At 32.4% G+C, this 57,149-nt stretch carries 70 protein-coding genes, 3 tRNA genes, 2 rRNA genes and 1 other annotated feature (1 of these 76 running past the window's edge); of the genes, 4 read left to right on the top strand and 71 right to left on the bottom strand.

Annotated elements, in window-relative coordinates; all coding sequences use genetic code 11:
- The 55 genes from rpsD to radA form a co-directional block, all read right to left on the bottom strand.
- On the bottom strand, positions 1-216 hold the 5' portion of the coding sequence (rpsD, locus tag D2A34_RS20890) for a 30S ribosomal protein S4 (protein ID WP_079437654.1). Its footprint begins 405 nt before the window's first position; the window shows 216 of its 621 coding nt (coding positions 1-216); the start codon lies at positions 214-216; its stop codon lies off the left edge, out of view.
- Between the two features lie 30 nt (positions 217-246).
- Complete coding sequence (gene rpsK, locus D2A34_RS20885) at positions 247-642, bottom strand: 30S ribosomal protein S11 (RefSeq protein WP_079437653.1); 396 nt, start codon at positions 640-642, stop codon at positions 247-249.
- Between the two features lie 15 nt (positions 643-657).
- Positions 658-1,026: a 30S ribosomal protein S13 gene (gene rpsM / locus D2A34_RS20880; RefSeq protein WP_011967530.1), complete on the bottom strand. Its 369-nt coding sequence runs from the start codon at positions 1,024-1,026 to the stop codon at positions 658-660.
- A gap of 209 nt (positions 1,027-1,235) precedes the next feature.
- Positions 1,236-1,349, bottom strand: a complete 114-nt coding sequence (gene rpmJ / locus D2A34_RS20875) for a 50S ribosomal protein L36 (RefSeq protein ID WP_003156543.1) — start codon at positions 1,347-1,349, stop codon at positions 1,236-1,238.
- 57 nt (positions 1,350-1,406) lie between these two features.
- Entirely contained in the window at positions 1,407-1,625 is a 219-nt protein-coding gene (infA, locus tag D2A34_RS20870) for a translation initiation factor IF-1 (RefSeq protein ID WP_002582630.1), read from the bottom strand.
- A gap of 7 nt (positions 1,626-1,632) precedes the next feature.
- On the bottom strand, positions 1,633-1,914 hold the full coding sequence (locus D2A34_RS20865; RefSeq protein WP_079437652.1) for a KOW domain-containing RNA-binding protein: 282 nt from the start codon (positions 1,912-1,914) through the stop codon (positions 1,633-1,635).
- Between the two features lie 87 nt (positions 1,915-2,001).
- Positions 2,002-2,751 carry a type I methionyl aminopeptidase gene (gene map / locus D2A34_RS20860; RefSeq protein ID WP_079437651.1) on the bottom strand — a complete coding sequence of 250 codons (750 nt, stop codon included), beginning with the start codon at positions 2,749-2,751 and terminating at the stop codon, positions 2,002-2,004.
- On the bottom strand, positions 2,751-3,401 hold the full coding sequence (locus D2A34_RS20855; protein ID WP_079437650.1) for an adenylate kinase: 651 nt from the start codon (positions 3,399-3,401) through the stop codon (positions 2,751-2,753). The genes map and D2A34_RS20855 overlap by 1 nt, the downstream gene beginning before the upstream one ends.
- Positions 3,402-3,426: 25 nt before the next feature.
- Positions 3,427-4,728 carry a preprotein translocase subunit SecY gene (gene secY / locus D2A34_RS20850; RefSeq protein WP_079437649.1) on the bottom strand — a complete coding sequence of 434 codons (1,302 nt, stop codon included), beginning with the start codon at positions 4,726-4,728 and terminating at the stop codon, positions 3,427-3,429.
- A gap of 1 nt (position 4,729) precedes the next feature.
- Positions 4,730-5,170, bottom strand: coding sequence for a 50S ribosomal protein L15 (gene rplO / locus D2A34_RS20845; RefSeq protein ID WP_011967525.1), 441 nt, complete (start codon positions 5,168-5,170; stop codon positions 4,730-4,732).
- Positions 5,171-5,191: 21 nt separating this feature from the next.
- A complete protein-coding gene (gene rpmD / locus D2A34_RS20840) occupies positions 5,192-5,371 on the bottom strand; it encodes a 50S ribosomal protein L30 (RefSeq protein WP_008426606.1) in 180 nt (59 codons plus the stop codon).
- Positions 5,372-5,382: 11 nt separating this feature from the next.
- The gene (gene rpsE / locus D2A34_RS20835; RefSeq protein ID WP_079437648.1) at positions 5,383-5,880 is read right to left on the bottom strand and encodes a 30S ribosomal protein S5; all 498 of its coding nucleotides are present in this window, start codon (positions 5,878-5,880) and stop codon (positions 5,383-5,385) included.
- Positions 5,881-5,899: 19 nt separating this feature from the next.
- Entirely contained in the window at positions 5,900-6,259 is a 360-nt protein-coding gene (rplR, locus tag D2A34_RS20830) for a 50S ribosomal protein L18 (RefSeq protein WP_079437647.1), read from the bottom strand.
- 18 nt (positions 6,260-6,277) lie between these two features.
- On the bottom strand, positions 6,278-6,820 hold the full coding sequence (gene rplF / locus D2A34_RS20825) for a 50S ribosomal protein L6 (protein ID WP_079437646.1): 543 nt from the start codon (positions 6,818-6,820) through the stop codon (positions 6,278-6,280).
- 70 nt (positions 6,821-6,890) lie between these two features.
- Positions 6,891-7,289: a 30S ribosomal protein S8 gene (gene rpsH / locus D2A34_RS20820; RefSeq protein ID WP_079437645.1), complete on the bottom strand. Its 399-nt coding sequence runs from the start codon at positions 7,287-7,289 to the stop codon at positions 6,891-6,893.
- A gap of 32 nt (positions 7,290-7,321) precedes the next feature.
- Entirely contained in the window at positions 7,322-7,507 is a 186-nt protein-coding gene (locus D2A34_RS20815) for a type Z 30S ribosomal protein S14 (protein ID WP_015390350.1), read from the bottom strand.
- A 16-nt stretch (positions 7,508-7,523) separates the two neighbouring features.
- Positions 7,524-8,063, bottom strand: a complete 540-nt coding sequence (gene rplE / locus D2A34_RS20810; RefSeq protein WP_079437644.1) for a 50S ribosomal protein L5 — start codon at positions 8,061-8,063, stop codon at positions 7,524-7,526.
- Between the two features lie 22 nt (positions 8,064-8,085).
- Complete coding sequence (gene rplX / locus D2A34_RS20805; RefSeq protein ID WP_079437643.1) at positions 8,086-8,400, bottom strand: 50S ribosomal protein L24; 315 nt, start codon at positions 8,398-8,400, stop codon at positions 8,086-8,088.
- Positions 8,401-8,415: 15 nt separating this feature from the next.
- Complete coding sequence (gene rplN, locus D2A34_RS20800; protein WP_079437642.1) at positions 8,416-8,784, bottom strand: 50S ribosomal protein L14; 369 nt, start codon at positions 8,782-8,784, stop codon at positions 8,416-8,418.
- A 28-nt stretch (positions 8,785-8,812) separates the two neighbouring features.
- Positions 8,813-9,067: a 30S ribosomal protein S17 gene (gene rpsQ, locus D2A34_RS20795; protein ID WP_079437641.1), complete on the bottom strand. Its 255-nt coding sequence runs from the start codon at positions 9,065-9,067 to the stop codon at positions 8,813-8,815.
- A gap of 22 nt (positions 9,068-9,089) precedes the next feature.
- Positions 9,090-9,302, bottom strand: a complete 213-nt coding sequence (rpmC, locus tag D2A34_RS20790) for a 50S ribosomal protein L29 (protein WP_009167820.1) — start codon at positions 9,300-9,302, stop codon at positions 9,090-9,092.
- The gene (gene rplP / locus D2A34_RS20785) at positions 9,302-9,736 is read right to left on the bottom strand and encodes a 50S ribosomal protein L16 (RefSeq protein WP_079437640.1); all 435 of its coding nucleotides are present in this window, start codon (positions 9,734-9,736) and stop codon (positions 9,302-9,304) included. The genes rpmC and rplP overlap by 1 nt, the downstream gene beginning before the upstream one ends.
- Positions 9,737-9,753: 17 nt before the next feature.
- Entirely contained in the window at positions 9,754-10,419 is a 666-nt protein-coding gene (gene rpsC / locus D2A34_RS20780) for a 30S ribosomal protein S3 (protein WP_079437639.1), read from the bottom strand.
- Positions 10,420-10,442: 23 nt separating this feature from the next.
- Positions 10,443-10,778: a 50S ribosomal protein L22 gene (gene rplV, locus D2A34_RS20775; protein WP_079437638.1), complete on the bottom strand. Its 336-nt coding sequence runs from the start codon at positions 10,776-10,778 to the stop codon at positions 10,443-10,445.
- A gap of 20 nt (positions 10,779-10,798) precedes the next feature.
- Positions 10,799-11,071, bottom strand: coding sequence for a 30S ribosomal protein S19 (rpsS, locus tag D2A34_RS20770; RefSeq protein ID WP_079437637.1), 273 nt, complete (start codon positions 11,069-11,071; stop codon positions 10,799-10,801).
- A gap of 65 nt (positions 11,072-11,136) precedes the next feature.
- Entirely contained in the window at positions 11,137-11,970 is an 834-nt protein-coding gene (rplB, locus tag D2A34_RS20765) for a 50S ribosomal protein L2 (RefSeq protein ID WP_079437636.1), read from the bottom strand.
- A gap of 64 nt (positions 11,971-12,034) precedes the next feature.
- Positions 12,035-12,331 (bottom strand): 50S ribosomal protein L23, encoded by a 297-nt coding sequence (gene rplW, locus D2A34_RS20760; RefSeq protein WP_079437635.1) that lies wholly within the window; start codon positions 12,329-12,331, stop codon positions 12,035-12,037.
- Positions 12,331-12,951, bottom strand: coding sequence for a 50S ribosomal protein L4 (rplD, locus tag D2A34_RS20755; RefSeq protein ID WP_079437634.1), 621 nt, complete (start codon positions 12,949-12,951; stop codon positions 12,331-12,333). Before rplD ends, rplW begins: the two co-directional genes overlap by 1 nt.
- A 26-nt stretch (positions 12,952-12,977) precedes the next feature.
- Entirely contained in the window at positions 12,978-13,607 is a 630-nt protein-coding gene (gene rplC, locus D2A34_RS20750) for a 50S ribosomal protein L3 (RefSeq protein WP_079437633.1), read from the bottom strand.
- 75 nt (positions 13,608-13,682) lie between these two features.
- Positions 13,683-13,991 carry a 30S ribosomal protein S10 gene (gene rpsJ / locus D2A34_RS20745; RefSeq protein WP_008426564.1) on the bottom strand — a complete coding sequence of 103 codons (309 nt, stop codon included), beginning with the start codon at positions 13,989-13,991 and terminating at the stop codon, positions 13,683-13,685.
- 453 nt (positions 13,992-14,444) lie between these two features.
- On the bottom strand, positions 14,445-15,638 hold the full coding sequence (tuf, locus tag D2A34_RS20740) for an elongation factor Tu (RefSeq protein ID WP_079437622.1): 1,194 nt from the start codon (positions 15,636-15,638) through the stop codon (positions 14,445-14,447).
- A 189-nt stretch (positions 15,639-15,827) separates the two neighbouring features.
- On the bottom strand, positions 15,828-17,894 hold the full coding sequence (fusA, locus tag D2A34_RS20735; RefSeq protein WP_079437632.1) for an elongation factor G: 2,067 nt from the start codon (positions 17,892-17,894) through the stop codon (positions 15,828-15,830).
- A gap of 84 nt (positions 17,895-17,978) precedes the next feature.
- A complete protein-coding gene (rpsG, locus tag D2A34_RS20730) occupies positions 17,979-18,449 on the bottom strand; it encodes a 30S ribosomal protein S7 (RefSeq protein ID WP_079437631.1) in 471 nt (156 codons plus the stop codon).
- A gap of 148 nt (positions 18,450-18,597) precedes the next feature.
- Positions 18,598-18,975: a 30S ribosomal protein S12 gene (gene rpsL / locus D2A34_RS20725; protein WP_008419822.1), complete on the bottom strand. Its 378-nt coding sequence runs from the start codon at positions 18,973-18,975 to the stop codon at positions 18,598-18,600.
- A gap of 268 nt (positions 18,976-19,243) precedes the next feature.
- Positions 19,244-22,780: a DNA-directed RNA polymerase subunit beta' gene (gene rpoC / locus D2A34_RS20720; RefSeq protein ID WP_079437630.1), complete on the bottom strand. Its 3,537-nt coding sequence runs from the start codon at positions 22,778-22,780 to the stop codon at positions 19,244-19,246.
- A 21-nt stretch (positions 22,781-22,801) separates the two neighbouring features.
- A complete protein-coding gene (gene rpoB, locus D2A34_RS20715) occupies positions 22,802-26,512 on the bottom strand; it encodes a DNA-directed RNA polymerase subunit beta (RefSeq protein WP_079437629.1) in 3,711 nt (1,236 codons plus the stop codon).
- A 328-nt stretch (positions 26,513-26,840) separates the two neighbouring features.
- A complete protein-coding gene (gene rplL, locus D2A34_RS20710) occupies positions 26,841-27,206 on the bottom strand; it encodes a 50S ribosomal protein L7/L12 (protein ID WP_079437628.1) in 366 nt (121 codons plus the stop codon).
- Between the two features lie 46 nt (positions 27,207-27,252).
- Entirely contained in the window at positions 27,253-27,756 is a 504-nt protein-coding gene (gene rplJ, locus D2A34_RS20705) for a 50S ribosomal protein L10 (protein ID WP_079437627.1), read from the bottom strand.
- Between the two features lie 35 nt (positions 27,757-27,791).
- Positions 27,792-27,920, bottom strand: a sequence feature (ribosomal protein L10 leader region).
- A 43-nt stretch (positions 27,921-27,963) separates the two neighbouring features.
- The gene (gene rplA / locus D2A34_RS20700; RefSeq protein ID WP_079437626.1) at positions 27,964-28,653 is read right to left on the bottom strand and encodes a 50S ribosomal protein L1; all 690 of its coding nucleotides are present in this window, start codon (positions 28,651-28,653) and stop codon (positions 27,964-27,966) included.
- Between the two features lie 54 nt (positions 28,654-28,707).
- Positions 28,708-29,133 carry a 50S ribosomal protein L11 gene (rplK, locus tag D2A34_RS20695; RefSeq protein ID WP_017210132.1) on the bottom strand — a complete coding sequence of 142 codons (426 nt, stop codon included), beginning with the start codon at positions 29,131-29,133 and terminating at the stop codon, positions 28,708-28,710.
- 70 nt (positions 29,134-29,203) lie between these two features.
- Positions 29,204-29,725, bottom strand: a complete 522-nt coding sequence (gene nusG / locus D2A34_RS20690; protein WP_079437625.1) for a transcription termination/antitermination protein NusG — start codon at positions 29,723-29,725, stop codon at positions 29,204-29,206.
- A gap of 38 nt (positions 29,726-29,763) precedes the next feature.
- Positions 29,764-29,994: a preprotein translocase subunit SecE gene (gene secE / locus D2A34_RS20685; protein WP_079437624.1), complete on the bottom strand. Its 231-nt coding sequence runs from the start codon at positions 29,992-29,994 to the stop codon at positions 29,764-29,766.
- 48 nt (positions 29,995-30,042) lie between these two features.
- Complete coding sequence (gene rpmG, locus D2A34_RS20680; RefSeq protein WP_079437623.1) at positions 30,043-30,192, bottom strand: 50S ribosomal protein L33; 150 nt, start codon at positions 30,190-30,192, stop codon at positions 30,043-30,045.
- 181 nt (positions 30,193-30,373) lie between these two features.
- Positions 30,374-31,567: an elongation factor Tu gene (gene tuf / locus D2A34_RS20675; protein ID WP_079437622.1), complete on the bottom strand. Its 1,194-nt coding sequence runs from the start codon at positions 31,565-31,567 to the stop codon at positions 30,374-30,376.
- 60 nt (positions 31,568-31,627) lie between these two features.
- Positions 31,628-31,703 (bottom strand) — tRNA-Thr (locus D2A34_RS20670).
- A gap of 77 nt (positions 31,704-31,780) precedes the next feature.
- Positions 31,781-32,401: an RNA polymerase sporulation sigma factor SigH gene (gene sigH, locus D2A34_RS20665; RefSeq protein ID WP_079437621.1), complete on the bottom strand. Its 621-nt coding sequence runs from the start codon at positions 32,399-32,401 to the stop codon at positions 31,781-31,783.
- A gap of 84 nt (positions 32,402-32,485) precedes the next feature.
- Positions 32,486-32,998: an NYN domain-containing protein gene (locus tag D2A34_RS20660; RefSeq protein WP_119367830.1), complete on the bottom strand. Its 513-nt coding sequence runs from the start codon at positions 32,996-32,998 to the stop codon at positions 32,486-32,488.
- 13 nt (positions 32,999-33,011) lie between these two features.
- Positions 33,012-33,878: a 23S rRNA (guanosine(2251)-2'-O)-methyltransferase RlmB gene (gene rlmB / locus D2A34_RS20655; RefSeq protein ID WP_119367829.1), complete on the bottom strand. Its 867-nt coding sequence runs from the start codon at positions 33,876-33,878 to the stop codon at positions 33,012-33,014.
- 30 nt (positions 33,879-33,908) lie between these two features.
- Entirely contained in the window at positions 33,909-34,319 is a 411-nt protein-coding gene (locus D2A34_RS20650; RefSeq protein ID WP_079437618.1) for a Mini-ribonuclease 3, read from the bottom strand.
- Between the two features lie 50 nt (positions 34,320-34,369).
- Positions 34,370-35,770, bottom strand: a complete 1,401-nt coding sequence (gene cysS / locus D2A34_RS20645) for a cysteine--tRNA ligase (RefSeq protein WP_079437617.1) — start codon at positions 35,768-35,770, stop codon at positions 34,370-34,372.
- 18 nt (positions 35,771-35,788) lie between these two features.
- Positions 35,789-37,501, bottom strand: coding sequence for a proline--tRNA ligase (locus D2A34_RS20640; RefSeq protein WP_079437616.1), 1,713 nt, complete (start codon positions 37,499-37,501; stop codon positions 35,789-35,791).
- A 467-nt stretch (positions 37,502-37,968) separates the two neighbouring features.
- On the bottom strand, positions 37,969-38,643 hold the full coding sequence (gene ispD / locus D2A34_RS20635; RefSeq protein WP_079437615.1) for a 2-C-methyl-D-erythritol 4-phosphate cytidylyltransferase: 675 nt from the start codon (positions 38,641-38,643) through the stop codon (positions 37,969-37,971).
- A gap of 20 nt (positions 38,644-38,663) precedes the next feature.
- Positions 38,664-39,764: a PIN/TRAM domain-containing protein gene (locus D2A34_RS20630; RefSeq protein WP_079437614.1), complete on the bottom strand. Its 1,101-nt coding sequence runs from the start codon at positions 39,762-39,764 to the stop codon at positions 38,664-38,666.
- 242 nt (positions 39,765-40,006) lie between these two features.
- Positions 40,007-41,071, bottom strand: a complete 1,065-nt coding sequence (disA, locus tag D2A34_RS20625) for a DNA integrity scanning diadenylate cyclase DisA (protein ID WP_079437613.1) — start codon at positions 41,069-41,071, stop codon at positions 40,007-40,009.
- A 282-nt stretch (positions 41,072-41,353) separates the two neighbouring features.
- A complete protein-coding gene (radA, locus tag D2A34_RS20620; RefSeq protein ID WP_079437612.1) occupies positions 41,354-42,730 on the bottom strand; it encodes a DNA repair protein RadA in 1,377 nt (458 codons plus the stop codon).
- Positions 42,731-43,169: 439 nt separating this feature from the next.
- Between radA and D2A34_RS20615 the strand changes: the two genes are divergently transcribed.
- Positions 43,170-43,397, top strand: a complete 228-nt coding sequence (locus D2A34_RS20615) for a glutaredoxin family protein (protein ID WP_079442054.1) — start codon at positions 43,170-43,172, stop codon at positions 43,395-43,397.
- A gap of 93 nt (positions 43,398-43,490) precedes the next feature.
- On the opposite strand, the gene trxB is transcribed toward D2A34_RS20615, so the two are convergent.
- From trxB to D2A34_RS20590, 5 genes are all read right to left on the bottom strand, one after another.
- Positions 43,491-44,423 carry a thioredoxin-disulfide reductase gene (gene trxB / locus D2A34_RS20610; protein ID WP_079442053.1) on the bottom strand — a complete coding sequence of 311 codons (933 nt, stop codon included), beginning with the start codon at positions 44,421-44,423 and terminating at the stop codon, positions 43,491-43,493.
- Between the two features lie 135 nt (positions 44,424-44,558).
- Positions 44,559-47,027 carry an ATP-dependent Clp protease ATP-binding subunit gene (locus tag D2A34_RS20605; protein WP_079442052.1) on the bottom strand — a complete coding sequence of 823 codons (2,469 nt, stop codon included), beginning with the start codon at positions 47,025-47,027 and terminating at the stop codon, positions 44,559-44,561.
- A 25-nt stretch (positions 47,028-47,052) separates the two neighbouring features.
- Complete coding sequence (locus D2A34_RS20600) at positions 47,053-48,069, bottom strand: protein arginine kinase (protein ID WP_119367828.1); 1,017 nt, start codon at positions 48,067-48,069, stop codon at positions 47,053-47,055.
- Positions 48,062-48,646, bottom strand: coding sequence for a UvrB/UvrC motif-containing protein (locus D2A34_RS20595; protein ID WP_079442050.1), 585 nt, complete (start codon positions 48,644-48,646; stop codon positions 48,062-48,064). Before D2A34_RS20595 ends, D2A34_RS20600 begins: the two co-directional genes overlap by 8 nt.
- A 15-nt stretch (positions 48,647-48,661) precedes the next feature.
- Complete coding sequence (locus D2A34_RS20590; RefSeq protein ID WP_079442049.1) at positions 48,662-49,123, bottom strand: CtsR family transcriptional regulator; 462 nt, start codon at positions 49,121-49,123, stop codon at positions 48,662-48,664.
- 185 nt (positions 49,124-49,308) lie between these two features.
- Between D2A34_RS20590 and D2A34_RS20585 the strand changes: the two genes are divergently transcribed.
- The gene (locus D2A34_RS20585; RefSeq protein ID WP_119367827.1) at positions 49,309-49,947 is read left to right on the top strand and encodes an MBL fold metallo-hydrolase; all 639 of its coding nucleotides are present in this window, start codon (positions 49,309-49,311) and stop codon (positions 49,945-49,947) included.
- Positions 49,948-50,248: 301 nt separating this feature from the next.
- Here the strand turns inward: D2A34_RS20585 and D2A34_RS20580 are convergent, their stop codons facing one another.
- The 7 genes from D2A34_RS20580 to D2A34_RS20550 form a co-directional block, all read right to left on the bottom strand.
- A complete protein-coding gene (locus tag D2A34_RS20580) occupies positions 50,249-50,419 on the bottom strand; it encodes a DUF362 domain-containing protein (RefSeq protein WP_079442047.1) in 171 nt (56 codons plus the stop codon).
- 123 nt (positions 50,420-50,542) lie between these two features.
- Positions 50,543-50,746 carry a heavy-metal-associated domain-containing protein gene (locus tag D2A34_RS20575; RefSeq protein ID WP_079442046.1) on the bottom strand — a complete coding sequence of 68 codons (204 nt, stop codon included), beginning with the start codon at positions 50,744-50,746 and terminating at the stop codon, positions 50,543-50,545.
- Between the two features lie 11 nt (positions 50,747-50,757).
- A complete protein-coding gene (locus tag D2A34_RS20570) occupies positions 50,758-51,663 on the bottom strand; it encodes a PSP1 domain-containing protein (protein WP_079442045.1) in 906 nt (301 codons plus the stop codon).
- A gap of 3 nt (positions 51,664-51,666) precedes the next feature.
- Entirely contained in the window at positions 51,667-52,599 is a 933-nt protein-coding gene (locus D2A34_RS20565; RefSeq protein WP_079442044.1) for a DNA polymerase III subunit delta', read from the bottom strand.
- 19 nt (positions 52,600-52,618) lie between these two features.
- The gene (locus D2A34_RS20560) at positions 52,619-52,951 is read right to left on the bottom strand and encodes a cyclic-di-AMP receptor (RefSeq protein ID WP_119367826.1); all 333 of its coding nucleotides are present in this window, start codon (positions 52,949-52,951) and stop codon (positions 52,619-52,621) included.
- A gap of 73 nt (positions 52,952-53,024) precedes the next feature.
- Complete coding sequence (gene tmk / locus D2A34_RS20555; RefSeq protein ID WP_079442042.1) at positions 53,025-53,666, bottom strand: dTMP kinase; 642 nt, start codon at positions 53,664-53,666, stop codon at positions 53,025-53,027.
- Between the two features lie 39 nt (positions 53,667-53,705).
- Entirely contained in the window at positions 53,706-53,894 is a 189-nt protein-coding gene (locus D2A34_RS20550; protein WP_079442041.1) for a sigma factor G inhibitor Gin, read from the bottom strand.
- A gap of 437 nt (positions 53,895-54,331) precedes the next feature.
- Between D2A34_RS20550 and D2A34_RS20545 the strand changes: the two genes are divergently transcribed.
- Together D2A34_RS20545 and D2A34_RS20540 are read left to right on the top strand one after the other, a co-directional pair.
- Positions 54,332-55,492, top strand: coding sequence for a zinc-binding metallopeptidase family protein (locus D2A34_RS20545; protein ID WP_079442040.1), 1,161 nt, complete (start codon positions 54,332-54,334; stop codon positions 55,490-55,492).
- A gap of 190 nt (positions 55,493-55,682) precedes the next feature.
- Positions 55,683-56,630 (top strand): magnesium transporter CorA family protein, encoded by a 948-nt coding sequence (locus D2A34_RS20540; protein WP_079442039.1) that lies wholly within the window; start codon positions 55,683-55,685, stop codon positions 56,628-56,630.
- 70 nt (positions 56,631-56,700) lie between these two features.
- Here D2A34_RS20540 and D2A34_RS20535 read toward each other — a convergent pair.
- The 4 genes from D2A34_RS20535 to D2A34_RS20520 form a co-directional block, all read right to left on the bottom strand.
- Positions 56,701-56,775, bottom strand: a tRNA-Cys gene (locus D2A34_RS20535).
- Between the two features lie 4 nt (positions 56,776-56,779).
- Positions 56,780-56,855 (bottom strand) — tRNA-Phe (locus D2A34_RS20530).
- Between the two features lie 5 nt (positions 56,856-56,860).
- A 5S ribosomal RNA gene (rrf, locus tag D2A34_RS20525) occupies positions 56,861-56,977 on the bottom strand.
- 68 nt (positions 56,978-57,045) lie between these two features.
- Positions 57,046-57,149: ribosomal RNA gene (locus tag D2A34_RS20520) — 23S ribosomal RNA — on the bottom strand; the annotation flags it as partial.

The raw sequence follows: 57,149 nt of genomic DNA, 5'->3' as shown, positions 1-57,149 counted from the left end.
GCCTTCTAAAACGCCATAAATTCTTCTTGCTTTTTGCTTTTCTCTTAATTGAACACCATAGTTTGATTGCTTCTTCTTGCTTGCTCCATGTTGTCCTGGTGCGTAGCTTCTTCTAACAAAAGCACACTTATCTGTAAAACATCTATCACCTTTAAGGAAAAGTTTCATACCTTCTCTTCTACATAATCTACATGTAGCGCCAGTATATCTTGCCATTAAATTACACCTCCTATTACTACGGTTATATTAGACTCTTCTTCTCTTTGGTGGTCTACAACCATTATGTGGTATTGGAGTAACATCTTTAATTAAAGTTACTTCTAGTCCTGCTGCTTGTAAGGATCTTATAGCTGCTTCTCTTCCTGAACCAGGTCCTTTAACATAAACCTCTATACTTTTTAAGCCGTGTTCCATTGCTACTTTAGCTGCAGTTTCTGCTGCTGCTTGAGCTGCATATGGTGTGCTCTTTCTTGATCCTCTAAAGCCTAGTGCACCTGCACTTGACCATGATAAAGCATTTCCTACTGCGTCTGTTAAAGTAACTATTGAATTATTAAAAGTTGACTTAATGTGTGCAGCGCCATGCTCAACATTTTTTCTTTCTTTTTTTCTTCTAGTTTTCTTAACTGTTTTAGCTGCCATTATCTTCCCTCCTTACTATTTCTTCTTATTAGCTATTGTCTTTTTAGGACCTTTTCTAGTTCTTGCATTAGTCTTAGTTTTTTGTCCTCTAACTGGAAGACCTCTTCTATGTCTAATTCCTCTGTATGATCCTATTTCTACTAATCTCTTGATATTTAAAGCGACATCTCTTCTTAAGTCACCTTCAACCATTAAATTCTTGTTGATATAAGTTCTGATTTCATTAACTTCTTCTTCTGATAAATCCTTAACTCTTGTATCTGGATTAATTCCTGTTACAGCTAAGATTTTTTGTGAAGTTGATAATCCTATCCCATATATATAAGTTAAACCTATTTCAACTCTCTTTTCTCTTGGTAGATCAATACCTGATATTCTTGCCATTAAAATTTACACCTCCTGATAATTGAAATGTATAAAAGTTGATTTTATATTTATAATAAAATTTTAGGTCAATAGATAATTACCATTGCCAGCCGCCCTAAAATTTATTTTTGATTAATTAAACGACTATATAATCATATTTGACTTTTGCTGAAATGTCAATATTATTTACATTTATTTTAATGTAAATAATATTGTAAACTTGATCATTAGCCTTGTTTTTGCTTGTGCTTAGGATTTTCACAGATTACCATTACTTTTCCTTTTCTTCTGATTACTTTGCACTTTTCACAAATAGGCTTAACTGATGGTCTTACTTTCATAGCTAACCCTCCTCATATTACTTTTGTGGTAGAACTTAAATGTAATTTATATCTACCTTATTTTGCTCTCCATGTAATTCTACCTCTTGTTAAATCGTAAGGAGAAAGTTCTACTGTAACTTTATCTCCTGGTAAAATTCTTATGAAGTTCATTCTTAATTTACCCGATATGTGTGCTAAAATCTTATGGCCACTTTCAAGTTCAACTTGAAACATAGCATTTGGTAAAGATTCTAATACCGTACCTTGCATTTCTATAACGTCATCTTTTGACATAAGGTAATCAACCCTCCTTAACAATGCCTCTAAGCTTTAGGAATCTCTTAATCTTTAAATCAGTACTCTTATCGCATGATTGTATTGATGATAAAATCTCATCATCTATATCCTCTAAAATACTTAAGTGTTTAATCTTTTTCTTCTTAGGCATATTAACTAATTTTGTATCCCCATTAGCTAGTAATACATAATTATCATTTATCTGCCTAACAATAACATATAAGTGATCTTTATCTCTTCCTGCTTTCGAAAGTACTACTTTTCCAATCAAGTCATTGTTTTGCAAATTTTTCACCTCAATGATTACCTTAGTATAAATTAACACTACCACAACGGTATTATGCAAATTTATAACTAAGCAACACTCTTTTTTCTACTTAATCAGTGTTAAAATTTCAGGTCCATCTGATAAAATTGCAACTGTATTTTCATAATGTGCTGATAAAGAAGAATCTGCTGTCACAACTGTCCATCCATCTTTCAATGTCTTCACCTTATTAGTACCTGCATTAACCATAGGTTCTATGGCTAATACCATACCCTCAAGCAATTTTGGACCTTTACCAGGTTTGCCGAAATTAGGTACATTTGGATCTTCATGAACCTTACGTCCAATCCCATGCCCTACAAAATCTCTTACAACTGAGAAACCTGCCGCTTCTACGTAGCTTTGTATCTCATGCGATATATCAGTTAATTTATTTCCATCTTCGGCATACTTTATACCTTGAAAGAAACTCTCTCTTGTTATATCTATTAATTTTAGAGCTTCTACTGAAACATTTCCAACGGGATAGGTTCTTGCAGCATCTCCGTGAAATCCATTAAAAAATGCACCACAATCTACGCTAACTATATCACCTTCCCTAAGAACATAATTCCCTGGAAATCCATGTATTACTTGCTCGTTTACTGAAATACATAGTGACGAAGGAAAACCATATAAGCCTTTAAATGAAGGTTTTGCTCCATGCTTAGTTATAAATTCTTCTGCTATTCTATCCAAGTTTGCAGTTGTTACCCCGGGTTTTACCTCTTTTTCAAGCAATAGCAATGTTTCTCCTACTATTCTACCTGCTTTTCTCATTATGGCTATTTCATCATGATTCTTTATGATAATCATTATTTGTTGTTCCCCAACATTTCGCATATTCCTCTGAAAACTTCATTAATAGCTTTCGTTCCATCTACTTCTGATAGCAAGTGTTTATCGCTGTAGAATTCAATTAGTGGTTGTGTTTCTCTTTGATATACATCAAGTCTTTCCTTTACAGTTTCAACTGTATCGTCTTTTCTTTGTATAACTTCGCTTCCACACAAAGCACATTTTCCTTCATGAGTTGGAGGATTAAATTTAACATGATAACTTGCTCCGCAAGATGGACATACTCTTCTACCAGTCATTCTTTCTAAGATAAACTCATTAGGTACCTTTATTAATAATGCAGTATCTAATTGTTCGCCTCTCTCTATAAGAAAGCTGTTAAGAGCATCAGCCTGAGCCACAGTTCTAGGAAAACCATCTAATAAATATCCAGCATTACAATCATCCTGCTGTAGCCTATCTTTAACCATGTTAATAGTTACTTCATCAGGAACTAGCTGACCGTTATCTATATAACCTTTTGCCTCTATTCCTAAAGGAGTGTTTTCAGAAATATTTTTTCTAAAAATATCTCCCGTAGAAATGTGTGGTATTGAATATTTATTACTGATCGATTTAGCCTGTGTTCCCTTTCCAGCTCCAGGAGGACCTAGTAATACTATCTTCACTGGCTTCATCTCCATTTATTCTAATCTATTTAAGAAATCCCTTATAGTGTCTAACCACCATTTGTGACTCCACTTTTCTTGTAAAATCTAATGCAACATTTATAACAATTAATAATCCAGTTCCTGAAAAAGCTATATTTTGAAATTGCGTATAATTTTGAACTAAAACTGGAGTTACAGCTAAAACTGCTGCTAATATCCCTCCAATAAAAGATACTCTATTAAGCACCCTTTCAAAAAATACTGTAGTCTCTTCTCCTGGTCTTACACCTGGCACAAATCCTGCAGATTTATGCAAATTCTCAGACATTTCATCTGGTTTAAATGTGATTTGAGTATAAAACCAATTAAAGAATAAAGTAAGTACTGCATATAACACTACATACATCCAACTTCTCTGGTTGAATATAGATGTAGGATTTGTCAGTATCCATTTTGCCCACTCTTTTTGACCTTCTCCAATTCCACCAAATAATGTTGCAATTGTTTTTGGAAATTCCATTACTGACATAGAAAATATAATCGCAAGAACAGCAGATCCAATTATACTTAATGGGATGTGTGTTGTTGATTGTGCTTTTACCATATTACTATTCCCTGAAGCGAATTTACCTGCATATTGCACAGGTACTCTTCTTTCGGACAAAGAAAAATATAATATAGTGGCAAGCAACAGTACAGCAAATACTCCAAATAATACAATTTCTATAATACTTGCACTTCCTGCTTCCTTAAGTGTAAGCATTGATCCGATTGTTGTTGGAACTCTTGAAATTATATTAACAAATATTAATATAGACGTCCCATTTCCAATACCTTTAACTGTGATTCGATCTCCTAACCACATACAGAATGTTGTTCCAACTACTAAAGCAAAAACAATAATAACTTTTTGAATTGAATTTAATCCAGCTGTTGCTCCACTACTTGAAATTGTTGCATAAATTCCATACGCTAATATGAATGCAATTCCAAGAGATACATAACGTGTTGCATTTTGTATTTTCTTTCTACCAGTATCGCCTTCTTTTGAAAGCTGCTCTAGTTGCGGTATAGCAACAGTTAATAGTTGAATTATAATTGATGCGTTAATATATGGCATAACTCCTAATGCTAAAATACTGGATCTACTAAATGCGCCCCCTGAAAGCATATCATAAAATCCTAATAGTCCTCCAGATTGAGACAGATTTTTCAAATAGTCAGAGTTAATTCCAGGAAGAGGAACATGACTTCCCATCCTGAAAATTGCAACTAGTAATATCGTCCATAAAATCTTTTTTCTAAGTTCAGGAACCTTGAATGCATTACGTAGAGTTTGAAGCACTTTACATCACCTCAACTTTTCCCCCAGCTGCCTCAATCTTTTCTATAGCAGACTTAGAGAACTTACATCCTTTAACCGTTAAGCTTTTTTCTAATGTTCCGTTTCCAAGAATCTTTACTCCGTCTAGAACCTTACTTACAACTCTTCTTTCAAGTAATAATTCTGGAGTAACTTCTGTACCATTTTCAAAGATATTTAATCTGTCAAGATTTATGCTAACAATCTTCTTTGCAAAAATGTTTGTAAAACCTCTCTTAGGAAGTCTTCTATATAAAGGCATTTGACCGCCTTCAAAACCAGGTCTTACGCCACCACCTGATCTTGCATTTTGACCTTTTTCACCTTTACCAGCATTTCTTCCTAAGCCAGAACCAGTACCTCTACCAATTCTTTTAGGTGCTTTCTTGCTACCTGCTGCTGGTTTTAATTCGTGAAGTTTCATATTCAGTGCACCTCCTTATTTTTATACTTCTTCTACTTTTAATAGATATTCTATCTTTTTTATCATACCTTGTACTTGAGGTGTTGCCTCAGGTTCTACTGTTTTTCCTATTTTCTTAAGTCCAAGAGCGTTTGCAGTAGCGATATGGTCTTTCTTTCTACCTATTAAGCTCTTTACTAATGTAACTCTTAATTTAGCCATTGCAATACCTCCTAACCTAATATTTCTTCTACAGATTTGCCTCTTAATTTAGCGATATCTTCAGCTGTTCTTAAACTAGCTAATCCGTTTATTGTAGCATTTACCATGTTGTTTGGATTGTTTGAACCTAATGATTTAGCTCTAACATCCTTTAATCCTGCTAATTCAAGTACTGATCTTGCTGGACCTCCAGCAATAACTCCTGTACCTTCTTTAGCTGGCATAATTAGAACGTTTGAAGTTCCAAATTTACCATTAACTTGGTGAGGAATTGTTGTTCCTACCATTGCAACGCTTACTAAGTTTTTCTTAGCATCTTCTATACCTTTTTTTATTGCTTCTGGGATTTCAATAGATTTACCAGTTCCAACACCAACGTGTCCGTTCTCGTCTCCGACAACAACTAGAGCACTGAATCTGAAGTTTCTACCACCCTTAACAACCTTAGTAACTCTGTTTATGAAAACAACCTTTTCTTTAAGGTCTAGTGTACTAGGATCGATTCTCATTTATTTCCCTCCTTGTTTATTAGAATTTCAAGCCTGCTTCTCTAGCTGCTTGTGCTAATTCTTGAATTCTTCCGTGATATATGTATCCGCCTCTATCAAATACCACTGCATCAATTCCTTTTTCTATAGCTCTTTTAGCTATTGCTTCTCCAACTAGTTTAGCACCTTCTTTATTCCCGCCTTTAGCAGCAAAATCTTTATCTAAACTTGAAGCAGCTACTATTGTTACACCATTTATATCATCAATAACTTGTGCATAAATATTCTTTTCACTCTTAAAAACTGAAAGTCTTGGTCTTTCCGCAGTACCAAAAACTTTTTTACGAACTCTAAGGTGACGTTTTTCTCTGCTCGCCTTTTTGTCTACCTTCTTGAACATAAAACTCACTCCTTTCTATTATTTCTTACCAGTCTTACCTTCTTTACGTCTGATCACTTCATTTTCGTATTTAATACCTTTACCCTTGTATGGTTCTGGTACTCTCCATTTTCTTATATCTGCTGCTGCAAATCCAACTTTTTCTTTGTCGATTCCGCTTACTATTACTCTAGTTGCAGCTGGAGTCTCAAATGTGATTCCGTCAATAGGTTCAATTTCAACTGGATGTGAATATCCAAGGTTCATCACAAGTTTCTTTCCTTGTAATTGAGCTCTATAACCAACACCAACTAAATCTAATGTCTTTTGGTAACCTTGTTTAACTCCAATTACCATATTATTAATTAATGCTCTTGTTAAACCATGAAGAGCTCTGTGATCTTTTTGTTCACTATGTCTAGTAACAATTACTTCATTGTTTTCAACAGCTATGCTAATATCTTTGTGCATAGTTTTAACTAGTTCGCCTTTTGGTCCCTTAACTGTAACAACGTTGTCTGGTGTTACAGTAACAGTTACATCAGAAGGGATAGCTATTGGTAATCTACCTACTCTTGACATAATTGCACCTCCTATATTATTTCAAAATTGCATTTTCTGCAATTTTATTTAGTTTAATTTATCTGAAATCTTACCAAACGTAGCAGATTACTTCTCCACCTAAACTGTTCTTTCTAGCTTCTCTATCTACCATTATTCCATTTGAAGTTGAAACAACAGCAATACCTAATCCATTAAGAACCTTTGGTACTTCATCTTTCTTACAATAAACTCTTAATCCTGGCTTAGAAATTCTCTTAATACCAGTTATAACTCTTTCTTTATTAGCTCCATATTTAAGAGATAATCTTAACATAGGAACAACTCCATCGTTATATTCATTAATTTCTTTTATATAACCCTCTTGTAATAATATATTTGCAATTTCCTTCTTTACATTTGAAGAAGGTACCTCTACCACTTCATGTCTTACAGCATTAGCATTTCTTACACGAGTTAATAAATCTGCTATAGGATCTGTCATAACCATTTAATGTGCCTCCTTTCGTTACATTGTATATACTACCAACTTGCTTTTCTACAACCTGGAATTTCGCCCTTATAAGCAAGCTCTCTAAAACAAATACGGCATACTCCATATTTCTTTAATACCGCATGTGGTCTTCCACATATTCTACATCTTGTATAAGCTTGAGTTTTAAATTTAGGAGTTTTGCTCCACTTTTCAATAATAGCCTTACGTGCCAATGTGTTTCCCTCCTTATTATTGAGCGAATGGCATTCCAAGGAATCTTAATAATTCCCTAGCTTCTTCGTCTGTGTTAGCTGAAGTAACGAAGATTATATCCATTCCTCTAACTTTATCTATCTTATCATATTCTATTTCTGGGAATATTAATTGTTCTTTTATTCCTAATGAATAATTACCTCTACCATCGAAAGCCTTGCTTGAAACTCCTCTGAAGTCTCTAACTCTTGGTAATGCAATGCTCATTAGCTTATCTGCAAATTCAAACATTTGAGCTTTTCTTAGTGTAACTTTGCATCCTAGTGCCATGTTCTCTCTAATTTTGAAGTTAGCTACAGATTTCTTAGCTCTTGTTAATACAGGTTTTTGACCTGCAATTAAAGTTAAGTCATTAACTGCTGATTCAAGAACTTTTTGGTTCTCTTTAGCTTCTCCAACTCCCATGTTTATTACGATTTTTTCCAACTTCGGAACTTCCATTATGTTTTTGTATCCGAACTTCTCAATCATCGCTGGAATTACTTCTTTTTGATATTTTTCTTGAAGTCTTGTCATATTAGTTACCTCCTTTCAAATTCTAGAATGTTTCTCCACACTTCTTACATTTTCTAACTTTAGTGCCGTCAGCTAAAATCTCATTTTGGATTCTAGTTGCATTCTTACATTTGTTACAATATAACATAACTTTTGAGCTGTTGATTGCCGCTTCTTTTTCAATTATAGCGCTTTCAACTTGACCCTTATTAGCTTTTTGATGTTTCTTTACTATATTAACTCCTTGAACAAGAATCTTTCCTGTCTTTGGATATGCTTTTAACACTTCACCAGTTTTGCCTTTATCTTTACCAGATATAACAATAACTGTATCATTCTTTCTTACATGTATCTTCAAGTTGGCCACCTCCTCTTATAGAACTTCTGGTGCTAATGATAGAATTTTGGTAAATTCCTTATCTCTTAGCTCCCTAGCAACAGGTCCAAAGATACGAGTTCCTCTTGGTTGTTTATCGTCTTTAATTATAACCGCTGCGTTTTCGTCAAATTTAATGTATGAACCATCGGCTCTTCTTACGCCTCTTACTGATCTAACTACAACTGCCTTTATAACATCACCTTTTTTAACAACTCCACCTGGTGTTGCACTTTTAACGCTAGCAACTATAACATCACCGATATTACCAAACTTTCTTTTAGATCCGCCTAAGACTCTGATACACATAATTTCTTTTGCACCTGAATTATCTGCAACCTTTAATAAGGTTTGTTGTTGTATCATTAAATTACCCTCCTTTCAGTTTTAAAGCCTATTTAGCTTTTTCAACTATTTCAACAAGTCTCCATCTCTTATCTTTAGATAAAGGTCTAGTTTCCATGATTGATACTCTATCATTAATTTTAGCTTCATTATTTTCATCATGTACTTTAAACTTTGTAGTCTTATTAACTGTTTTTCCATATAACGGATGTCTAACCTTAGTTTCAACAGCTACTACAATAGTCTTTTCCATTTTATCAGAAACAACCCTACCAATTCTTTTCTTTCTTAATGATCTTTCCATTAGGGCTTACCTCCTTCCAATTTTATTGTTCCAATGCTTTTAATTCTTCTTCTCTTAAGATGGTTTTTATTTGGGCTATAGATTTCTTAACTTCTCTTATTCTCATTGGATTTTCTAATTGTCCTGTAGCTAATTGAAATCTTAAGTTAAATAATTCTGCTTTAAGATCGCCCAACTTTACTGTTAAATCTTGAGGATTGCTTGATTTCAATTCTTTTAATTCTCTAGCCTTCATTATTCTTCACCACCCATTTCCTCAAAATCTCTTTTTGAAACAAATTTTGTCTTTACAGGAAGTTTATGTGAAGCAAGTCTCATTGCTTCTCTTGCAGTTACTTCTGGTACTCCTGATAATTCAAACAGAATTCTACCTGGTTTAACTACTGCAACCCAATATTCTGGTGATCCTTTACCTGAACCCATTCTTGTTTCAGCTGGCTTTTCTGTAACTGGTTTATCCGGGAAAATCTTTATCCAAAGTTTTCCACCTCTTTTAATGTATCTATTGATAGCAATTCTGGCAGATTCAATTTGATTACTTGTAATCCAGCCACAAGTTAATGCTTGAATTCCGTAATCTCCATAAGCTAAGAAATTACCTCTTGTTGCCTTACCTTTCATTCTACCACGTTGCACCTTACGATGTTTTACCCTTTTAGGCATTAACATGATCTATTCCTCCTTTCCTATGCGTTAGCCTCTTCCTTTTCTACTTTCTTAGTTGGAAGAACTTCTCCATTATAAACCCAAACCTTAACTCCGATTTTTCCGTATGTTGTATCTGCTTCAGCAAATCCATAATCAATATCAGCTCTTAATGTTTGTAGTGGAATTGTTCCTTCATGATAATGTTCAGTTCTTGCTATTTCAGCTCCACCTAATCTACCAGAACATGCAGTTTTTACACCTTTTATTCCGTGTTTCATAGCTCTTTGCATTGTTTGTTTCATTGCTCTTCTGAATGAAATTCTTTTTTCTAATTGTGCAGCAATGTTTTCAGCCATTAATTGTGCATCAGCCTCTGCGCTTTTAACTTCAACTATATTTATTAAGATATTCTTACCTTCAACAAATTGAGTTAATTTATTCTTTAAAGCTTCGATTCCTGATCCACCTTTTCCTATAATAACACCAGGTTTTGCTGTGTGTATATTTAATTTAACTCTCTTAGCAGCTCTTTCAATTTCTATTCTAGAAATACCTGCTGAAAAAAGTTCTTTTTTAACAAATTTTCTAATTTTGTTATCTTCTATAAGATTATCAGCAAAATTTTTCTTATTAGCATACCATTTTGCGTCCCATCCTTTGATAACACCTACTCTAAGGCCATGAGGATTTACTTTTTGACCCACTTACTTTTCCCTCCTTTTATAAACTAAGCTCTTTCTTTAACAACTACTGTTATATTGCTTGTTTTCTTTAAGATTTTGAATGCTCTACCTTGAGCATGAGGTTGGAATCTCTTTAATGTTGACCCTTGACCAACGAAACATTCTGAAACATATAAGTTATCAGCGTTTAATTCCATATTATTTTCTGCATTAGCAACTGCTGATTTTAAAACTTTGTTTATTACAACTGCTGCTTCTCTTGGAGTATATTGTAAAATAGCAAAAGCTTCATTAACTTGTTTTCCTCTTATTAAATTAAGAATTACTCCTACCTTTGTTGGAGACATTCTAATATATTTTGCTATAGCTCTAGCTTCCATTTATGATCCTCCTTTCCAGGCTATCTTTTTGATGTTTTATCGTCATGACCTTTATAAGTTCTAGTTAATACAAATTCACCTAACTTATGGCCAACCATATCTTCTGATATATATACTGGTACGTGCTTTCTTCCATCATGAACTGCAATTGTGTGTCCTATGAATTGTGGAAAAATTGTTGAACTTCTTGACCAAGTCTTTACAACCTTTTTTTCTCCATTGCTATTCATTTCTTCTATCTTCTTAAAAAGTCCTTCATGAATAAAAGGTGCTTTCTTTGTTGATCTACTCACTAATATGCCTCCCTTCCTAAACACTGAGCTCTAAGCTTTGAAGAGAACTTACTATTCTCCTCAAACTATTTAGCTCTTCTATCTTTGATAATAAATTTATCTGAATATTTCTTAGTTTTTCTAGTTTTGTATCCAAGTGCTGGTTTACCCCATGGAGTAACTGGACTTGGTCTACCAACTGGAGATTTACCTTCACCACCACCGTGAGGGTGATCATTAGGGTTCATTACAGATCCTCTAACTGTTGGTCTCCATCCCATATGTCTCTTTCTACCAGCTTTACCGATATTAACTATATCGTTTGTTGCATTAGAAAGTGTTCCTATTGTAGCTCTACATTCGATTCTTACATATCTCATTTCACCTGATGGTAATCTAAGAGTTGCATAATCTCCTTCTTTAGCCATTAATTGAGCTGATCCACCTGCCGCTCTAACTAATTGACCACCTTTACCTCTTTGTAATTCTACATTATGAATAACAGTACCTACTGGTATATTCTTTAATGGAAGAGCATTTCCTGGTTTAATATCTGCATTAACTCCAGATTCTACTACATCTCCAACTTTTAAACCTGCTGGTGCAAGAATGTATCTCTTTTCTCCATCACTATATATAACTAGCGCTATATATGCTGATCTGTTTGGATCATATTCTATAGTTGCAACCTTTGCTGGAACTTCATCTTTATTTCTCTTGAAATCTATTATTCTATATTTTCTCTTAACACCGCCGCCACGATGTCTAACAGTAATTTTACCTTGAGCATTTCTACCCGCTTTACTCTTTAATGCAACAAGAAGTGACTTTTCTGGTTCTTGTGAAGTTATTTCTTCAAAAGTTGGCATAGTCATTTGTCTTCTTGATGGTGTAATAGGGTTAAACTTTTTAACTGCCATTTAAAATTCCCTCCTTCTTCAAGCTTCTCTGGTGTTTATCACCAATAATGGCTTTATTGTACTACTATTGCATTCCTTCAAAGAATTCAATTCCATTGCTTTCTTCAGTTAATGTAATGATAGCTTTCTTATAGTCTGATCTCTTACCTACATGTACGCCCACTCTCTTAGTCTTACCTAAGCCGTTAATAGTATTAACTGATTCAACTTTCACATTAAAAACTTCTTCTACTGCTCTCTTTATTTGAGATTTATTAGCATCAGCATGAACTATGAAAGTGTACCTTTTGTCGGCCATAGACGCCATACTCTTTTCAGTTATAATTGGCTTTCTTATTATATCATGGCTAGTTAATTTCATTATGCGTACACCTCCTCAATTTTTGATACAGCATCTTTAGTTATGATTAATTTCTCATATTTTAATAAATCATATACATTGATGTTGTTTGCTGGAATAACACTTATTCCTTGAATATTTCTTGCTGATTTATAAACTACTTCATTTGATTCTGCAGTTATGATTAACGCTTTATTTGCTTCTAAAGCTTTTAGCATTTCTACTACATTTTTAGTTTTTGGTGCTTCGAAATTTAATGAATCAAGAACTATCATTTGATTATCTTGAACCTTGCTAGTTAAAGCAGATTTCATAGCAACCTTTCTCATGCTTTTTGGAATTGAAACTCTATAGTCTCTTGGTTTTGGTGCGAATACAATACCACCTTTGATCCATTGTGGTGATCTGATAGAACCTTGTCTTGCTCTTCCAGTACCCTTTTGTCTCCAAGGCTTAATTCCGCCTCCTCTAACTTCAGATCTAGTTTTAGCTGATTGAGTTCCTTGTCTTTTGTTAGCTAATAATGCAACTACTACTTGATGTAACGCATTTTCATTAATTTCTGCTGCAAATACACTTTCATTTAACTCCATATCTGCAACTTTATTTCCTTCTTTATTAAATACTCCTACTGTAGGCATTTTATTTCCTCCTTTCTCTAAAGAAATTAAGCTCTAACTGTATTTTTAATTACTACTGTACCCTTGTTAGGTCCTGGGATTCCACCCTTAATTAGTATTAAATTCTTTTCAGCTATTACTTTAACAACTTCTAAATTAAGTACTGTTGTATTAACAGATCCCATATGTCCTGGCATTCTCTTGTTCTTGAATGTTCTTGACGGATCTGATGAAGCTCCCATTGAACCTGGTGCTCTATGGAACTTAGAACCGTGAGTCATAGGTCCTCTTTGTTGATTCCATCTCTTAATTGATCCTTGGAAGCCCTTTCCCTTAGATACTGCAGATACATCAACCTTTTCACCTGTTTCAAATACATCAGCTTTTATTTCATTACCAACTTCATATTGACTTATATCGTCAAATCTAAATTCTTTAAGAGTTCTTCTTAAAGTAGCTCCTGCCTTTGCAAAATGACCTTTTCTTGGCTTATTAGCTAACTTTTCTCTTATTTCATCGAAACCAACTTGTATTGCTTCATATCCATCATTTTCTAATGTTTTCTTCTGAACAACAACACATGGGCCAGCTTCTACTACAGTTACAGGAATCACCTTACCTTTTTCATCAAAAATTTGTGTCATTCCTATTTTCTTTCCAATTATAGCTTTTTTCATGTATTTACACCTCCCAAACTAATTAGCGGACTGTTAACAATCATAACTAGCCGTTTTTTTATATTATTTCCAGTATTATAGTTTGATTTCTATATCAACACCTGCTGGAAGATTTAATCTCATTAATGCATCAACTGTTTTAGGTGACGGATTAACAATATCGATTAATCTCTTATGAGTTCTTATCTCAAATTGTTCTCTTGAATCTTTGTACTTATGAACCGCTCTTAATATTGTAACAACATCTTTTTCAGTTGGTAGAGGTACTGGACCTACAACCTTAGCTCCTGTTGTTTTTGCAGTTTCTACGATTTTTTCAGCAGATTGATCTAATATTGTATGATCAAATGCTTTTAATCTAATTCTTATTTTTTGCTTTGACATTTCATTTCCCTCCTTTTTATGTACGTTTTACTTCTAACGCACAACAGCGATTGTTCTGTAAACTGTTCCAGGTGTTTCTCAACACTCCAACATTCTACTTAATCCCTGCCGTCGGATTCTAGATCCAAACTTGCTCATCAAGAATTACCCGGAAGTCCGGCAACCTCTCGAATCTTCGCTGTATGCTATGCAACTTCTTAATTATACTATTGTTGCTTTGTCATTTCAAGCTTTTTTTTTTACATTTTTTCAACTTTTTTTGTTTTGTATTTTATCTTAACTTTTCTTATATCTTTTTGATTCCATTACAATATTTTTATGTATTTTTTTATTTCTACTTTTTATCTCGATGTACTTATATTAAAAATTCATAAACATTTTATCACATCTGAAAATAAAAGCAAGGAAACTTATTCCTTGCTTTTATTAATTGAAATCTAAATCAAAGATTTCTTATTCTACTATACTAGTAACAACTCCAGAACCTACAGTTCTTCCACCTTCTCTGATAGCGAATCTTAATCCTTCATCCATTGCGATTGGAGTGATTAATTCAACATTCATGTCAATGTGGTCTCCTGGCATTACCATTTCCATTCCGTCTGGTAATTTTATTGATCCTGTAACGTCTGTTGTTCTGAAATAGAATTGTGGTCTATATCCATCAAAGAATGGTGTATGTCTTCCACCTTCTTCTTTTTTAAGTACGTATACTTGACCTACAAATTTAGTGTGAGGGTGTACTGAATTTGGTTTTGATAAAACTTGACCTCTTTCGATATCAGCTCTTTGAACACCTCTTAATAATGCTCCGATATTATCTCCAGCTTGCGCGTCGTCTAATAACTTTCTGAACATTTCGATTCCAGTTACTACAACCTTCTTCTTTTCTTCACTTAATCCTACGATTTCTACTTCGTCTCCTACGTGAAGTACTCCAGCTTCAACTCTTCCTGTTGCAACTGTTCCTCTACCAGTGATTGTAAATACATCTTCTACTGGCATTAAGAATGGCTTATCTGTAGCTCTTTCTGGTGTTGGGATATAACTATCTACTGCATCCATTAAGTCTAAGATACATTTGCTTGCTTCTTCATCTGTTGGGTTTTCTAATGCTTTTAATGCTGATCCTGTTACTACTGGAATATCATCTCCTGGGAAGTCATATTCGCTTAATAATTCTCTAACTTCCATTTCAACTAATTCTAATAATTCTGGATCATCTACCATATCAGCTTTGTTTAAGAATACTACCATGTATTCTATACCAACTCTTGATCCTAATAGTATATGTTCTCTTGTTTGTGGCATTGGACCATCTGCTGCTGATACAACTAAGATAGCTCCATCCATTTGTGCTGCTCCTGTTATCATGTTCTTAACATAGTCAGCATGCCCTGGACAATCAACGTGAGCATAGTGTCTGCTTTCTGTTTGATATTCAACGTGAGCAGTGTTGATTGTAATTCCTCTTTCTTTTTCTTCTGGTGCTTTATCGATTGATGCATAGTCAAACGCTTCTGCAAATCCTTTTTTTGATAATACAGTTGTGATTGCTGCTGTTAATGTTGTCTTACCGTGGTCTACGTGACCTATTGTTCCAATATTAACGTGTGGCTTACTTCTTTCATACTTTGCTTTTGCCATTATAATTTTCCTCCCTTGATAGACAATAATTTAATGAATCTTTTCGTAAATATTATAACTTATAGATATTTTAATATCTATATCTATTATTTAAGTTTTTTACCATTTATATAAAAATTATTCAAAATAATTATATCTTATAAACTATCACTTAAACTATAGGTATTAACCAAAGTTACATATTATCTATTACTTAGCTCTGCTGCCAGCAATTTGTTCTTGAATATTCTTTGGAACCTCTTCGTAGTGATCGAATACCATTGAGTAAACACCTCTACCTTGAGTTCTAGATCTTAATGAAGTAGCATATCCGAACATTTCTGATAATGGTACAAACGCTCTTATAACTTGAGCTCCATTAACAGCTTCCATTCCTTCCATTCTACCTCTTCTTGAATTGATATCTCCAATAACATCTCCCATATATTCTTCAGGAACTGTTACTTCAACTTTCATCATTGGCTCAAGAAGTACTGGACTTGCTTTAGCCATAGCATTTTTGAATGCCATAGATCCTGCAATCTTAAATGCCATTTCTGACGAGTCAACTTCATGGTATGAACCATGTACTAACTTAACTTTAAAGTTAATAACATTGTATCCAGCAATTATACCATTTAAAGATGCCTCTTTGATACCTGCATCGATAGCTGGGATATATTCTTTAGGAATAGCTCCACCTACAACTGCATTTTCAAATACATATTCACCTTCAGTTGGCTCCATTTCAATTACAGCATGACCGTATTGACCTTTACCACCTGATTGTTTAGCATATTTAGCTTCAGCTTTAACAGCATTTCTAATTGTTTCTTTGTATGCTACTTGAGGAGCTCCAACGTTACACTCAACCTTAAACTCTCTTGTAAGTCTATCAACAATTATTTCCAAGTGAAGTTCTCCCATACCAGCAATAATTGTCTGACCTGTTTCTGTATCAGTCCAAGTCTTAAAAGTAGGATCTTCTTCAGCTAATTTAGCTAATGCCATTCCCATTTTTTCTTGAGCAGCCTTTGTTTTTGGTTCAATAGCTACATTTATAACTGGTTCTGGGAATTCCATCGATTCAAGTATTATTGGCTTAGACTCTGAACATAAAGTATCACCTGTTGTAGTGTTCTTTAGTCCAATTACAGCACCTAATTCACCGGCTTCTAAAGCTTCAACTTCTTGTCTTGAATTTGAGTGCATCTTAACAAGTCTACCGATTCTTTCCTTCTTACCTTTTGTTGAGTTAAGAACATAAGAACCACTTTCCATTATTCCTGAATATATTCTTGCGAAAGCTAATTTACCAACGAATGGGTCAGTAGCAATCTTAAATGCTAATGCTGATAATGGTTCAGAATCTGAAGCTTCTCTTTGATCTTCTTCACCATCTAATGTTGTTCCTTTTACAGCAGGGATGTCTAATGGTGATGGTAAGTAAGCTACTACGCCGTCAATCATTTGTTGAACACCCTTGTTTTTGTATGAAGATCCACAGATACATGGATAAATTTCATTAGCTATTGTTGCTTTTCTTAACGCACTAACTAATTCATCTTCAGTGATTTCTTCACCTTCTAAATACTTTTCCATTAACTCTTCATCAGTTTCAGCAATAGCTTCTATCATTGCACTTCTGTATTCTTCGGCTTGATCAGCATATTCTGCTGGTATAGCTTCTTCTCTCATATCTTTTCCAAGATCATCATAATACATAATAGCAACATTTCTTATAAGGTCAATCATACCCTTAAAGTTTTCTTCGCCTCCAACTGGAATCTGAATCGGCACCGCATTTGCTTTTAATCTTTCTTTAACTGTACTTATACATCTAAAGAAATCTGCACCTGTTGCATCCATCTTATTTACATAAATCATTCTTGGTACTCCATACTTATCCGCCTGTCTCCAAACAGTTTCAGTTTGTGGTTCAACACCACTCTTAGCATCAAGAACTGTAACAGCTCCATCAAGTACTCTTAATGATCTTTCAACTTCAACCGTGAAGTCTACGTGACCAGGAGTATCAATGATATTAAGTTCATGGTCCTTCCAGAAACATGTAGTCGCAGCTGAAGTAATTGTTATACCTCTTTCTTGTTCTTGAACCATCCAGTCCATTGTAGCTGCACCATCATGAACTTCCCCTATTTTATGACTTACACCTGTATAGAATAATATACGCTCTGTTGTTGTTGTCTTACCTGCGTCTATGTGGGCCATTATACCGAAATTACGAAATTTCTCTAAAGGATATTTTCTAGCCATTTATTTGTCCTCCTCTCAACGAGTAAATATAATTTAATTTGACAAAACTGCCTTGGCATAAGCCAAAACAGTTTTTGATATATATTAGTATCTGTAATGAGCGAATGCTTTATTAGCTTCTGCCATTTTATGAGTATCTTCTCTCTTTTTAACAGCTGCTCCTGTATTGTTAGAAGCATCTAGTAATTCACCAGCTACTCTTTCAAGCATTAGCTTTTCGCCTCTTTTTCTTGCTGCTATTAACATCCATCTTATTCCTAAAGTCTGTCTTCTTTCTGGTCTAACTTCTATTGGAACTTGATAAGTAGCACCACCTATTCTTCTAGCTTTAACTTCTAGTAATGGCATTACATTGTTCATAGCTTCTTCAAATACTTCTAAAGGTTCTTTTCCACTTCTTTTTGCTATTAATTCAAATGCATCATAGCATATTTTTTGGGCTACACCCCTCTTACCATCTTCCATTATACTATTTATAAATTTAGTAACAACTTTTGAATTGTACACTGGATCTGGTAATACATCTCTTTTTGCAATATGTCCTTTTCTTGGCACTTTTCTTCCCTCCTTAACATTTTAAATTTAAGTTCATCGGTACTCGGCATTTTTCTAATACCGTAAAGTGCTATCTCTTACATCTATATAAACTTATGTTAAATCTATAACTTCTGTTGAAGATAAGCACTATTCTTTGTTAAAAGTCCTATTTTTTCTTAGGTCTCTTAGCACCGTACTTTGATCTTCCTTGTAATCTGTTAGCTACTCCAGCGCAGTCTAATGCACCTCTTACAATATGGTATCTAACACCAGGAAGGTCCTTAACTCTTCCACCTCTTATAAGAACAACACTATGCTCTTGTAAGTTGTGACCTACTCCACCAATATATGCAGTTACTTCAAATCCATTTGTTAATCTAACTCTGGCAATTTTTCTTAACGCTGAGTTAGGCTTCTTAGGAGTTGTTGTTTTAACTACTGTACATACCCCTCTTTTTTGAGGACACTCTTTAAGTGCTGGTGCAGTTGATTTAACTACTGCTGATTTTCTGCCTTTTCTTACTAATTGGCTAATAGTTGGCATTTTTTCACCTCCTGAAATTTATTTATCTATTTTTTAATTAAGATAAACGCTAATTTAATAGATTATATAACATACATTTATTTAATCACGTTATATAATTTCAATAATTATGTCTAAATCTTATGTAGTAAATTGATCTCTTTATCGTAAGATATCAATTTAATTCACAAATTGATTATATTGACATTTATTTGTGTGATTTTGTATTTAAAATCACACAAATTGTATTTTATCATTTTACCTTATACATGTCAATATAATTAAAAGTTTATTCTTCAGTCATTTCTCCAATAGCTTCTTCAACTAATTCCTCGTCTGTTTCTACTTTTAAGGATCTATACCTCATCATTCCAGTCCCAGCAGGAATTAATTTACCAATTATTACATTTTCCTTTAATCCAACCAGCGGATCAATCTTTCCTTTAATTGCTGCTTCTGTTAAAACTCTTGTAGTTTCTTGGAATGAAGCCGCAGATAAGAAACTATCAGTCGCTAATGCTGCTTTAGTTATACCTAATAGAGTTTGTTCTCCTTTAGCTTCTTCTCCACCAAATTCTCTAACTCTAGCATTCTCTTCATAGAAGTCAAACATATCAATCATTGTTCCTGGCAATAAATCTGTATCTCCTGATTCAAGAATCTTTATCTTTCTAGTCATTTGTCTAACAACTACTTCTAAGTGCTTATCATTAATATCAACACCTTGTAATCTATAAACTTTTTGAACTTCTGAAAGCAAGTATCTTCTTGCACCATCTATACCCTTTATGCTCATTATATCATGTGGATTTACTGAACCTTCTGTGATTTCATCTCCAGCTTCAATATAATCATTATCAGCCACTCTTAATCTTGAACCAAATGGTATATCGTAGCTACGCTCTTCTCCATCAGAACTCATTACTACAACAGTTCTCTTTTTCTTAGTTTCTTCTATTCTAACAGTACCAGTTATTTCACTTACTATCGCAAGTCCTTTTGGCTTTCTTGCCTCAAATAACTCTTCAACTCTAGGTAAACCTTGAGTTATATCCGCTCCCGCAACTCCACCTGTATGGAATGTTCTCATTGTAAGTTGTGTTCCTGGTTCCCCTATTGATTGAGCCGCTATTATTCCAACAGCCTCTCCAATATCAATCTTTTTAGCTGTTGCCATATTCATTCCATAACATCTTGCACAAACACCAACTTTACAGTTACATGTAAATACTGATCTGATTTTTACTTTTTTAATCCCTGCTGAAACTACCTTGTCAGCAACATCTGGATCCATATATTCGTTTCTTGCAACTAATACTTCACCAGTAGCAGGATTAACGATATCTTCTGCAGGATATCTACCTATTAATCTTTCTCTTAATTCCTCGATAACTTCGCTGCCTTCTTTTATTTCACTTACATAGATTCCGTTATCTATACCGCAATCCTCTTCTCTTACAATAACATCTTGCGATACATCAACAAGTCTTCTAGTTAAATATCCTGAATCGGCAGTCTTTAAAGCTGTATCCGCATTACCTTTTCTTGCTCCATGCGTTGATAAGAAGTATTCTATAACATCTAGACCTTCCTTGAAGGAAGCTCTAATAGGTAACTCAATAATCTTACCTGATGGACTCGCCATAAGTCCTCTCATACCCGCTAATTGCTTGATTTGAGATTTAGAACCTCTGGCTCCCGAATCTGCCATCATATATATTGGATTAAACTTATCAAGACTATCCATTAGTGCATTAGCTACGTCTTCAGTTGTTTGAGTCCATTTTTCTATAACTCTTTCATATCTTTCATCATCAGATATGAATCCTCTTTTATACATTTTCTCAATTTTATCAACTGTTTCATCCGCTTCTTTAAGCAGTTCATATTTTATTTCAGGAACTATAATATCCGATGAAGCAACTGTTACAGCTCCAATTGATGAGTAATGATAACCTAATGCTTTAATATTATCAAGCATTATAGATGTTTTAACCGGACCATGCTTCATATAACATTGATCAATTATCGTGCCTAATGACTTTTTAGTAGCTAAGAAATCAACTTCTAGATTGAACATTTCTTCTTCATTTTCTCTATTAATTAATCCCAAGTTTTGTGGAATTGATTCATTAAATATAATCTTTCCAACTGTTGTTTTAATTATCTTAGACTTAACTATACCATCAATTTCTCTAAACATTCTAACATTGATTTGAGCATGTATATCAATTTCTTTAACTTCATATGCCATTATAGCTTCATCTTTGCTTGAGAATGTCATTCCATCCCCTTTTGCACCATTCTTATCCATCGTTAAATAGTATGATCCAAGAATCATATCTTGTGTTGGAACACAAACTGGTTTACCATCTGACGGCTTCAAAATATTTGTTGCAGCTAACATTAAGAATCTAGCTTCTGCTTGAGCTTCTACTGATAACGGAAGATGTACAGCCATTTGGTCTCCATCAAAGTCAGCGTTATAAGCTGTACATGCTAATGGGTGAAGTTTTATTGCTCTACCTTCTACTAGTACAGGTTGGAATGCTTGAATACCAAGTCTGTGTAATGTAGGTGCACGGTTAAGTAATACCGGATGATCTGAAATTACTTCTTCTAACACATCCCATACTTGAGGTAATACTCTTTCTACCATCCTTTTAGCACTCTTTATATTATGGGCGATTCCATCTTGTACTAGCTTCTTCATTACAAACGGCTTAAATAGTTCTATAGCCATTTCTTTTGGAAGTCCACATTGATACATTTTTAATTCTGGTCCAACAACTATAACTGATCTACCAGAATAGTCAACTCTTTTTCCAAGTAAGTTTTGTCTAAATCTACCTTGCTTACCCTTTAACATATCCGAAAGAGATTTTAAAGGTCTATTACCAGGTCCAGTTACTGGCCTTCCTCTTCTACCATTATCAATAAGTGCATCTACTGCTTCTTGAAGCATTCTTTTTTCATTTCTAACTATGATATCCGGTGCACCTAGATCTAATAATTTTTTCAATCTATTATTTCTATTTATTACTCTTCTATATAAATCATTTAAGTCAGACGTTGCAAATCTACCACCATCTAATTGAACCATAGGTCTTAAATCTGGTGGTATTACTGGTATCACATTAATAACCATCCAGCCAGGGCGATTTCCCGACTTTCTAAAAGATTCAACAACTTCTAGTCTTCTTATAATTCTAACTTTCTTTTGGCCGGTACTTTGCTTAAGCTCTTCTTTAAGTTCTTTTGATCCATTTTCCAAATCAATTTCATCAAGTAATTCTTGAATAGCTTCTGCTCCCATGCCTGCCACAAAGCTTTCGTCACCATATTTATCTACTGCTTCTCTATACTCTTTCTCATTAAGAAGCTGCTTCTTTAATAAAGGTGTCTCTTTTGGATCTATTACTATATAAGACGCAAAATATAAAACTTTTTCTAAAGCTCTTGGAGACATATCTAAAATTAATCCCATTCTTGATGGAATTCCTTTGAAATACCAGATGTGAGATACTGGGGCAGCTAATTCTATATGCCCCATTCTTTCTCTTCTTACTTTAGCCTTTGTAACTTCAACTCCGCATCTGTCACAAACTATCCCTTTATATCTTACTCTTTTATATTTTCCACAATGACATTCCCAATCTTTCATTGGTCCAAAGATTCTTTCACAGAATAAACCATCTCTTTCTGGTTTTAATGTTCTGTAGTTTATTGTTTCAGGTTTTTTAACTTCTCCTCTTGACCATTGTCTTATTTGTTCTGGAGACGCTAAACCAATTTGTATTGCATCAAAATTATTTAATTCAAACAAGGGTAAATCCTCCCTTCAAAATTAGTGTTCATCATTAAAATCATCTAGTTCTAATTCAGTTTCTAGATCAGCTATATCAACGCCTTCGTCATAATCAATATCATCTATATCTTCATCTCTATTTTGATCATAACTATCATCCTCTAATATTTCTGGTTCTGGCACCATTATTTCTTCAGCACCTTCAATATTAACTTCTATATTTGCCATATCCTCATCAACAAATTCTTTCAAAGTTACTTCTTCATGTTCATCATTTAAAACTTTAATATCTAAACATAATGCTTGAAGCTCTTTTATAAGAACCTTAAATGATTCTGGCACTCCTGGCTCAGGTATATTTTCACCCTTAACTATAGCTTCATATGTCTTAACTCTTCCAACAACATCATCTGATTTAACAGTTAATATTTCTTGAAGTGTATGTGCCGCTCCATATGCTTCTAGAGCCCAAACTTCCATTTCACCAAATCTTTGACCACCAAATTGAGCTTTACCTCCTAATGGCTGTTGCGTAACTAGTGAATATGGTCCTGTTGATCTAGCATGAATCTTATCATCTACCAAATGGTGAAGTTTTAAGATGTACATTATACCAACAGTTACCGGATTATCAAATGGCTCTCCAGTTCTACCGTCATACAATATAGTCTTAGCATCTTCTCTAAAGCCTGCCTTTAACATACACTCTGTAATCTCAGGTTGTGTCGCACCATCAAATACTGGCGTAGATATATGCCATCCTAAGTGGCTTGCTGCCCACCCCAAGTGTACTTCAAGTACTTGCCCTATATTCATACGAGACGGTACTCCAAGTGGATTTAAACATATTTGAAGAGGTCTACCATCTGGTAAGAATGGCATATCTTCTTCTGGTAATATTCTAGAGATAACCCCCTTATTACCATGACGTCCTGCCATCTTGTCTCCAACTGAAATCTTTCTCTTTTGAGCAATATAGCATCTTACAAGTTCATTTACACCTGGATTTAATTCATCTCCATTTTCTCGTGTAAAGACTTTTATATCAACTATTATTCCAGCTTCTCCATGAGGTACTCTTAGTGAAGTATCTCTTACTTCCCTAGCCTTTTCTCCGAATATTGCTCTTAACAATCTTTCTTCTGCAGTAAGCTCCGTTTCACCCTTAGGTGTTACTTTTCCAACCAATATGTCACCCGATCTTACTTCTGCACCTATTCTTATAACGCCTCTATCATCTACATCTTTTAATGCATCATCACTAACATTAGGTATATCTCTTGTTATTTCTTCTGGCCCAAGCTTAGTATCTCTTGCTTCACATTCATATTCTTCTATGTGCATAGATGTGAAGACATCTTCTCTAACTAATTCCTCTGAAATCAGCATAGCATCTTCGTAGTTATAACCTTCCCAAGTTATAAATCCCATTCTTATATTCTTACCTAATGCAATTTCTCCTAAATCTGTAGATGGTCCATCTGCTATTACTTGGTTCTTGTATACTACTTCCCCAGTATCAACTAACGGTCTTTGGTTAATACAAGTTCCCGAGTTACTTCTCTTAAACTTTAATAATTTATAAACATCTGTACCACCATCCGAGTCTCTCTTAACACGAATCTCACTACCTGACACATAAGTAACTACTCCAGCATTCTTTGCTTTTGGTAATACTCCTGAGTCAACAGCAGCTTTAAATTCTATTCCAGTTCCAACTATTGGCGCTTGAGGACTTAATAATGGAACTGCTTGACGTTGCATGTTTGAACCCATAAGTGCTCTTGATGCATCATCATTCTCAAGGAATGGTATCATCGCAGTTGCAACAGATACAATTTGTCTTGCAGATACATCTATCAAATCAACGTCAGTTGTTGGAACAACCAATATATCTTCTAAGTGTCTTACTCTGACCTTTTTATTGATAAAGTACCCACTTTCATCCATAGGTTCCTTTGCTTCAGCTATTAAACATTGATCTTCTTCATCAGCAGTGAAATATCTTATTTCATCTGTAGCTCTTCCATCTTCTTTATCAACAATTCTATATGGTGTTTCGATAAATCCATACTCATTAACTTTTGCGAAAGTTGCTAACGAATTTATAAGACCTATATTTGGACCTTCTGGTGTTTCAATTGGACACATTCTACCATAATGTGAATGATGAACGTCTCTAACTTCAAAGCCAGCTCTTTCTCTTGAAAGTCCTCCTGGTCCCAATGCGGATAATCTTCTCTTATGCGTAAGTTCAGATAATGGATTTGTTTGATCCATGAATTGAGACAATTGTGAACTTCCGAAGAATTCCTTTATAGCCGCTGCTACAGGTCTTATGTTAATTAACATTTGAGGCGTTATTGATTCTTGGTCTTGAATAGTCATTCTTTCCTTAACTACTCTCTCCATTCTAGATAAACCAATTCTAAATTGATTTTGTAATAATTCTCCTACAGATCTTAATCTTCTATTTCCTAAATGATCTATATCATCAACATAACCTATTCCATAAGCTAATCCTAACTCATAACTAATAGTCGCAAATATATCATCTCTTATAATATGTTTAGGAATAAGTCTACTAATATTTTTCTTTATTTCTTCTTTAATACTTCCTTCATCTGAAAAATTATCTAATATTTCTCTTAATGTAGGATAATGAACTAGTTCCTTTATTCCTAAATCAGAAACATCAAAAGAAACTTGCTTTTTTAGATCAACAAAATTATTACTAATTACTCTAATAACTTTATCCTCTACTAATACATCTACTGATTTAATTCCAGCATTTTGTATTTCTTCAGCCATCAACCTATTTATTTTTTGCCCTTTTTCTATCATAATCTCACCAGTTTGTGGATTAACAATATCCATTGCTGATACTTGATTAGCAATTCTTAAATTCAAGGCAAGTTTTTTATTAAATTTATATCTACCAACTCTAGATAAATCATATCTTTTGGCATCAAAAAATAAAGTATCAATTAAAGATATAGCACTATCTACTGTTGGTGGTTCACCTGGTCTTAATCTTTTATATATCTCAAGTAATGCTTCTTCTTTAGTTTTAGTATTATCTTTTTCTATAGAAGCTCTAAATCTTTCTTCCTCACCAAAAAAATCTAACAGTTCTTGGTCACTGCCCAATCCCATAGCTCTTGCTAAAATAGTAATTGATAACTTTCTAGTTTTATCAATTCTTACATAGATTACATCATTAGAATCCGTTTCATATTCTAACCATGCACCCCTATTAGGAATTACAGTTGACGAATACAGCTTTTTACCACTCTTATCTATAGAGTAGTTATAGTATACTCCTGGCGATCTTACTAGCTGACTTACAATAACTCTTTCAGCACCATTAATAACGAACGTACCTTGTTCAGTCATCAGTGGAAAATCTCCCATAAATACTTCTTGCTCTTTAATTTCACCGGTTTCATTATTTTGTAATCTAATTGAAACCTTTAATGGTGCAGCATAAGTTGCATCTCTTTCCTTACATTCTTCGACAGAATACTTGATATTCTCCATATCAAGCTTATAATCTACGAACTCAAGTACTAAATTTCCTGTGAAGTTTGTGATAGGATTAATATCATCAAATACTTCGTGCAACCCTTCTCTTAAAAACCATTCATATGAATCTAATTGTACTTCAATTAAATTCGGCATTTCGGTAACATCATTAACCTTACCAAAACTCATTCTTGTTCTTTTTCCAACTTGGACAGGATGTACCATGAATTTTCACCCCTTGTATAAAATAAACTAAAATAGCCAAAAGCATACTTTCCCTAAGGACTTTTGCTTTCGGACAGCGTCTTTTTATAGTATAACCACTATTCACCACATTATACTCTTTTTTCTACTATAAAATATATAGTATCCCATAGTGAATAATACATTATATTATAATATCATAGGAAATTTTTGTTGTCAACAAATATTATAAATGAATCATATCATTTATAAAGCTATATAAAACACCTACTTTTTAAAAATAAGCATTTTATATAGCTTTATAAATGTAGTTTAAAAAAGGTGCTTATAAAGCACCTTTTTTTATGAACTACTTAACTTCTACAGTAGCTCCAACTTCAGCTAATTTAGCTTTCATTTCTTCAGCTTCTTCTTTAGAAACTGCTTCTTTTATTGTCTTAGGAGCTCCATCAACTATTTCTTTAGCTTCTTTTAATCCTAATCCAGTTATTTCTCTAACTACTTTGATAACCTTGATTTTGTTATCTCCTGCACTTGCTAATACTACGTCGAATTCAGTTTTTTCTTCAGCAGCAGCAGCTCCAGCTACAGGTCCACCAGCTACAACAGCAGCAGCAGCACTTACTCCAAATTCTTCTTCACAAGCCTTTACTAATTCATTTAAATCTAAAACGCTCATTTCTTTTATTGCTTGAATTATATCTTCTCTTGTCATTTTTAATAGCACCTCCGAAATTTTTTCTTAAAATTTTATTTTTTGATTATTCTGCAGATTCAGTTCCCTTACTATCAGCAATAGCACTTAATACACGTGCAAAGCTTGATATTGGAGACTTGATACTTCCAAGAAGTTTTGCAATAAGAACTTCTTTTGATGGTATTGTCGCAAGTTGTTTAATCTTAGCTTCATCGTAGATTTCTCCTTCTACAATACCCGCTTTTAATTCTAACTTCTTGTGATCTTTAGCGAAATCATTTAAAAGTCTTGCACCTAGTGTTACATCTTCATAACTAAATGCAATAGATACAGGTCCTTCTAAATATTCTGCTATACCATCTAAGCCTAATTCTTTAGCTGCTAAAGTAACTAAAGTATTTTTATATACTTTGTATTCAACTCCAGCTTCTCTTAAACTTTTTCTAAGAGCAGTATCTTCTTCAACATTTAGACCTTGATACTTACTAAGAACAACAGCTTTTGATTTTTCTAATTTTTCCTTAATTTCAGCAACCTTCGCTTCCTTAAGTTCTCTGTTTTTATTCATTACTGTAGTCCACCTCCTCACAGTTACAAACTGCTTCTTTTATTAAAAAAGACCTTCCCGTAGACAAGGAAGGCCTATAATATCATCTATTATACATAACCTAGGCGGGTAGTATATCTTTACGCTTTCGCACCCACTGTCTACGGAAAAACTATTTTCTTTTTACAACATTAAATATTGTATCACTTAACTTTAGTAAAGTCAATACTAATCTAAAGCTCTTGTAGGATTAACTTTCGCACTAGGTCCCATTGTACTTGAAACAGATACTGATTTCAAGTATTGACCTTTTGCTGCTGCTGGTTTAGCTTTTACTAAAGCATCCATTAATGCAGTAAAGTTTTCTTTTAATTTATCAACACCAAATGATTTCTTTCCAATTGGACAGTGAACTATAGCTGTTTTATCTACTCTATATTCAACTTTACCAGCTTTAATTTCTTCAATTGCTTTAGCAACATCGAATGTTACTGTTCCTGATTTTGGATTTGGCATTAATCCTTTAGGTCCTAATACTCTACCTATTCTACCTACAACTCCCATCATATCTGGTGTTGCAACAACTACATCGTAATCAAACCAATTTTCACTTTGGATCTTTTGAACTAATTCTTCAGCTCCTACAAAATCAGCTCCTGCTTTTTCAGCTTCTGTAGCTTTATCTCCTTTTGCGAATACAAGAACTCTAACTGTTTTACCTGTTCCATTTGGTAATACAACAGCTCCTCTAACTTGTTGATCCGCATGTCTTGGATCTACTCCAAGTCTTACATGTAATTCAATAGTTTCATCAAAGTTTGCCTTTGCTGTTTTTAATGTAAGATCTAACGCTTCTACTGGATTATATAATGCACTCTTATCTATAAGCTTTGCACTTTCAATGTATTTTTTTCCCATAATTTGCCTCCTCTGTGGTGTTAACGGCTTTTACCTCCCACTTATTTTTACGAATTACTCTTCAATAGTTACTCCCATACTTCTAGCTGTTCCTGCAATCATTCTCATAGCTGATTCAACACTTGCAGCATTTAAGTCTGGCATCTTAGTTTCAGCGATCTTTCTAAGTTGATCTTGAGTTAACTTACCAACTTTTGTTTTGTTAGGTACTCCAGAACCACTTTCTAATCCTATTTCCTTCTTAATTAGAACTGCAGCTGGAGGAGTCTTTAATATAAAACTAAAAGATCTATCTTGATAAACTGTGATAACTACTGGGATTATGTACCCAGCTTGATTTGCAGTTTTTGCATTGAACTCCTTACAGAATCCCATTATATTTACACCGTGTTGACCTAAAGCTGGACCTACAGGTGGAGCTGGTGTTGCCTTACCTGCTTGAAGTTGAAGTTTAATCATTCCAGTTACTTTCTTAGCCATTTTGTTATTCCTCCTATTACTGTGGTATAACGAACTTTTTAGTTCTCCCACTTAATTAAAATTAGTTTATTTAAACTAATTTTTCAACTTGATTAAAGTCTAGTTCAGCAAGAGTTTCTCTGCCAAACATATCTACTAAAGCTTTCACTTTACGTTTATCTACAATTATCTCTTGTATTATAGCTACTGAATCCCTTAATGGTCCTGAGATAATTCTAATGCTCTCCCCTATCTCCAAATCAATATCAACAGGCATTTCTAACACACCCATCGATTCAACTTCTTCATCAGAAAGAGGAACTGGTTTTGATCCTGGGCCCACAAATCCCGTTACGCCTCTTGTATTTCTTACAACGTACCAAGCTTCATCACCCATTAACATTTTTACAAGCACATATCCAGGAAATTTCTTCTTTAATGAGACCTTTTGTTTTCCATCTTTTTCTTCAATCACTTCTTCCATGGGTACCTGTATATCATGGATTAATGATTCAAGATTCCTATTTTCAATTGCTTTTTCCAAGTTTGCTTTAACTTTATTTTCATATCCTGAGTATGTATGAACTACATACCACCTTGCTCTATCACTCATACTTGTCAGGTGATCTAAAAATCACCCAAACCTCCTTTTTATTTCAAATTTAAAATCATTTTAAAGAGGCTGCTGAAAATAGAATCTAATCCACCAACTAATATAGTATACATTAGCGTGAATGTTAAAACTGCAACAAACGCTTTCTTTGTCTCACTTTTTGAAGGCCAAGTTATTTTCTTAACCTCTATCTTAACCTCTTTGAAAAAACTAAGCAAACTATTGCTTTTAACAGCTTTCTCAGTTTTTACATTGTTTTTTGCTGACATATCTTCACATCCTTATTTTTAATAACTATATGTCATAACTTCGGCTAATTACTTTGTTTCTCTATGAAGAGTGTGCTTTTTACAGAATTTACAATACTTCTTCATTTCTAATCTATCTGGATCATTTTTTTTGTTTTTCATTGAATCATAATTTCTTTGTTTACACTCTGTGCATGCTAAAGTTATTCTTGTTCTCATGACTGCACCTCCAGTTTTCATATATATTTAAACAAGGAGTTTACTCTCTTGTTCACTTCTAATTTGCGTTGCTTAAAATGTCACTTTTATACAATATCATAGAATATTTAAGTTGTCAATCTTCCTTTAAATAGGACTAAGTTCTACAACTTAGTCCTATTACATAGCAATGATCAATTTCTTATTCTACTATACTAGTAACAACTCCAGAACCTACAGTTCTTCCACCTTCTCTGATAGCGAATCTTAATCCTTCATCCATTGCGATTGGAGTGATTAATTCAACATTCATGTCAATGTGGTCTCCTGGCATTACCATTTCCATTCCGTCTGGTAATTTTATTGATCCTGTAACGTCTGTTGTTCTGAAATAGAATTGTGGTCTATATCCATCAAAGAATGGTGTATGTCTTCCACCTTCTTCTTTTTTAAGTACGTATACTTGACCTACAAATTTAGTGTGAGGGTGTACTGAATTTGGTTTTGATAAAACTTGACCTCTTTCGATATCAGCTCTTTGAACACCTCTTAATAATGCTCCGATATTATCTCCAGCTTGCGCGTCGTCTAATAACTTTCTGAACATTTCGATTCCAGTTACTACAACCTTCTTCTTTTCTTCACTTAATCCTACGATTTCTACTTCGTCTCCTACGTGAAGTACTCCAGCTTCAACTCTTCCTGTTGCAACTGTTCCTCTACCAGTGATTGTAAATACATCTTCTACTGGCATTAAGAATGGCTTATCTGTAGCTCTTTCTGGTGTTGGGATATAACTATCTACTGCATCCATTAAGTCTAAGATACATTTGCTTGCTTCTTCATCTGTTGGGTTTTCTAATGCTTTTAATGCTGATCCTGTTACTACTGGAATATCATCTCCTGGGAAGTCATATTCGCTTAATAATTCTCTAACTTCCATTTCAACTAATTCTAATAATTCTGGATCATCTACCATATCAGCTTTGTTTAAGAATACTACCATGTATTCTATACCAACTCTTGATCCTAATAGTATATGTTCTCTTGTTTGTGGCATTGGACCATCTGCTGCTGATACAACTAAGATAGCTCCATCCATTTGTGCTGCTCCTGTTATCATGTTCTTAACATAGTCAGCATGCCCTGGACAATCAACGTGAGCATAGTGTCTGCTTTCTGTTTGATATTCAACGTGAGCAGTGTTGATTGTAATTCCTCTTTCTTTTTCTTCTGGTGCTTTATCGATTGATGCATAGTCAAACGCTTCTGCAAATCCTTTTTTTGATAATACAGTTGTGATTGCTGCTGTTAATGTTGTCTTACCGTGGTCTACGTGACCTATTGTTCCAATATTAACGTGTGGCTTACTTCTTTCATACTTTGCTTTTGCCATTATAATTTTCCTCCCTACATCTTGTAATAAACTTGGCCTAGTGTTTTTTATTTTACTATTTGGAGCTCACAATCGGGATTGAACCGACGACCTCCACCTTACCAAGGTGACGCTCTACCGACTGAGCTATGTGAGCGTTCAATAATTGTTATTTTCTTTGATATACCAATTATAAAGTTTACTATCATTCTTTTTATTTGTCAATACAAATTCTTACTTTAAATCTAAGCATTTTTCTAATTTTCTTTTTACTCTTTGCAATGCATTATCAATAGACTTAGAATGTCTTTCTAAATCACTTGCAATCTCTTGGTATGATTTTCCATCCAAGTATGATGTAAGAACCTCTAACTCCAGTCCTGATAATACTTTCGAAATCTTTTCTTCAATGTAATCCATTTGTTCTTTACTTATCATTAATTCTTCTGGATCAGAAATTTTTAGTCCAGCTAGTACATCCAAAAGAGTCCTCTCAGATTCCTCTTCATATATTGGTTTATTTAGAGATATATAAGTATTTAATGGAATATGTTTCTGTCTAGTAGCTGTTTTTATTGCAGTTATAATTTGTCTTATTACACATATTTCTGCAAAGGCTTTAAATGATGATGATTTTTCTGAATTAAAGTCTCTGATGGCCTTATATAAACCTATCATCCCTTCCTGATAAATATCTTCCTTATCTGCACCAATCAAAAAGTATGATTTAGCCTTTGATTTAACAAAGTTCTCATATTTTGAAATTAAATATTCCTGAGCTCTATTATTCCCGCTTTTTGCTTGCGCAACAATTTCTTCGTCTGATTTATCTTTAAAATCTATAAAACCTTTCAACTGCTATTCTCAACTCTCTTCTGCATTAAACTGACCACTCATTTAAACAATTATACCCAGTAAAATTATGTTAGTCAACTGAAATTACTGGCTTCTCCTTATTTCCTCTAAAATTTTGGCGATCTCATCATCAATAATGTCACCTATACTATTTTTATGTATGTTTCGATTTTTATCAGCTTTAATTTTTATAGACTTTTCAACCTTAACCACTTCATTATAAAATTCTAATGATGACATTCTAACTGCTCCCCGTTGGAAAATAGTTTGTTGTTCTAAATTATCTGATGTAACAACAACTATTTCATGTTTTCTGCCTAATGTATTTACTTTTTTCTCTATGTAATTATCTGCTGTTTCTCCATCTTTAGTAAATATTACAGAAATATGCTTATTCACTTCTTCTTTTTTCTCAAGGCTTCCTGTGACTTTGTGCGCATCGAATACAACAATTATCCTGCAAGCTTTAAAAACACCGTAATTATGTAATGTATCAATCAGAGTTTGTCTTGCATCTTCAAAACTAAAATCTTTTTTTTGTTTTAAATTCGGCCAACTATTTATTACATTATATCCATCTACAAAAATAGTTTTCACTATGTACCTCTTTCTATTTTAATCGTCCTTTTAAAACTTCATACATAATTATACCACCAGCGACCGAGGCATTTAAAGAGTTAATCTTTCCAACCATGGGTATTTTTATTAGTTTATCACACTTTTGTACTGTTAGTTTAGAAATCCCTCTACCTTCATTACCAATTATAATTGCACATGGTCCGCTAAAATCTGTTTGATAACTATATTCTTCTGCTCTTATATCAGTCCCATATACCCAAATCCCTTTCTGTTTTAACTCTTCTATTGTTGAATTTAAGTTCGTAACCTTTGCTATTTTTACATGCTCTATAGCCCCTGCTGAAGACTTATATACTGTAGCGCTTACAGACGCGCTCCTTCTTCTTGGAATTATTATTCCATGGACACCAAATAATTCAGCTGTTCTAGCTATAGATCCTAAATTATGTGGATCCTCGATTTCATCCAATATTACTATAAATGGATGCTCTCCTTTTTCCTCTGCCAAAGCCAATATATCAGATACTTCTGAGTATTTATATGGTGTCACTTTTGCTATTACACCTTGATGGGTTTCTCCATCACACATAGAATCAAGTTTTCTTTTATCGACTTCTTTTATTAAGACCTTTTTCTCTTTTGCTATACTTATAATTGTATTTATAGATCCTTCCAATTTGCTATTAGATATATATAACGTCTCAATTGTCCCATCTCCTTTTAAAGCCTCAATTACTGCATTCCTTCCAATAATTATATCTTTTCTTTCTCGAACCTCCGAATCCTCGCTTTTATCCTTAGTCCTATATTGTTCATTATTTATATTGAACTTCTCATTTTTACTTTCAGGTTTATTCCCTTTTCTTCTTGTTTTGAATTGTTTTGTTTTATCTTGCATTATAAGCGCTCCTTTGTATATATCAATTTATTATATTAACTCAGTACTTTTATTAAGTATAAACTCTAGTTTTTCTTTGTCCCCTATTAAGTACAAATATCCAATTAATGCTTCAAATCCTGTTGCCATTCTATAATCTCTTACATCTGCATTTTTAGGAACAGTAGCAGATTTAGTATTTCTTCCCCTTTTATAGATAGTCTCTTCTTCCTCAGTTAGATATTGTTCTATTTCATGCATTATATGGGACTGACTCTTTGCTTTTACATACCCTATCGCCTTAACGTGAATCTTATTTGCTGATAATGCCGTATTTTTAGTCAATATATAGCTTCTAATAAAAACCTCAAATACTGCATCTCCTATTAGCGCTAATTGAAGTGGATTTAAAATTCTCGCTTCATCTTTTGAAAACTCTCTTGTTCTTAAGTCACCTAGCATTATAATTCTCCTTTTAATAAGGGTTGCAAAATTGCAACCCTTTCCTATAATTAATCAATCTTTTTCCATCTTACCCCTTGTGGTGTATCTTCTAAAATTATATTTCTACTCTTGAGGTCATCTCTTATTTTATCTGCTAAAGCAAAATCTTTATTTTTCCTTGCCTGTTGCCTCTGTTCAATAAGTTCTTGAATCTCGCTTTCCAAATCCTTTCTCATCTGGCTTTGAAGAATACCAAGTGACTTTCCAAGTTCTCTAATTAACTCATTTGATTTTTTACATAGTTCAGCTGATGAATTTATATCAACATTATTGTTAATATCTCTTGTTAAGTCAAATAGTACAGAAATTGCATCTGCTGTATTAAAGTCATCATCCATTTTTTCAATAAATTTATCGCGATATTTATCTAAAGACCTTAAGTAATTTAACTCATCTTCTTCTATAGTCTTTTTCTTAACCTCATTTGTTAGATTTTCGAGATTATTTATGCAGTTATATAATCTCTCTATTGATGATTTTGCTGAGTCTAGTAGCTCCTTAGTAAAATTTATTTGAATTCTATAATGTCCTGATAACATTAAAAATCTTATTGCATCGGCATCGTATTCTTCAAGAATTTCTCTTGCTGTAAAAAAGTTATTTAATGATTTAGACATTTTTTTGTTATCTACATTAACAAATGCCGCATGTAGCCAATAATTTGCAAAAGGTTTGCCTGTAACAGCCTCACTTTGTGCTATCTCATTTTCGTGATGCGGGAATCTCAAGTCCATACCACCAGCATGGATATCGATTGTATCACCCAGTAATTTTTTCGCCATACATGAACATTCTATATGCCAACCAGGTCTTCCTAATCCCCAAGGACTATCCCATGCTGGTTCACCTGGCTTTTGAGCTTTCCACACCGCGAAATCCATAGGATCTTTTTTTCTTTCATCAACAGATATTCTTGCTCCTGTTTGTAAATCTTCTAGATTTTGACCAACCAGTTTGCCATAACCATCAAATCTCTTCGTGCTATAATATACATCTCCATCAACTTCATAAGCAAATCCCGCTTCAATTAACTGTTCAACAAATTTAATTATATCTTCAATATATTCTGTCGCTCTAGGGTTAACAGTTGCTCTTTCTATCCTAAGTGCATCAGCATCTTGATAGTACTCTTTTATATATTTATCTCCAAGTTCTTTTACCGTAATACCCTCGTCATTTGCTTTATTAATCATTTTATCATCTATGTCAGTAAAGTTCTGAATAAATCTAACTCTATATCCTCTATACTCCAAATATCTTCTTATAGTATCAAAGACAATAAATGTTCGCCCATTACCAATATGGAAGAAATTATAAACAGTTGGTCCGCAAACATACATTTTAACTTCACCTGGGATAATAGGGATAAACTCTTCTTTTTGCCTTGTTAAAGTATTATATACCCTCATTAATCTACCTCCTAAAAGTTATTTAAGCTTAATATTATTTTTTTCAAATTCATTCTTTATTATATTACAAACCTCATCTATTTTGACTACTTCCATATCACTATCTCTAAGTTTAAATTCAACTTCCCCTTCACCTATCTTTTTACCTACAGTTATTCTCATTGGTATCCCCATTAATTCTGAATCCTTAAACTTTACTCCCGCTCTTTCATTTCTATCATCTAAAAGAGCTTCTACTTCCATACTTATCAAGTTATTATAAAGTTCATTTGCAACTCTAACTTGTTCTTCATCTTTGATATTTACCGGAATTACTGAAACATGATATGGAGCTACAGCTAATGGCCATATTATGCCATTATCATCATGATGCTGCTCAATTATAGACGCCATTGTTCTTGTAACTCCAATACCATAGCACCCCATTATAAATGGTTTCTCTTTTCCACCTTCATCTATAAAATTGGCATTCATAGCTTCTGAATATTTAGTTCCAAGTTTAAATATATGACCTACTTCTGTTCCTCTTGCAATAGTAACTTTCCCACCGCAGACTGGACACTTTTCTCCTTCTGTTACATTTCTATAATCACCGATTATACCTTCAAAATCTCTTCCATAGTTTATATTTTCAAAGTGATATCCTGTTTCATTCGCCCCAACAATAAAGTTATACATATTAGCTATCTCTTCATCAACTAATAGCATATCAACTTTTATACCTTTTGGTCCAGCAAACCCCACATCAGCTCCTGTTGCTATTCTAACCTCTTCACTATTTGCAAGCTCTAAGCTAGTAATCTCACCAATCGCATTACTTATTTTAACCTCATTAATTTCCCTATCCCCTCTTACCATAACTGCAACAATTTTTCCATCTGCATTAAATAAAATAGTTTTAGCGAACCTCTTCTCGTTAGTATTAAAGAATTTAACTAGCTCATCGATAGTTTTCACATTTGGTGTTTCAACCTTATTCACTTCTTTAAATTCTTGTTTTTCTTCTTTCTCTGCTGGAGAATGAGCTTTTTCAATATTTGCTGCATAATCACATTTACTGCAGAATACTACATCATCTTCTCCAACTTCTGATTTAACCATAAACTCTGCCGAATTAGAACCACCAATTGCACCCGAATCTGCAGCAACACACTTCGCATCTAAGCCACATCTATTAAATATCTTAACATAAGCATCATGCATTTTATCATATGCCAAATCTAATCCTTCTTGATCCTTATCAAAGCTATATGCATCTTTCATGATAAACTCTCTAGATCTCATTACTCCAAATCTTGGCCTACGCTCATCTCTATACTTAGTCTGAATTTGGTATAAATTAAGTGGTAATTGTTTATATGATTTTATCTCATTTCTTGCTATGTCGGTAAATACTTCTTCATGAGTAGGTCCTAAGCAAAAATCTCTTTCTCCTCTATCTTTTAATCTAAACATCTCTGCCCCATATGCATCCCATCTACCTGATTCCTGCCATAATTCAGCTGGTATCATTGCTGATGCTAAAAATTCTTGAGCTCCTGCGCCATTCATTTCTTCTCTAATTATATTTTCTACATTCTTTAAAACCTTTAATCCAAGTGGCATGTAATTATATATTCCTGCCGCCATTTTTTTTATCATCCCTGCTCTTAACATCAGCTTATGGCTATCGATTTCCGCCTCTGCTGGCACTTCTCTTAATGTTGATATTAACATGTTAGACATCTTCATTTTATATTTCCTCCTAAAAATCTTGTTTTTATTATATCCAAACTAACTACATAAAACAGAATAAACTTTTCTAAAATTAAAATATTCTTTAAATGACAAGTAAGTTTTTAACTGATTGTGCACTAAAAAATATATAATTCAAAAAACAATATCAGTTTTGCATTTGAAAACCACAAGTTTTATGAAATAGTCTTAAAACTAAAAAGTTCGCCCTAATGCATGCATTAGGGCGAACTTCTCTCGCGGTACCACCTAAATTTGTTCTCTAATAATGATAACGGTGTTATACCGATAGTTTTTACCTATACTCTAAAGCTGGTTCAAAGTCTATTAAAAGTCTTTCAGCCTATGGACTTTTTCTCTTAACGGTCGACTTCTACTATTCTTCGTCATCGCTTTATACTTTTGATTTTATTTTAATATATTATAACTTCTTGGATTTCACCTGTCAATATAATATATCTATACTATTTTTTCACTAGATATTCAGCCAGAGCTAAATCTTCAGGGGTCGTTATCTTTATATTCGTGTAATCCCCTTCATAAATGTAAACTTTATTACCCAAAGCTTCTACCACGCTGGTATCATCAGTAACCATAATATTCTTTTCTTTAACTTCCTTATGACATTTGCATATCAACTTAAAATCAAAAGCTTGAGGCGTTTGAATTGCTATAAGATTATTTCTATCTAATGTTTTTATTGAAAAGTTATCTTCACCTCTAATTTTTATAGTATCCTTTGGAACCACCCCAGGTGCTGCTGCCTTATAAAGAGTTGCATACTTAATTGCATCATTTATTATTCGCTCTGATACAAATGGTCTCGCTCCATCATGTATTAATACAATATTGGTGTTTTCCATTTCAATTAAAGCCTTATACACAGACTCCTGTCTTTCATTACCTCCAAATACTATCTTATCAACTACTAATCCATATCTATCCAACACTTCATCTTTACAGTAATCCTTCTCTTCTTCTGGAATAACTAAAACAATGTTGTCTATTGATTTATTTTTGATAAATTGCTTTAATGTGTAATAAATAATAGGCTTTCCATCTAAGTCAATATACTGCTTGCTCTGAGAACATCCCATCCTTTTTCCTTTTCCTCCAGCTAACACTATAGCACTTACCATATAGAAAAATCTCCTTAATTTTAATTATCTTTTGGTTTTGCAAAAATCATTCTTCCTGCTGCAGTCTGCAGTACTGACGTAACTATAACATCCGTTGTTTGTCCTATATATTTTCTTCCACTTTCTACAACAATCATAGTTCCGTCTTCTAAATAAGCTACCCCTTGGCTTGATTCTTTTCCATCCTTAACTATATCAATTTTCATCTCTTCTCCTGGTAATACAACAGGCTTGATAGCATTTGATAGTTCGTTTATATTTAGTACTGGAACCCCTTGAAACTCAGCCACTTTATTTAAGTTATAATCATTAGTTATAACTTTCCCTTCTATCTTTTGAGCAAGTTTTAATAGTTTTGCATCAACTTCTGCAATTTTAGGAAAATCATCATCTACGATCTGAGTTTCTATTGATAATTCCTTTTGTATTTTATTTAATATATCTAATCCTCTTCTTCCTCTATTTCTTTTTAAAGAATCCGAAGAATCTGAGATATGTCTCAATTCATCCAACACAAAATTAGGTATAACTAGTGGTCCTTCAATAAATCCTGTTTCACAAATATCAAATATTCTCCCATCAATTATAACTGACGTATCCAACACTTTTGGAATTCCTATAGTAGAGTCCTTTATTGTGTCCTTAGCCTTCTTTTCTCTTATTACAGGTTTCTTAATATTAACCAGAAGTGCCGTTATATCTTCTTTTTTCTTAATCATTATCTCTGCACCTATTATAGCTGCTAAAATATTTAATAGAATCAATAATATCGGTCCTATTATACTAATATCATTAATTGGCTTTGCAATAAATGTCATAAGAACTAAACTAATAATGGCCCCTATAGTTCCATAAATTATTTCTGTTATGCTCATTTTTTGCATGCTTTTTTCAATATATTCAATCAGATTAGAAATACCTTTATATATAATGGGAGAAATAATATATAATATAAGTCCAAAAATAAAAGATATAATAATAACGAATGCAACTCTAGCCATAGTCGTTGAAAGGTAGGCTAAACTAGCAATTTGAGGGATTGTAAGTAATATTTCAGATATAAAATATCCTACTATCAACCCAATTACCGAGAAAATTCCCCTTAATATTTTTTTTAACACATACTTCACCTCCTTCTAATTATTTACATAGTTGTGTTATTTTAATCATATTCTTAATATTTTCTCTGTATTATTAATTATAGCATACAATAACTTCATCTAAAATGAATAATTTATTAAGTTTACTTAATAAATTCATACATATGCAAAAAGACTGACTCAAAATATGTTTATGCTTAATTAAAACAGAACTATTCTCTTCTATTTGTAATCAACTTTTATTCTAAGACAGTTTTTTATTCTTATATTTCTTTTTTTAGTGACACCTGCTCCTTGATTCGCTTTAATCCATCCTTAATAGCTGTAGCTCTGGCTTCTCCAATTCCTTCAACATTGTCTAAGTCACTTATATCTGCATCTATTATATTACTTAATTCTTTAAATTCCTTTATCAGATTATCAATAACATTTGATGGTATTCTAGGCACTTTACTCAAAACTCTATACCCCTTAGGAGAGATTAGTGTATCCATAAGAGAAGTTCCTCCGTGTCCTAACGCCCTGGAAATTGCATCTAAATCTAATAACTCTGATGAATTTAACTTTTGAATATGTTCATATACATCACCATACTGTAATCCATCTTTACAGTAATCTCTTATTAATAATATTCCATCACGTTCTATGTGTTTAACTAATTCATTAAGCTGCATGGATATTAGTCTTCCTTCATTACCAAGTTCTAAAATATACATATTAATTTCTTCTACTATTCTCATTACCATTTCTGTTCTTTGAATAGCAGTGACAACATCAAAAAGGGTTGTTAAATCCTGAAACTCCAGTAAATTTAGATTATTAATAACACGCTCGAGCACAGACACATATTTCTCTAATGTTTGAAGAGCTTGATTAGCCTTTCCTAAAATTACACTGCTTTCTCTTAATACATACTTTATATCACCTTTGTACATAGTTATTATATTTCTTCTTTGTGAGATCGCAATTACAATATTATTAGTTTGCTTTGCTACTCTATGAGCCGTCCGATGCCTAGTTCCTGTCTCATAGGTTGGAATAGACGAATCTGGGATTAGCTGAGCATTAGCACAAACTATCCTTTTCAAATCACCTGTTATTACAATAGCTCCATCCATTTTAGCTAGTTCGTATGCGTAGGATGGAGTATATTCTGCGTTTATATAAAATCCACCATCCACGAGTTTCATCACTTCCTCGTCATCACCTATAACTAGCAACCCTCCTGTTTTAGCTCTTAATATATTTTCAAGACCTTCCCTTAGTTGAGTGCCTGGGCACATTATCTTTAAGACATTTTTTATTCCTATTCCCTTTTCTATTCTCATACACTCACCCATTTCCTAAAAATCTTATTTATTATTTGTCGTTAATTATATTATCTACTTAAATATATAAATTAAAATTCTATGCTGTTATATTTAATTTTAGAGTTACCTAATAATTAATTCCTTAAAACCCAAAATTTAAAGTTTAATCTCTAAAAACTATAATACTATAATAACTATAATCTCTCAATAATATTTATGAAATATAAGTTATAATATATGTTTTTGTAGAAAAGCACTTATAAATGAGGTCTAAAAATTATATCAATCATATACACTATTTTAATTATTATATATATGTTTTATTACATCAATTAAAGTTTTTAATTCAATTATTTCTATTTTTTTTAGTTTGTTTTCTTTTAGAAAAGAACCCTTTGGCACATATACTTTTTTGAATCCCATTCTCTCAAGTTCCTTAACTCTACTTTCTAACGATGGTACTTTCTTTAATTCTCCAGTTAACCCTACATCACCTATAAATGCAATGTTCGATTCAATGCCTTGCTGCTTTACAGACGATACAATACTCATTATTACAGCTAAGTTAATGCCTTGTTCTCTTATTTTCATACCTCCGGTAGTTTTGATGATAACATTTTTATCGTAAAGGCTAATTCCTCCACGCTGCTCTAATATCGATATTAATGTGTTCAACTTATCTTTCCCCAGCGTTTCGCCTATACGCGTTGGATATGGTGTAAAACTTTTTGAAACTAGACTCTCTATCTCTGTAATGATCGACCTCGTTCCTTCTTTGATCACGGTTAATGCACTTCCAGATACAATTTCACCTTCCTCACGCTTTGTCATAAAAAACTCCGATGGATTATCTATTGAAATTATACCTCTCTCGCACATTTGAAAAAATCCATTTTCAATACCGCCAAATCTATTTTTAGAGCTTACAAGCACACGTAACTCTTCATCATTATCATCCTCTATTATAAGCACTGTATCAACTAAATGTTCTAGCGCTCTTAGACCTGCTAGCTCATCACTTTTAGTCATCTGTCCAACTATAATAACAACCCTAGGCCTCTTTTCATTTTTAGCAATCTGAAGTAATGCATTAGCACATTCCATAGTTTGTGTTGGAGACCCTGCTCTAGCTGGCAATGACGATTCCATTGTAAATGTCTGAATACTATCAATGATTACTATATCTGGATCTATTTCCTCAACTGCATCCAAAACATTATCCAGACTTGTCTCCTGTAATACCCATATACTTTCATGAATTTTTTTTAGAATCCTATCAGCTCTATTTTTTATTTGACTGTCACTTTCTTCTCCGGATGCATAGATTACTTTATAACCCCTTTGTGCCACTGCATCTGAAATTTGAAGTAGTAATGTTGATTTTCCTGCACCTGGTCTGGCTGTTATGATTGAGATTGAGTCCTTTACAATTCCTCCACCCATTACTCTATCAAATTCATTTATACCTGTAATTATTCTATCATTTTTATTTGAAACTATTTCAAATAGTTTTTTTATAGGTTTTTTAGATGTTTGTCTCGCTCTAGTTCCAGCATTTTTTAATTCAATAGAAATTTCCTCAAGTGTATTCCACTGGCTACACGTCGGGCACTTTCCTAACCATTTAATACTCTCAAAGCCACAGCTGGCACATCTGTACAATGTTTTCTTTTTCATAAGTAGTCCTTTCTACTATTTAAGAAGATAGTATTTAAATATTTATTCCATTTAGATTTACTAACTCATATATTAAAATTTTGGGTATCTTTGTATTTAATGCTTATTATTATATTATATACTTCTTGTTTCTTAGCATATTTAATTAATTGTTGCAAAAACTATTTTTAGTAATAAAATAAGTCGATAGCCTATAGTAAATATAAGTTATATTAATAATATCTCTGAATAAAAATTAACTATAATTCAAATTTCATTACAATATGGCATTTACTCACACTTACTTTAAAAATGAATTTAATGATTATGTATTAACTCTAACTTATGCAATTATAATATGATATAGTAATATTATTTAATGAAACAATATTGCTGATATATATTTTTTATATTATAATATTATTAAACAATAATAACTATTAATTAAGGAGGCATATTTATGGTAAAGGTATATACTACCAATAGTTGTCCTTGGTGTGTTAAAGCAAAAAATTATCTTAGATCAGAAAATATTGAGTTTGAAGAACTAAATGTTCAAGATGACATGAACGCTAGAGAAGAAATGATAAGTAAATCTAAGCAAATGGGTGTTCCTGTTCTTGATATTGATAATAATATTATTATAGGATTCGATAAAACTGCTATTTTAAAGGCTCTAGGCAAGTAATTGAGAGGCGATATTTCGCCTCTTTATTTTTTTATAGTATCTAAATATTTCTTTTAAATTATATCTTTATATATAATTACATTATTAACTCTATTATTTCTTATTTAATATATATTTCTCAGCATTTAGTAATGCAATTGTACCATCTGCAACAGCAGTTGTTATTTGCCTGTATCTCTTCTGTCTAACATCTCCTGCAGCATATACACCTTTAATGTTTGTTTGCATATCTTCATCCGCTATTATATACCCTTGAGCATTTAAGTTTAGATAATCTTTTATAAATTCAGTTCTTGGCTCAGTTCCAATGCACCCAAAAACTGCATTCATCTCCAAACTGCGAACTTCTTGTGTTTTCGTATTCTTAATAGTTACTGATTGCAAAAACTCATTTCCACTTGCTTCTATCAAATCTTCATTCAACAGTACTTCTATTTTAGGATGATTGAATACTTCATCTATTAATGCCTGTTCACCTTTAAAATAATCATATCTTCTTATTAAATATACTTTTTCAGCAAATCTAGTTAAGAATATCGATTCCTCTAAAGCCGAATTTCCACCTCCCACAACAGCTACCCTTTTCCCCTGATAAATTGCTCCATCACAAATTGCACAATAGTGTATTCCTCTTCCTGAAAATTCGCTTTCTTGTGGGATAGGTAACTTTTTAGGGGCTGCTCCTGTTGCAACTATCACTGCTTTAGGTTCATATATATATGATTCAGTCTCAATTGTCTTTTTATCATCTGATATATCTATATTTTGAATTGAATCAAATTCATCAATTATAGCTCCAAGTTCTCTTGCCTGCTCTTGAAATATATCTGCTAAATCTCCACCATCTATACTTTTAAATCCTGGATAATTCTCTATTGTATAACTATTTCGAACTTGCCCACCTACAATCTCATTTTCTAATAGTAATACATTTAATTTAGCCCTTCCTGCATACATTGCCGCTGTGAGTCCTGCTGGACCTCCACCAATTATGATTAAGTCTAAATTCCTTTTCTCTTTACTCATTTTAATCTTTCTCCTATTCTCAATACATATCATAAATAAATTATAACATATAACTTATTTATAATAATATTTAATAAAATGAGCTGCTTCAATATTCTCGTTATCTTATGCTCTGAAACAGCTCATTATATTTGATCAATTTTTATTCATTTCTAAATTACTTTCAACTAACCTTTTAAATACAAGTATATTTTCTGATTCACTAACTTTTACTCTATCTCCAATTTTAATATTTCCCTGTAAAATTTCTTCGCTTAATCTATCTTCTATTTCTTTTATAATGAGCCTTCTTAATGGCCTTGCACCATAATCAAGATCAATACCCTTACTCAATAAGAATTTTCTACTGTCATCTTGAAACTCCAAGTATATTTCTCTTGCTTCAAGCCTTTTCCTTATAGAATCAAGCATTAAATCTACAATTTGATTTAAATCTTCATCACTTAATTTGTGGAATACTATAGTATCATCTATTCTATTTAAGAACTCTGGTCTGAATTTTTGCTTTAACTCACCTAATATGTTTTCTTTCATTTTTTCATACTCGGTTTCATCGCCAGCGCTAGTTGTGTTAAATCCTATACTCTTCTGCTTTTTTATTTGATGCGCTCCAACGTTTGAAGTCATTATTATAATTGTATTCTTGAAATTAACAATCTTACCCTTTCCGTCAGTAAGTCTACCATCTTCCATAATTTGAAGTAATATATTGAACACTTCTGGATTTGCTTTCTCAATCTCATCTAAAAGCACTATTGAATACGGCTTTCTTCTAACAGCCTCTGTAAGCTGACCTCCATCTTCATATCCTACATAACCTGGTGGAGATCCTATTAATCTAGATACAGAATGACTTTCCATATACTCGGACATGTCAACCCTTATAATGTTATTCTCATTACCAAACATTGCTTCTGCAAGTGCCTTAGAAAGTTCTGTTTTACCAACTCCAGTCGGTCCCAAGAATATAAAACTTCCAATCGGTCTACTAGGGTCCTTTATTCCAACTCTTGCTCTTCTTACTGCTCTAGCAATAGACTTCACTGCCTCATTTTGCCCAACAACTCTTTTGTGAAGTATGTTCTCAAGGTTTAACAATCTCTCACTCTCAGATTCTGTTAACTTTTGAATTGGAATCTTTGTCCATGATGATACTACGTTAGCTATTTTTTCTGCATCTACAACTAGTAATTTAATTGAGTTCTGAGTATCCCAATTATTCTTCATATTACTTAATTTATCTTTTAAAGTTCTTTCTTTATCCCTTAGATTTGCTGCTCTCTCAAAATCTTGGACTCTTATAGCTTCTTCTTTTTCTTTACTTATATTCTCAATCTTCTCTTCTAAATCCTTTAAATCTGGTGGTGCTGTTAAATTTTGTATTCTTACCTTTGCTGCTCCTTCATCAATTAAATCAATAGCTTTATCTGGCATAAATCTATCTGTTATATATCTATCTGATAAATTTACAGCCGCTTCTAGTGCTTCATCTGTAATCTCAACTCTATGATGGGCTTCATACTTATCCCTTAATCCTTTTAAAATTTCTAACGTCTCTTCTTTAGTAGGCTCTCCTACCGTTATTGGCTGAAATCTTCTTTCAAGAGCAGAATCCTTTTCTATATACTTTCTGTATTCATCAATTGTTGTAGCACCAATGCATTGAATTTCTCCTCTTGCTAAAGCTGGCTTTAATATATTTGAAGCATCAATAGCACCTTCTGCTCCTCCGGCACCTATTATTGTATGAATTTCATCAATGAAAATAATAATGTTTTTATCCCTAACTATTTCTTCCATTGTTTTTTTAAGTCTTTCTTCAAATTCTCCTCTATATTTTGCACCTGCTATCATCGATGTTAAATCTAAAGAAACAACTCTCTTATTTTTTAATATTTCAGGAATATTTCCTTCAACTATTCGCTGAGCTAACCCCTCAACTACAGCAGTCTTACCAACTCCTGGTTCACCTATTAAACATGGATTATTTTTTATTCTTCGGCAAAGAATTTCTAGCAATCTTTGTGTCTCATTATCTCTTCCAATCACAGGATCTAATCCGCCTTCTCTAGATAAAGCTGTTAAATCTCTACCATACTTATCAAGCATAGGTGTATTGGCCTTTTTATTATCCATAGTACTTTTGTCACTTACTTTATCTTCATAATTGCCAGATAAAAATACAACTAATTCCTCACTTATGACTGCAAAATTTATATTTAAACTCTTCAGAATTGTATAAGCCATTCCTTCTTCTTGATTAAGTAATGCTAATAGGATATGTTCCGGGCTTACATATTTATGATTTAACTTCTTAGCTGCCGCAAAACTTTCATCTACTAATCTTTTTGTTCTTGGTGTTAATAAAATATTATCATCTGTTCTCTTAATATCTCCATAACCCAAATATCTTTGTATCATCGTTCTAATTTTATCACTATCAACACCATGCTTTTTTAGCAATTTGGCTGAATATCCGTCTTCTTTTAAAATACCTAGAAGCATATGTTCGGTTCCAACGTAACCGTGCTTAAACTTTTCAGATTCATTTTCAGCCTCTAGAATTACCGCTTGAGCCCTTTCTGTTAATTTATTGTATTCCATATCTTTCAAACCTCCTATCTTTTCGTCATGTCAATATTTCCTTTACGATTTTTGCTCTTTCATACTTACTTTCCTTTTCATCTAAGGATCTTCCCAAATGATTTTGAAGTGATGAATTATTTGCAAGTATAAATAATTTATCCAATTTATTTTTTTCAACATCTATAAGTGATAATTCTGATCCTAATCTAACACTAGATAATAAATCGATTGTTTCCTTCGGATCCAAAAGAATTGCAGACTTTAATATTCCATATGCTCTGTATACTCTATCTTCTAATTCATATCTGCATTTATTAAGTAATATTTCCCTAAACTTATTTTCTTCACCAATTAAATCTAAAACGGCCTCTTTCAATTTATTTATAATATTTTCCTCAGATAAACCTAATGTTGTTTTGTTGCTTACTCTATATAAATTGCCATAACCTTTTGTACCATCCAAATAGATGCTCTTTATTGTAATTCCAATCTTACCAATACTTTTTGAAACATTTTTAATTTCTTCACTCATTGCAAGCGCTGGTAAATGAAGTATTACTGATGCTTTCAATCCTGTTCCAATATTTTCTGGTGATGTTGTTAAATAGCCTAAAGTCTCATCAAATGCATAATCAAAGTTTTTTTCTATTTTGTCGTCAACATTTGTTGCAATTTTAAACGCTTCCTCTAAATTCAGCCCTTGACTTACATACTGAAGATTAATATGATCTCTAGCATTCACCATAATACTTAAAGTTTCTTCTTTATTAATAATAAATGACCCTTTATCTGAATTCTTAAGAAGCTCTTCACTTATTAAGTCCTTTTCTAAATAGTGTTTACTAAAATCCTCTTTTGTATTCCAAATCTCATGCAATGTAATTTCTTCATTAATTAGTTCATCTTTGAGAACATTATATATATTCTTGCCATTATCTCTGCCTTTTATATAGTTTAATTTATTTGGAAAAGGTAAATCACTAAAATTTCTAGCTAATAATATTTTGCTACTCAATACAATTCCATTATCTTCATCCTTATTATCAGTCCAGCTATTCATTGCAATTCTCCTCCTTTACACTTTGAAGGACATTAGCAGCATTATTTCGTTCTAATATATATAATTCTAGCTTCTTAATCTCATCTCGTACAATCGCTGCTCTTTCATATTCTTCATCTATAATTAATTTCTGCATTTCTTCTTTTAAATCCTTTAGCCTTCGTTTTTGAACTAATTCTCTTCCTTTTACCTTTGGAATCTTGCCTACATGTTTTACTCCAGCCTGCAAGCTCTTTATTCTTGGTTCAAGTACAACTTTGAAATCTTTGTAGCAATCAGAACACCCTAGCTTTCCAGATCTTTTAAATTCATTGTAGGTTAATCCACAACTTGAACAAACTATTTCCTTTATTTTATTATTATCAATACTACTTTTATTACTCTCAGTATTAGATAACATTTCTGTTAACATTCCTTGAAGCGGGAAATTAATATTTTGAGCCATAGAATTTAAAAAAGGAATATTTGCTATGTCCTTTACACAATTTTCACATAACCAAACCTCATGCTTCTGTCCATTCATCACTGTAATTAAATTTACTTTTGCATCATTTTTTCCACATTTTTCACACAACATGTATATCCCCACCTTTTAAGATAAAATTACCATAATCATTGCTTTTAAAATATCAGCTCTTAATTTATTTTTATTATCTGCTGAAGCCAAACTTCTATCATTTATTGCGATTTTCATTACTTCGCATTCTCGTTCTTCGATGACTCCTGATTCAAATAAATGATTTAATAAAGCATGAGCATTATGATATGTTATTGTATCGCCTATACTTTGATTTATTATTTCCTCTCTTTGATTGGAGTTGTCGTATTCTAATTGCTTAATAGCTATATGACCACCTCCACCTCTTTTACTTTCAATTAAGTATCCTCTTTCATAAGTAAATCTAGTTGTTAACACATAATTGATCTGAGATGGTGCACATCTAAACTGATCTGCCAATTCATTTCTTTGTATAAAAACTACATTATCTGTATCTGCATTTTCATTAAACATTTGTTTTATAAATTCTTCTATTATATCTGAAAGTCTTGCCATAACATCACCTGCTTAAACTTTTATTTTTGTTTTTGACTTACTTTGACTTTATACTATTATACTATATCTTTTTTGCTTTTTAAAGCATCAATATAAGTTTATGATTATTTCTAGTTTTATCTGTTAATAATATATATTAATAGGCGTATGGACTTATTAGTAAAATTAATTTATGGAGGTTTTTTATGCAAATAACTTGGTACGGACATTCATGTTTTCTTATAAAAACATCCATGGGAAAGAGAATTTTAATTGACCCATTTGATAGCAGCTTAGGATATGATAATAATTTTCCAAAATGTGATTTAATTACTATTAGCAATAATCATTTTGATAGTTCATATATAAACGACTTAAATCTTAAAACTAAAGTTATTAATGAAACTGGAGAATTTGATATTAATTTCATTAAGGTGGAAGGTATAAATTCATTTCATGATAAATATAATGGCTTAAAAAGAGGACCTAATATTATTTATATATTTAATGACAATAAATATTCCTTATGTCACTTAGGCGATTTAGGGCATATTCCCTGCGTATCAATATTAGAAAAATTAAAAAATATTGATATTTTATTCATACCTATAGGTGGACACTTTACCTTAAACGGACATGAAGCTGCAAAACTTTGTAAATTGATTTCTCCTAAATACATAATCCCTATGCACTATAAAACAAATAAAACCTCTCTCTACTTAGATGACCCTAAAAATTTTATCATATCAATGAAAAATATAAAGAAAGTACACTCCAATATATTAGATACCACTGAATTAGGCTCAGACTTGAAAACCAATTGTATATTATTAACTCTTCCATAGTTAAAAGTTATTTTATCACATCAAAGATCTTATATAACAAAAATAATTTATGTATCAGCCAAATAAATTAAAGTTCTACCTATTGCTTAATTGCTTATACTATAATTATTTGAATATAAGTTTATATAAACTTATTTTATCATTTTATCATTTTATAAATACATACCATTTTATAAATAAAAAAATCTGCTTCGCAGACTGTGTGTCTCTGCTACTATCAAAAGTTATTCACAGATTTTACTTTATTATAATTTCCTAAAGAATAAAAAAAAGACCGTCATAAGACGATCTCTCTTTTCTATTACTCTTGGTTTGGAGCTCCTACTGGACAAACATTAGCACAGTTTCCACAATCGATACAAGAATCTGCATCGATAACGAATAGAGTATCTCCTTGAGTTATAGCACTAACTGGACATTCTCCAGCGCATGCTCCACAGCTAACACATGAATCATTAATAACAAATGCCATCTAGAACACCTCCTAATAAATTGTGGTAATTAACCTCTTACATTTTAACATGTATTCTGATGTTTTTAAAGTCTTTTGTTATATAGGCATTTTATTTTTTAAAATTACTATTATATATTGGGATTAAATAACTATATAACCCAAGTCCTCTATATAATTGATCGTTTTCTGGATATTAAAAAAACTATCATTATATATAACAGTTATTTCTTTCTTTACTAAAGATATCTCTGTAGCTATCACCCCTGAATTAGTGACAATCACATCTTGAATTATTTTGGCATCATTTTGAGATTCCATATTACAAATCTTAATAACAGATTTCATAGAAATCCCTCCTATTCCTCATTAATAAGATTCTTTAATAATTTCTTATCTTCTTCAGAGTCAACAATTAATTTAATATTATTTTCATCAATTGTATCTTCATATTTTCCTGAAACAAGTTCTACATCTGTTATCTTAAATTCTTCGACTACCTCTTCGTCTCCTCTCCTAACTTTAACCTTGACAATTTCTTTGACTATTGAATTTCCAATAACTTCTCCATTTCCAGTATCCGTCTTAACTATGGAACCGACCTTAGGTAACCTTTTCCTAATACCCTCATATGTAGTTTGCTCATAATTTAGACAACACATTAATCTTCCACATATTCCAGATATCTTAGTTGGATTTAGCGAAAGGTTCTGCTCTTTTGCCATCTTTATTGATACTGATGCAAAGTCACCTAAAAAAGTTGAACAACACATTGATCTTCCACAAGGTCCAAGGCCACCGACCATTTTGGCTTCATCCCTAACTCCTATTTGCCTTAGTTCTATTCTAGTCTTAAATATAGTGGCTAAATCTTTAACCAGCTCTCTAAAGTCAACTCTGCCATCCGCTGTAAAATAAAATATAACTTTATGGTTATCAAATGTATATTCTACATCTATTAATTTCATATCCAATTTATGTTCTTGTATTTTTTCTAAACATATATTTAATGCTTCTTTTTCCTTTTCTTTATTTTCTTTATGTTTATTAATATCATTTTCATCAGCTATCCTGATAACATTTTTTAATGGTGAAACTATATCCTCTTCCCTAATTCCCTTAATTCCAATAACACATTCACCAAATTCTATACCTCTAGCTGTTTCTACAATTGCATAATCTCCCTTTTTAATAGGCAATTCTGATGGGCTAAAATAATAAATTTTTCCTGCCTTTTTAAATCTTACTCCTATAACATTTATCATTAATTATACCTCCGCAAATCCCATAAGCAGTACACTTACAGTCATTGAATAGTTTGTATTACTATTAAAATTTATTCTTGCTTCTTCTATGTATTCTAACATACTATTTAACTTTTTATAAGATATTCCTCTTGATATATCTTTTATTTTATATTCTTTATCAGAATTAACAATAAGCTCATTGTTATTTAATTCTTTAAAAAGCATAATATCTCTTATATATGATAAAAGTATATTTAATAATTCTACTTTATCTTCTTTTGAATTCTTAAGTAACTCTTCATATTTTAAAACTATTCCTTGCTCTCTTTTTAAAATATCTTCAAAAAGACCAATGCATATGTCTCTTAAATTTTTCAGTTTTTCATCGTTTATAAACTTATCTACTTTTCCTGGAATACCAGAACTATATGCTAGTGCAGACTTTTTATCATCTAAAGTTAAATCAGCATAGTTGTTATCAATATAATTTAAAATCTCTTCTTTACTTAATGGGGTTAGTTTATATATTTGACATCTTGACTTTATAGTATCTAAAATTATTTCTAAAGAATCACTCAGTAGTATTAAGTATACCCCATGTGGAGGCTCTTCAATAGTTTTAAGTAGTGCATTTTGAGCTTGAACAGTCAGTTTATCACACCTATATAATATTAATACTTTTTTATCTCCTTCATAAGGTTTTTTATTAACTTCATTTATTATATTTCTGACGTCATCTACACCGAAAGAATTAGAAGACGGGTAATACTTTACTATATCTACACTTTCTACTCCATTCTTATCCTTTATGATGTGATTTGATATACACTTTGCTATTATACTCTTTCCAATCCCATCATTTCCAACTATTAAATTTGCATGAGAAAATGAGTCATTCAAAGCTCTATTATGTATACTATCAATAATGTTTTTATGCCCAATAATTTTTCTCAACGCTTATCTCTCCCTGGTATCATATTTTTACAAACTTATCTACATCCAGTACAAATATAGTAGCTCCCCCTACATCAATCTGAACAGGGTACTGTTGCATATATCCGCCTTCACTTCCACCAAAGGTAGTAGGTGTAACTAAAGTTTCTTTTCTTTTCTTACATATATTTTTTATGATATCAATAACAACCTCAACCCTTTTTTCCTCAACACCTACCAGTAATGTAGTATTACCAGACTTAAGGAATCCACCTGTTGTTGCTAATTTTGTAACTCTATAATTCTCTTCTGTTAATACCTCTATAACATCACTTGAATCCTCATCCTGAACAATTGCAATTATCAATTTCATCATAATTACCACCCTTAAAATAATACTAATTAATTATATATTATTTTACCATAAATAATATCCTTTTTATTAGTTAGTTTATATTTGTCCAAATTCTTGGTTTTAAAATATTTTTTATTTGATCGATTACACTTTCTTTTGATTTACTAGCATCTATTTTAACGATTCTATCTTTATTATTTTCAAAAATAATGTTATATCCTTCTCGAACTCTTTGATGAAAATCTAATTTTTCTAAATCCAATCTATTAATTTCTCTGCAATCATTATTACTAATTCTCTCTAATCCAATTTGTGGATCAAGATCAAATAGAACTGATATATCAGGCATATATTCTCCAATAGCAAATTTATTTATGCTCATAATTTCTTCAATACCTAAATCCCTTGCATGTCCCTGATACGCTAGCGAGGAGTCTACAAACCTATCGCAAAGAACTATCGCACCTTCCTCTAATGCTGGGATAACTTTCTCCACAAGATGCTGCCTTCTTGCTGCCGCGTAAAGTAACGCTTCGGTTCTAGCATCCATGGCCTTATTCTCTTTACTTAATACAACTTGTCTTATTTGTTCAGATATTGTAATTCCACCAGGTTCTCGAGTCTTTATACAATTCAAATTATTATCTATAATCCAATTATATATTGAATCAATTGCTGTTGTTTTTCCAGTGCCCTCTCCACCTTCAAAAACTATAAATAAACCTTTTTTCATTATGAATCCCTACCTTAAATTATGTCTAGGTAAAATAATTTAACATTTAGCATGCTCATCAAATAAAATAACCTTAACTTTATCCTTATAATCATCATACTCCGGATCAGATGCGCTTGTTCTTACAATTTTTTCTTCGCATGCTCTACAAATCATTTCCCCATTCAATATTATACCATCACTATCAATTGCACCACACATGAAACATAATTTATTTGAATTTTCCATATACTATTCCCCCTTAATTTTCTAATACTTCTAAAATTATTACCACATTAATTATTTTTAATACAATTGCCAGTGGTAAATAATTTGTTTTATTAAATTTATATTTTTTCATTTACTGGTAACAATAATATATAGAGAAATAAATTTATATTACGTAAACATATTAATGGTGTTTAACAAATGTTATGCTTTCAAATCTAATGTTTAGCATAACTCTCATTGCATACTTACTTATGTGATAATTAATGGCTTGTGTCAATCATTACATATAAAATATTTTATTTATGTAGAACTTATGCATTTTAAACTAACTATAAATATGTTAACAGTAAAAAGAAAAATAAGAAAGGAGAACTTACTGTAAAACAAAGCAAAACATGTACTATATATAAAATTTAGTAATTTGCTTTTGTATGTTTGAGTAAGAAATTAAATTTATGAAACAAAAAATCATTTCATTTTTGTCTACCTGTAATGATGATATTAAAAATTTATGTACTTACTTATATGAAAACCCTGAAGAAAGTTATAAAGAATTCAACGCTTCTAATCATATCTGCGATTTATTGTATAAATATAATTTTGAAATTACTAGAAATTTCTTAAATATCGAGAACTCATTTATGGCACAAAAGGGAGTTGGCCATCCAAAAATTTGTTACCTTTGTGAATATGATGCTATAACTGATGAAGGACACATCACTGGGCATAATATGGTTACTTCTATATCTGTTTCAGCTACTCTTGCTCTAGGAAACATAATAGATGATATAGGTGGATCAGTAATAATAATTGGATGTCCTGGCGAGTATTTAGGTGGAACTAAAGCCACTATGGTTAATCAAGGTGTATTTGATGACATTGATGTAGTAATGTTAGCTCACCCTGATACCTCTACTTGTGAGAGTGGCTCATCATCAGCAATCATTCCTTTAGGTATTAAATTTGAGAGTGAACGTAAACTATCATTCTTAAACAAAAATTCCTATACATCCTTAGATGCTGTTTTATTAACACTTAATATCTTAAATTCTATAAAAAAAGGATTTCCTGATAGCTTAGAAATAAACTCAGTCATATCAAATGGAGGATATACTACACTATTATTGCCATCCGACTCAGAAATAAAACTCTGCATTCGAGCCTATAATACAGAAATAGCCAATTATGCATATGACAAAATAAAAGATATTGCAAATTATGTAACAAAGTTAATTAATATACCCAATAAATTTTTTCTATACGAAGCTCCAAGCAAAGAGTTAATCACAAATCGTACCTTGAATAGACTTTTTAGCCATAACCTAAAAGAAAATGGAATAATTGACATTTGTCCTGCAAAGGATATTTTTGCTGGATTAAGCATTGGAGATGTGAGCCACAGAGTTCCATGTATTCATCCGTACATCTCCATTATAGATAATACTAACATTAAATATGGGAGTCTAGATTTCGCCAAAGCGACCGTATCTTCATTTGCACTAAAACAATGTAATATTGCTGCTGCTGCACTTGCATTTACTGCTGTAGATTTAATCAAAAACGAGGCTCTTCTTAATGAAGTTAAATCCGAATTCTTCAATACAAAAAAGAAATAAAGAAATAAATTCCCTTTAAAATATAATTTTTAAAGGGAATTTATTTTTTATTTTACAATGAACACCTATCATTGAAAAATATCTTTAAATATTTGCCAATATCAAATATGACTAATACATAAACACTTATATTTACAATCTATCATATAATAGTATAATATTAGTTGAACCGCTTAGGAGGTGCTATAAATTGATTCAAATATATAAAAGTGAAAGTGAATTTAATACTACCCTAAAATCAATAGATACAATAGATAATGGCGCTTGGATAAATGTAGTTGCTCCATCTGATGAAGAATTAATATTAATATCTAAAAAGACAGGAGTTGCCCTCGAGTTTTTGAAAGCAGCTTTAGATGATGAAGAAACCTCTCGAATTGATATTGAGGATGATTCATTATTGATAATAGTCGATATTCCATTTACCGAAATGGAAGATAACTCATTGACCTATGATACCTATCCTCTTGCAATAATACATACTGATAAACAATTAATTACCGTATGCTTAAAAAACAGCAAAATATTAACCGATTTTGCCAACGACAAAATAAAATCCTTTTATACATTTAAAAAATCAAGATTTACTTTACAAATATTAAACAGAATATCAACATATTATTTATTATATTTAAGACAAATTGATAAGAAAAGTTTAATGATTGAAAAAAGACTTCATAAATCCATGAAAAATAGAGAACTTATTCAATTGCATTCCCTAGAAAAATCTCTTGTATACTTCTCGACATCTTTAAAGGCTAATGAAATTACTTTAGAAAAAATGCTGAAATTAGAATTGATGCAAAAATATGAAGAAGATAAGGATGTTTTAGAAGATGTCATAATTGAAAATAAACAAGCAATTGAAATGACTGAAATTTATAGCAATATATTAGCTAGTACAATGGATTTCTTTGCATCTGTAATATCTAATAACTTGAATATCGTAATGAAAGTTCTTGCATCTGTTACAATACTTATGGCTATTCCTACTATTATTGGTGGAATATTTGGAATGAATTTAAAATTGCCTTTTGCAGAAGATGATCCAAGCGGATTTCCTATAGTTATGGGATTAACCTTTGGAATTTGCGGTCTAGTTGCATTTATATTATATAAAAAGGATATGTTTAAATAACATATCCTTTTCTTTATCATGTGAACAATATATAACAAAAAACCTTGAAATATAAATTTCAAGGTTTCTTTGGAGGCGCCACCCAGATTTGAACTGGGGAATAAAGGTTTTGCAGACCTCTGCCTTACCACTTGGCTATGGCGCCATTATGGTGGCTCGAACTGGAATCGAACCAGTGACACGAGGATTTTCAGTCCTCTGCTCTACCGACTGAGCTATCGAGCCATCTTACCTCGCAACTTCCTACTCTCCCACACAGTCACCCGTGCAGTACCATCAGCGTTATAGACCTTAACTTTCCTGTTCGGAATGGGAAGGAGTGTTACCTCTATGCCATCATCACGAGATATTTTGAAAGAATTATGTTCTTTCAAAATTGCATATAAATTTTGATGTATTACAACTTGATTATTTATTGGTCAAGCCCTCGACCTATTAGTATCAGTCAGCTAAATATGTTACCATACTTACACCTCTGACCTATCAACCTTGTAGTCTTCAAGGGGTCTTACTAGCTTA

It is taken from the genome of Clostridium chromiireducens (assembly GCF_003575225.1).
Taxonomy (GTDB): Bacteria; Bacillota; Clostridia; order Clostridiales; family Clostridiaceae; genus Clostridium; species Clostridium chromiireducens.
Note: the sequence above shows the minus strand (reverse complement) of the source record. Positions and strands in the feature narration are given on the sequence as shown.

What these genes read in the sequence shown, in the direction of transcription:
- rpsK (WP_079437653.1), bottom strand. Translation starts at nt 642, where the DNA reads ATGGCAGCTAAAACAGTTAAGAAAACTAGAAGAAAAAAAGAAAGAAAA.
- rpsM (WP_011967530.1), bottom strand. Translation starts at nt 1,026, where the DNA reads ATGGCAAGAATATCAGGTATTGATCTACCAAGAGAAAAGAGAGTTGAA.
- rpmJ (WP_003156543.1), bottom strand. Translation starts at nt 1,349, where the DNA reads ATGAAAGTAAGACCATCAGTTAAGCCTATTTGTGAAAAGTGCAAAGTA.
- infA (WP_002582630.1), bottom strand. Translation starts at nt 1,625, where the DNA reads ATGTCAAAAGATGACGTTATAGAAATGCAAGGTACGGTATTAGAATCT.
- map (WP_079437651.1), bottom strand. Translation starts at nt 2,751, where the DNA reads ATGATTATCATAAAGAATCATGATGAAATAGCCATAATGAGAAAAGCA.
- rplO (WP_011967525.1), bottom strand. Translation starts at nt 5,170, where the DNA reads ATGAAACTTCACGAATTAAAACCAGCAGCAGGTAGCAAGAAAGCACCT.
- rpmD (WP_008426606.1), bottom strand. Translation starts at nt 5,371, where the DNA reads ATGGCTAAATTAAGAGTTACATTAGTAAAGAGCTTAATAGGTAGAAAG.
- rpsE (WP_079437648.1), bottom strand. Translation starts at nt 5,880, where the DNA reads ATGAGAATCGATCCTAGTACACTAGACCTTAAAGAAAAGGTTGTTTTC.
- rplR (WP_079437647.1), bottom strand. Translation starts at nt 6,259, where the DNA reads ATGTTCAAGAAGGTAGACAAAAAGGCGAGCAGAGAAAAACGTCACCTT.
- rplF (WP_079437646.1), bottom strand. Translation starts at nt 6,820, where the DNA reads ATGTCAAGAGTAGGTAGATTACCAATAGCTATCCCTTCTGATGTAACT.
- rpsH (WP_079437645.1), bottom strand. Translation starts at nt 7,289, where the DNA reads ATGGTTATGACAGATCCTATAGCAGATTTATTAACTCGTGTAAGAAAT.
- rplE (WP_079437644.1), bottom strand. Translation starts at nt 8,063, where the DNA reads ATGACAAGACTTCAAGAAAAATATCAAAAAGAAGTAATTCCAGCGATG.
- rplN (WP_079437642.1), bottom strand. Translation starts at nt 8,784, where the DNA reads ATGATACAACAACAAACCTTATTAAAGGTTGCAGATAATTCAGGTGCA.
- rpsQ (WP_079437641.1), bottom strand. Translation starts at nt 9,067, where the DNA reads ATGGAAAGATCATTAAGAAAGAAAAGAATTGGTAGGGTTGTTTCTGAT.
- rpmC (WP_009167820.1), bottom strand. Translation starts at nt 9,302, where the DNA reads ATGAAGGCTAGAGAATTAAAAGAATTGAAATCAAGCAATCCTCAAGAT.
- rplP (WP_079437640.1), bottom strand. Translation starts at nt 9,736, where the DNA reads ATGTTAATGCCTAAAAGGGTAAAACATCGTAAGGTGCAACGTGGTAGA.
- rplV (WP_079437638.1), bottom strand. Translation starts at nt 10,778, where the DNA reads ATGGAAGCTAGAGCTATAGCAAAATATATTAGAATGTCTCCAACAAAG.
- rplB (WP_079437636.1), bottom strand. Translation starts at nt 11,970, where the DNA reads ATGGCAGTTAAAAAGTTTAACCCTATTACACCATCAAGAAGACAAATG.
- rplW (WP_079437635.1), bottom strand. Translation starts at nt 12,331, where the DNA reads ATGAAATTAACTAGCCATGATATAATAAGAAAGCCAATTATAACTGAA.
- rplD (WP_079437634.1), bottom strand. Translation starts at nt 12,951, where the DNA reads ATGCCTACAGTAGGAGTATTTAATAAAGAAGGAAATAAAGTTGCAGAT.
- rplC (WP_079437633.1), bottom strand. Translation starts at nt 13,607, where the DNA reads ATGAAAAAAGCTATAATTGGAAAGAAAATAGGAATGACACAAATTTTT.
- rpsJ (WP_008426564.1), bottom strand. Translation starts at nt 13,991, where the DNA reads ATGTCAAAGCAAAAAATAAGAATTAGATTAAAAGCATTTGATCATACA.
- tuf (WP_079437622.1), bottom strand. Translation starts at nt 15,638, where the DNA reads ATGGCAAAAGCAAAGTATGAAAGAAGTAAGCCACACGTTAATATTGGA.
- fusA (WP_079437632.1), bottom strand. Translation starts at nt 17,894, where the DNA reads ATGGCTAGAAAATATCCTTTAGAGAAATTTCGTAATTTCGGTATAATG.
- rpsL (WP_008419822.1), bottom strand. Translation starts at nt 18,975, where the DNA reads ATGCCAACTATTAGCCAATTAGTAAGAAAAGGCAGAAAATCAGCAGTA.
- rpoB (WP_079437629.1), bottom strand. Translation starts at nt 26,512, where the DNA reads ATGGTACATCCTGTCCAAGTTGGAAAAAGAACAAGAATGAGTTTTGGT.
- rplL (WP_079437628.1), bottom strand. Translation starts at nt 27,206, where the DNA reads ATGACAAGAGAAGATATAATTCAAGCAATAAAAGAAATGAGCGTTTTA.
- rplJ (WP_079437627.1), bottom strand. Translation starts at nt 27,756, where the DNA reads ATGAATAAAAACAGAGAACTTAAGGAAGCGAAGGTTGCTGAAATTAAG.
- rplA (WP_079437626.1), bottom strand. Translation starts at nt 28,653, where the DNA reads ATGGGAAAAAAATACATTGAAAGTGCAAAGCTTATAGATAAGAGTGCA.
- rplK (WP_017210132.1), bottom strand. Translation starts at nt 29,133, where the DNA reads ATGGCTAAGAAAGTAACTGGAATGATTAAACTTCAACTTCAAGCAGGT.
- nusG (WP_079437625.1), bottom strand. Translation starts at nt 29,725, where the DNA reads ATGAGTGATAGAGCAAGGTGGTATGTAGTTCATACATACTCAGGATAT.
- secE (WP_079437624.1), bottom strand. Translation starts at nt 29,994, where the DNA reads ATGTCAGCAAAAAACAATGTAAAAACTGAGAAAGCTGTTAAAAGCAAT.
- rpmG (WP_079437623.1), bottom strand. Translation starts at nt 30,192, where the DNA reads ATGAGAACAAGAATAACTTTAGCATGCACAGAGTGTAAACAAAGAAAT.
- tuf (WP_079437622.1), bottom strand. Translation starts at nt 31,567, where the DNA reads ATGGCAAAAGCAAAGTATGAAAGAAGTAAGCCACACGTTAATATTGGA.
- rlmB (WP_119367829.1), bottom strand. Translation starts at nt 33,878, where the DNA reads ATGCAAGATAAAACAAAACAATTCAAAACAAGAAGAAAAGGGAATAAA.
- D2A34_RS20650 (WP_079437618.1), bottom strand. Translation starts at nt 34,319, where the DNA reads ATGCTAGGTGACTTAAGAACAAGAGAGTTTTCAAAAGATGAAGCGAGA.
- cysS (WP_079437617.1), bottom strand. Translation starts at nt 35,770, where the DNA reads ATGAGGGTATATAATACTTTAACAAGGCAAAAAGAAGAGTTTATCCCT.
- D2A34_RS20640 (WP_079437616.1), bottom strand. Translation starts at nt 37,501, where the DNA reads ATGAAGATGTCTAACATGTTAATATCAACATTAAGAGAAGTGCCAGCA.
- ispD (WP_079437615.1), bottom strand. Translation starts at nt 38,643, where the DNA reads ATGGTAAGTGCTATAGTGTTAGCTGGAGGAAAAGGAAAAAGGATGGGA.
- disA (WP_079437613.1), bottom strand. Translation starts at nt 41,071, where the DNA reads ATGAGAATAGAAAAGGGAATAGGAATAAAAAATGTCTTAAAGATAATG.
- radA (WP_079437612.1), bottom strand. Translation starts at nt 42,730, where the DNA reads ATGAAAAAGAAAACATTGTACAGATGTGCCAGCTGTGGCTTTGAGAGT.
- D2A34_RS20615 (WP_079442054.1), top strand. Translation starts at nt 43,170, where the DNA reads ATGGTAAAGGTATATACTACCAATAGTTGTCCTTGGTGTGTTAAAGCA.
- trxB (WP_079442053.1), bottom strand. Translation starts at nt 44,423, where the DNA reads ATGAGTAAAGAGAAAAGGAATTTAGACTTAATCATAATTGGTGGAGGT.
- D2A34_RS20605 (WP_079442052.1), bottom strand. Translation starts at nt 47,027, where the DNA reads ATGGAATACAATAAATTAACAGAAAGGGCTCAAGCGGTAATTCTAGAG.
- D2A34_RS20600 (WP_119367828.1), bottom strand. Translation starts at nt 48,069, where the DNA reads ATGAATAGCTGGACTGATAATAAGGATGAAGATAATGGAATTGTATTG.
- D2A34_RS20595 (WP_079442050.1), bottom strand. Translation starts at nt 48,646, where the DNA reads ATGTTGTGTGAAAAATGTGGAAAAAATGATGCAAAAGTAAATTTAATT.
- D2A34_RS20590 (WP_079442049.1), bottom strand. Translation starts at nt 49,123, where the DNA reads ATGGCAAGACTTTCAGATATAATAGAAGAATTTATAAAACAAATGTTT.
- D2A34_RS20585 (WP_119367827.1), top strand. Translation starts at nt 49,309, where the DNA reads ATGCAAATAACTTGGTACGGACATTCATGTTTTCTTATAAAAACATCC.
- D2A34_RS20580 (WP_079442047.1), bottom strand. Translation starts at nt 50,419, where the DNA reads ATGGCATTTGTTATTAATGATTCATGTGTTAGCTGTGGAGCATGCGCT.
- D2A34_RS20575 (WP_079442046.1), bottom strand. Translation starts at nt 50,746, where the DNA reads ATGAAATCTGTTATTAAGATTTGTAATATGGAATCTCAAAATGATGCC.
- D2A34_RS20570 (WP_079442045.1), bottom strand. Translation starts at nt 51,663, where the DNA reads ATGATAAATGTTATAGGAGTAAGATTTAAAAAGGCAGGAAAAATTTAT.
- D2A34_RS20560 (WP_119367826.1), bottom strand. Translation starts at nt 52,951, where the DNA reads ATGAAATTGATAATTGCAATTGTTCAGGATGAGGATTCAAGTGATGTT.
- tmk (WP_079442042.1), bottom strand. Translation starts at nt 53,666, where the DNA reads ATGAAAAAAGGTTTATTTATAGTTTTTGAAGGTGGAGAGGGCACTGGA.
- D2A34_RS20550 (WP_079442041.1), bottom strand. Translation starts at nt 53,894, where the DNA reads ATGGAAAATTCAAATAAATTATGTTTCATGTGTGGTGCAATTGATAGT.
- D2A34_RS20545 (WP_079442040.1), top strand. Translation starts at nt 54,332, where the DNA reads ATGAAACAAAAAATCATTTCATTTTTGTCTACCTGTAATGATGATATT.